Source organism: Pseudaminobacter soli (ex Li et al. 2025) (assembly GCF_003012705.1).
In the GTDB taxonomy this organism is placed as follows: Bacteria; Pseudomonadota; Alphaproteobacteria; order Rhizobiales; family Rhizobiaceae; genus Pseudaminobacter; species Pseudaminobacter soli.
In genome coordinates, this window is sequence record NZ_PXYL01000001.1 from 392759 (window position 1) to 447542 (window position 54784).

The following is a 54784-nucleotide window of genomic DNA, read 5'->3' on the forward strand; positions in this document are numbered from 1 at the left end:
GGTGTCATCGTCTGCATCTCGCCCTGGAACTTCCCGCTTGCCATCTTCTCCGGCCAGATCGCGGCCGCACTGGTCACCGGCAACAGCGTGATCGCCAAGCCGGCCGAGCAGACGCCGTTGATCGCCTTCCGCGCCGTCGAATTGCTTCGCAAGGCAGGCATTCCGGAGGACGTGATCCAGCTTCTGCCTGGCGATGGCCCGACCGTCGGCGCGCCGCTGACGGCCGATCCGCGCATTGCCGGCGTCTGCTTCACCGGCTCCACCGAAGTGGCAAAGCTGATCGAGAAGCAGCTTGCCGAGACGGCGGCACCCGACGCCATGCTGGTGGCCGAGACGGGCGGTCTCAACGCCATGATCGTCGACTCCACCGCGCTGCCCGAGCAGGCGGTGCGCGACATCGTCGCCTCGTCCTTCCAGAGTGCGGGCCAGCGCTGCTCGGCGTTGCGCGTCCTCTATGTCCAGAAGGACGTCGAGAAGAAGATGCTGCACATGCTGAAGGGCGCGATGGATGCGCTCAATATCGGCGATCCGTGGCAGTTCTCCACCGATGTCGGCCCGGTCATCGACGAGGAAGCGCAGACCGCGATCCGCGACTACAACACGAAGATGGAAGGGCAGGGACGCCTCGTCGCCAAGCTCGACGCGCCGAAGGACGGTCGCTTCGTGTCGCCGCATGTGTTCCGCGTCTCAGGCATCGGCGAGATGGAGCGCGAGGTGTTCGGCCCGGTGCTGCACGTTGCTACTTTCGAAGCCGATGAGATCGACAAGGTCATCGCCGACATCAATGCCAAGGGCTATGGCCTGACCTTCGGCCTGCACAGCCGCATCGAGGGCCGCGTGCAGCATTTCGTCGACGGCATCCACGCCGGCAACATCTATGTCAACCGCAACCAGATCGGCGCGGTCGTCGGCTCGCAGCCCTTCGGCGGCGAGGGGCTCTCGGGCACCGGCCCGAAGGCGGGCGGCCCGCACTATCTGCGCCGCTTCCGCCGCGCTGCAGCTGCGGTGAACGCCGAGACGCCGGCCGGCAAGCCGGTCGCGCCTGCCGAGCTGGCTTCGCGCTTCCCGCAGGTTGCGTCCGAATGGAGCCAGGCTTCCGACCGCATCGCCACCTTGCGCAGGCATCTGCGTGGCAAGGCCGCGGCCGCGATCGCTGCCGCTGCGGCGCTCGACTACGGCCAGGTCGACCTGCCCGGGCCGACAGGCGAGGCCAACACGCTGGCGCTAACGCCGCGCGGCCGCGCGCTCTGCCTCGGGCCGGATGCGGAGACGCTGCTGGCTCAGGTCGTCCAGGCGCTTGCCGCCGGCAACGCCGTGCTGGCCGTTGCTCCGGGTGCTCCCGCCGCGCTCAATGCGCTCACCGGCAAGGGCCTGCCGCTCGTCGCCATCGACGGCGACGTCCCGGCTGTGGCGCTGACCACGCTCGACCTTGGTGTCGTTGCGTTCTCGGGGAATGCCGAGCGCGCGAAAGATATCCGCAAGGCGCTGGCCACCCGCAAGGGACCCATCGTCCCGCTGGTCGGCGAGGCGATCTATCCGGCGGCCTATGCGCATGAGCGTGCCGTCTGCGTCGACACCACGGCCGCAGGCGGTAACGCCAGCCTGCTCGCCAGCGCGGCCTGACAACTCCACCGGCGCGGCTCATCGGCCGCGCCGGCTTTGGACAAAAAATTCCGGCGGGGACGTCGGCAGTCCTCCCTTTGATGCGTCATCGTAGAAGCGCGGATCGAGTGTCTTCGATCCGCGAGACCATCAAAGGGAGAGACCCATGCAAGCTGCCGTCCAGACCGCTCACGTCAATCCGGGATCCGTCTCCAGCAAGGCATATTGGGCCGGCTGGATTATCAGCGGCCTTCTGATCCTGTTCCTGCTCTTCGATGCGGTCATCAAGCTGTTTCCGCTCGATGTCGTCACCGAGACGATGGCCACGCTGGGCTGGCCGACGGATGATGGCATGGCCCGCACGCTCGGCGTGCTCACACTCATCTGCACCGTGCTTTACTCAATTCCCCGAACTTCGGTGCTCGGCGCGATCCTTCTGACTGGCTATCTCGGCGGCGCGATGGCGACGCATCTGCGCATTGGCAACCCAATGGCCACTCACACGTTGTTCGGCCTCTACCTCGGCGTCATGGCCTGGGGCGGGCTCTATTTGCGTGACGCTAGGCTGCGCGCTTTGATCCCGTTGCGGGCCGGATGATCCGATATCGTCTCATCGATGCTGCGGTGGAGAGTTCGACCAACCGGAGAAGTACTCGATGAAGATGAATCCGTACCTGGCCTTCAGTGGCAACTGCGAAGAGGCGTTCAAATATTACGAGAAAGTCCTTGGCGGAAAGATCGTAATGATGGTGCCTCACGCGGGGACGCCGGCCGAGGAGCATGTTCCCGCCGAATGGCGCGACAAGATCATGCATGCGCGGCTGGAGTTCGGTGATGGCCAGGTGCTGATGGGAGCCGACGCGCCGCCGCAATTTCGCACCACGATGAGCGGCTTTTCGATCTCGCTTCAGTTCACCGACATCCCCGAGGCCGAACGCATTTTCAACGCGCTGGCCGAAAAGGGGCAGGTCAGGATGCCCTTTGCCAAGACCTTCTGGGCCGAGCGCTTCGGCATGCTGATCGACCGGTTCGGCACGCCGTGGATGGTCAATTGCGAAAAGCCGGCATAAGCGAGGGACATCATCATGTCGAATAGCGTGAATGAGTACGTCGCCGCCCTTTCGGGCTGGCAGGCCGCGGTTGTGACGGAGCTGCGGCGCAGCATCCTCGATACGCGCAATGTCGCCGAAACGTTCAAAGGGGGGCATCCGGTCTATGAAGCGGGCGGCCCCGTCTGTCTGGTGAAGGCCCTTTCCGGTCACGTCAACCTCGGCTTCTGGCGGGGTGCGCTACTGACCGATCTCGATGCGCGCCTCGTGCCGCATGGCGAGTTCGAAATGGCCTCGATCAAGCTCAAGGGGCCCGGGGAGATCAGCCCGGCCGATGTGCGCCGCCTTGTTCTCGCGGCCGTGGCGCTCAACCTCGAAAGAGGCGATCCGCTTACGCTCGCAAGAGCCTAAGCGGCGCTAAACGGGGTATTGAACCGCAAGCGCCGCCCGGCGCCTGCGCCCGTCATGCAACTGCCAGAGCGAATGGGCGACGAGCGTCACGATGAGGATCGTGCCGCCGATCAGGCTGTTGCGGCTCGGAACCTCGGCGAAGATCATCCACACCCAGATCGGCGCCAGCACCGTCTCCAGGAGATAGAACATCGCCACTTCCGGGCTCGACAGATACTTCGGTCCGTTGGCAAGGCAGAAGAACGAGAACGGCATGATCACCGCGCCGTTGAAGATGATCCACCAGGGCGCCGTGATATTGATGCCGCCCTTGGAGACCATCACGGCCGCCACGATGAATGGGAACACCACGCCGACGAGCGAAGTGAACCCCATTTCGCGGCCGCTGGCGCGCGAGATGGTGATGGCTGTTGCGATGCAGAGCGCCGACGTCATCGCCATGAGGTTGCCGAACATCTGCCCGGTGCCGATCGAATCCCAGACGATGATCAGCACGCCCAGTATCATCAGCGCCATGGCCATCAGCGTCGCCGGCCGCGGCCTTTCCTTCAGGAATATCCATGAGAGCAGGGCGGCGAACATGGTGTTGAAGGCCAGGATGAAGACGAGGTTGGCGGTCGATGTGTTGTAGACGGCGGTGATGAAGGCCACCGAGCCGATGCCGTAGAGTGCCGCCACGACCAGGCCCAGCTTGCCGGGAATGAGCTGCGGCGTCTTGCTGCTCAACGAGCGCCAAACCGCCCAGACCACCAGCGCGGCAACCAGCGTGGTGCCGCTGCGCAGGAACAGGATCGTCCAGTTGTCGCCGCCGGCGAGGCGGATCAGCGGGATGTCGACGGTCAGGGTCAGGCCGCCCAACGCGGTCAGCACGAGCCCTTTGACGTGGTTGTTCGCAGATGTCGACAAGGAAGGACCGCTCCGGCGATGAGGTGGTTGCGCTGTTACGCGGGAAGTCGGTCAGACGGCTTCGGGCGCGTAGCGTTCCCAGCCCTTCGACCCCAGATGCTCCTGCGGCGTGAAGCGCACCTTATAGCTCATCTTGCGCGAACCATTGACCCAATAGCCCAGATAGACATGGGGCAGGCCGGCGGCGCGGGCGCGGGCAATGTGGTCCAGGATCATGAAGGTGCCAAGCGAGCGCTCGTCCAGATCCGGATCGAAATAGGAATAAACCATCGACAGGCCGTCAGCCATTATGTCCGAAAGCGCCACCGCCAGCAGTTCGCCCTGGCCCTTGCCGGTGATGAAGCTGTCAGGGCCGCGGCGGCGATACTCGATGATCTTGGTGTTGACGTGGGTGTCTTCCACCATCATCGCATAGTCGAGCACGGTCATGTCCGACATGCCGCCCTTGCGGTGGCGGGCATCGAGATATTTGCGGAAAAGGGAATATTGCTCGGTCGAGGGTTCGGCGTCGCGGATGTCGCCGATCAGGTCGGCGTTGTGGCGCATCACGCGCTTCATGTTGCGCGTCGGCGCAAATTCGTTGGCCAGGATCCGCACCGAAACGCAGGCGCGGCAGGATTCGCAAGCCGGACGATAGGCGATGTTCTGCGATCGGCGGAAGCCGCCCTGGGTCAGCAGGTCGTTCATCTCCGGCGCCTTGTCGCCGACGAGATGGGTGAACACCTTCCGCTCGAACTGGCCGTCAATGTATGGGCATGGTGAAGGCGCTGTCAGGAAGAACTGCGGGGACTGGGTCGGATGTTGCGTCATCGCTGCCGATCATCGAGTCTCGATCTTGATCCCAATATTACCCCTAGCTTGGCCGCGGCGGCAAAAAATTCAACTATATATTAGTGGCATGGCGGCCCGCCGGCGTACAATTCCGCGCGAAGTCCGGCCGCCATTGCCAAAGGCGCATGTCAGCGGTCGTCGCGGGTCACCACGGTGCCGAGCAGCAGGTCGTGAAGCGTGCGCTTGCGGTCGGTGAACAGCGTCGCAAGAAGGATCAGCGGCGTCAGCACGACATTGCCGGCCCAGAACAGCACGGTGTGGACGATTGCGAGCATCCCGTCCACCGGCTTGCCGTCAAGGCGGTCGAGCCGGATGCCCATCATCCGCATGCCGGCAGTCGCCTGGTTGCGGCCGCCCAGCGTGTTCCAGACATAGATCAGCGCCACCATCGGGAACAGAACGCCGAACAGGCCCCAGCCCAGGCCCAATGTGATGATGCCCAGGAAGAAGACCAGAATGGCGAAGGGGATCATCAGGAGGCCGATGATCAGATAATCGATGCAGAAGGCGACGATCCGGCGCGTCAGCACGCCGTCATAGGCGCGGACATCGTCGAGCCGCGTCGTGATGATTTCGCCGTCGAGAACGCGCGTGCTCATTTCCATATTCCTTGTCGAGGCGGGAATAGCCCCGCCAGCATGGTTTTACTAGAAATGGTGACCGGCCGCGACGATTCAATGACCGTGTCGCCGCTGCTGGCCGATTTTGCTTCGACGTTCTCTCTTACTCATCAAGGGCTTCGAGCATTCGCTCCACGCCCGCGCGCAAGGCAGGGAGACTGTCGGTAACAACCGCCCAGATGATCGGATCAGCGATCCTGTGATACTCGTGGCGCAGCACATTGCCGATTCCCCGCACCTGTTTCCATGGCACGTCCGGAGCGGCAAGCAGGAGTTCGTCAGGCAGGTGGCGTGCAGCCTCCGAAATGATCTCGATGCCGCGCTGTACGCCATGTTTCAGAAGCCAGTCCGCCCGAAAGTCGTCGAGCGACTTACCGGCCGTTGCACTCGCTATGCCGTCGAGCGCCTCGATCATCTCGGCTAGAATTGGCCGAACCTTGCGCGGCGCCATCAGAAGATGCGTATGGCGTTGCGTTCGATGTCGTCCTTCAACATCGGATGAAGGCTGTCACGGGTGGTAATATCGACCTCGCCACTCATCGTCTCTTCAAGAAACTGCTTGATGCCAACAAGGTCGATAAGGGAAAACCGGCTTTCCGCGTCATAGTCGATGAACAAGTCGAGATCGCTGCCGGAAGCATTATCGCCACGAGCCACCGATCCGAACAAGTAGAGCGTCGTTGCTCCCATGCCGCGGATGGCATCGGCATTCTGCCGCAACTGTTCGATCGTCTGCGCTCTGTTCATGGTGCCATTCTACAGCAGAATTTCACCTGGATCGACCGTCATCCCTTCAGGATTTGGGCCACTTCCGGCGCGAAATAGGTCAGGATGCCGTCGCAGCCGGCGCGCTTGAAGGCGAGCAGGCTTTCCAGCATGGCCTTTTCGCCGTCGATCCAGCCATTGGCGGCGGCGGCCTTGATCATCGAATATTCGCCCGACACCTGGTAGGCGAAGGTCGGCACCCGGAACTCGTCCTTCAGCCGGCGAATGATGTCGAGATAGGGCAGGCCGGGCTTGACCATCAGCATGTCGGCGCCCTCGGCCAGGTCCTGCTCGGCTTCGCGCACGGCCTCGTCCGAGTTGGCGTGGTCGATGTAATAGGTCTTCTTGTCGCCCTTGAGCAGGCCCTGCGTGCCGATCGCCTCGCGATACGGGCCGTAGAAGGCCGAGGCGAACTTGGTCGCGTAGGACATGATGGCCACGTCCTGGAAACCGTTGGCGTCGAGCGCGTCGCGGATGGCGCCGATGCGGCCATCCATCATGTCGGACGGCGCGATGATGTCGGCGCCGGCGGCTGCCTGGAGGACGGCGGCGGCGGCCACCTGTTCCACGGTCTCGTCGTTGACGATGATGCCGTCGCGCAGGATGCCGTCATGGCCGTGGCTGGTGAAGGGATCGAGCGCGGCGTCGGTGATGATGCCGATCTCCGGTACGGCCGCCTTGATGGCGCTGGAGGTGCGGTTGATGATGTTCTGCGGGTCGAGGATGTGCGAACCGGTCTGGTCGCGCAGGCTCATATCCACATTGGGGAAGGTGGCGATTGCCGGAATGCCGAGCTTGGCGGCGCGTTCGGCCTCCTTGACCGCGAGATCGACCGAAAGCCGGAACACGCCCGGCATGGCCGGTATCGGCTCGCGGCGATCCGTGCCGTCGATGACGAAGATCGGCCAGATCAGGTCGTCCACCGTCAGGTGATTCTCCTGCACCAGCCGTCGCGACCAGTCGGCCTTGCGCATGCGGCGCAGCCGTCGGCTGCCAGTGATTTCGTCGACGGAGCGTGCGCCGGCGGTCTTCAAAGGGGGCATTCTATTCATCGGGCAATCTCCAGATGGCGCGCTTTTAACACGCGGGCCGGCCGATCATCAAACTGAACGGATGAGGCCAGCCCCTTGTTTGCCGCGCGAAAACGAGGAAACATTGACGCACCCCGGCGCAATCCGTAGCACTAGGGACATGGCCTTCTGTTAGTACGCGTTGTTTGAAGTAGGGATTCTGTCCAATGGATTTTGGCGGCGGCGAGGAAATCCGCTTCGAGCTGCTGGGCAGTGCCGGCGTCGTCACCCTGACGCGTCCGCAGGCGCTCAACGCTGTCACTCATTCCATGATCAAGGCCCTGTCCAGGGCGCTTGCCGAATGGGAGCATGATCCGGCGGTCTCGCTGGTCATCATCCAGGCCGAGGGCCGGGCGTTTTCCGCCGGTGGCGATATCGTCGACATCTATAACGCCGGTTGCGCCGGCAATCCGCCGGTGGATTTCTTCGCCGACGAATATCGTCTCAACGCCAAGATCGCGCACTTCCCAAAACCCTATGTCGCGCTGATCGACGGCATCGTCATGGGCGGCGGCGTCGGCATTTCCTGCCACGGCTCGCACCGGGTGATGACCGAGAACGCGCAGTTCGCGATGCCCGAGGTGGGCATCGGCTTCTTCCCCGATGTCGGCGGCAGCCATCTGCTGCCCGATCTCGGTGGCCATTTCGGCATGTATCTGGGCCTGACCGGCAACCGCATCCGCTATGGCGATGCGCTGTGGTCGGGGCTCGCCACGCACACGATGAAGGCGGAATATCTGGAAGGCCTGGTCGAGCGGCTGGCCGAAACAGGCGATCCCGACACTTCCCTGCGCGAGGTGTTCGCTCCGGCAAAGCGCGAGACCGACCAGGCGACGCAGGAAGCGATCGACCAGCATTTTTCCCGGCCTTCGCTGTCCGAAGTCCTCGAGAGCCTGGAAGAGGCCGCGCCCAGCGACGCGTTTGCTGCCAAGACGCTCGCCACGATCCTCAGCCGCTCGCCGACCAGCGTCAGCGTCGCCTTCCGGCAGATCACCCAGGGCATGACGCTGACGATGGACGAATGCATGCGCATGGAGTTCCGCATTCTCAATCGCATGCTGCACGGCCACGACTTCTATGAGGGCATCCGTGCCGCCGTCATCGACAAGGACGGCAAGCCCGTCTGGGAGCCGGCTTCGTTCGACGCGGTCGACCCCGAGGCGATCGACGCCTATTTCGCGCCGCTGGCGGATGGAGATCTGGAACTGTGAGCGAACGGACTGTGAATGAACGGATCGTCAGGTCGGGCGGCATCATTGGCCCATCGGTCGCGGAGACCGGGTTCGTGTGGTTCTGGAGAATCATCTCGCTCTACTGCCTGATGTTCGGCGTCCTCTACTGGGTGCGTCTGATCGGCGTTTACGACGCGCCGCTGTGGCGCTTCGACCGCATGCCCGTCTATTGGCAGGTCACTGTTTCCATGCTCGCCGTGCTTTATCCCTTCGCGGCCAGCGGTCTCTGGATGCTCGCGTCGTGGGGCCCGGTCATCTGGTTCATCTGCGCGGTGACCGAGGTCATCATGTATGCGGTCTATCCCGATCTGTTCGGGCACCGCTTTGCCGTGGTCGCCTCGCATATCTGCGTGGCGCTCATCTACACGGCCTTCCGCGTGCATATCTTCATGCAGAAAAGGGAGGCGGAGCGGCAGGGTTAACAGACCCCATCCGGGTCGTCGTTTGTTAACCCTCCGCGCAAGGTCGCTCCAGGTAAGGCCTTGTTAAGCCTGGTGTTTAAGTCGAATTTTATGGGTCAGGGCTAGTCTCGCGATCAAGGTGAGAAAAACAAAACAATCACCTCGGCGACAAACGAGAGGCAAAGACCATGATCAATTCCCGTCCTGTGGCGAAGACCGCCAGCGTATCCGACGAACGCCGCGACTCCATCCGCACGCTTTACATGGAATCGCTGCAGCTGGTCGAAAGACTGCACCGCCGTTTGCTTGACGTGATCAAGGACGAATTCGACCGCAATGGCCGCAGCGACATCAACGCCATCCAGGCACTGCTCCTGTTCAACATCGGCAATGCCGAGCTGACCGCCGGCGAGCTGCGTTCGCGTGGCTACTATCTTGGCTCGAATGTCTCTTACAACCTGAAGAAGCTGGTCGAACTCGGCTTCATCAACCACCAGCGCTCGCGCATCGACCGCCGTTCGGTCCGCGTCAGCCTGACAGACAAGGGTTCCGAGGTGGCGGAAGTCGTGGGCAAGCTCTATGAGCGCCACATCGGCTCGATCGAGCAGGTCGGTGGCATCAATGCCGACGAGTTCCAGCAGATGAACCGCGCCCTGCAGCGCCTCGACCGCTTCTGGAACGACACCATCGCCTACCGCATGTAATCGGTGCGTCCTCTGCCTTGCGCGGGGAAGGTTTCAGATAACAAGCCGCGGCAATGATCGCGGCTGGACAAACCTCCAGTCAGTGCCGGCGCCTCCCTGCGCCGGTTTTCTTTTTTCTGGTGTGTTGCATGGTTGTTCGCTATGGCCACGCTAACGCCATATTCGGATGGATATCCGGTAGGGTGATACTGGACCGCCGGCTCAAGGGATTGCTTGCGGGGGAACTCCGAACGAACAACGCATCTGCGTCTGACGATGTCGGGGTTATGGTTGGCTGATTGTTAAGAGTGGCCACCATACAATGCGGACAAATTTTGTCCGTCTGTGCAATGCAGGATAGATGTCTGGAATGCCCATGAAAACTACGCGCCGTTCTTTCCTAACCGCAGCCAGTGCGCTTGCCGTGACCGCGATCGCGGGTGCAGCCAAAGCGCAGGACGTGGTTGACGAGATCTTGCAGTCTTCGCGTCGCGGCAATTGGGACGACACCTTCGATGCCCGCGCCAGCGAGGGCGGCAAGGTAGCCTCCACGCAGCCGATCTTCAGCCCGCGCACGGTTGGCTATGTCCAGCAGTCGATCATGGACTACCAGAACGTCGTCGGCCAGGGCGGTTGGCCCGAAGTGCCGGCAAACAAGAAGCTGCAGCTCGGCGTCAGCGATCCCGACGTGCAGGCTTTGCGCAAGCGCCTGATGGTTTCGGGCGACCTGTCGCAGCGCGCCGGTATTTCCGATTCGTTCGACACCTATGTCGATGCGGCCGTGAAGCGCTTCCAGACCCGCCACGGCTTGCCGGGCGACGGCGTGATGGGCCAGTACACCTATGCGGCGATGAACATCAGCGCCCCGGTGCGGCTCGGCCAGCTCGAGACCAACCTGACCCGCCTCCAGGCTCAGGCCGGCACGCTTGGCGAGCGCTACGTCAACGTGAACATCCCGGCAGCCCAGATCGAGGCGGTCGAGAATGATCGCGTGGTGCTGCGCCACACGGCCATCGTCGGCAAGATCGACCGCCAGTCGCCGATCGTGAATTCGAAGATCAACGAGATCATCGTCAACCCGTACTGGAATGCGCCGATCTCGATCGTCCGCAAGGACATCATCCCGCTGATGCGGAAGAATCCGAACTACCTGAAGGACAACCACATCCGCCTGTTCGCTCCCAAAGGCGGCGAGGTCGATCCGACGACAGTCGACTGGTCGACCGAAGAGGCGGCAAAGTATCTGTTCCGTCAGGACCCCAGCACCATCAATGCTATGGCGTCGGTGAAGATCAACTTCCCGAGCCCGGACGGCGTCTACATGCACGACACGCCGCAGCAGAGCCTGTTCAACAAGCTGATGCGCTTCGATTCCTCGGGCTGCGTGCGCGTCCAGAACGTGCGTGACCTGGTCACCTGGATCCTGCGCGACACGCCCGGCTGGGATCGCCAGCGCTTCGAGCAGACCATCAAGTCCGGCGTGAACACGCCGGTGCCGGTCACCAACCCCGTGCCGGTCTACTTCACCTATGTCACCGCCTGGTCGACGGGTGACGGCGTCGTCCAGTTCCGCGACGATATTTACGCCAAGGACGGCGTGCAGGAACTGAAGATTTCGTCCGCCCAGTAAGGCGCGGATACCCGAAAATGGAAGAGGCCGTCCATTCGGGCGGCCTTTTTCCTTTCAGGCGCAAGGGTTGACGCAAAGCGACAATCAAATTTCGCGCCGCGAACGTGGCGACCTAGCGGCAAGTGTGCTAATGGCCCGCCGCAGCAGGCACCGCCCCGGCCGCATGGCCCCAGACAGCAAGGATTGATCCGACATGGCAAGAGACTCGGCCGACTTCCAGCACTTCGAATCCTTCTTCGGCACGACGCTCGCCGACGCCGATCCCGAGATTTATGGCGCCATCCGCAACGAGCTCGGCCGCCAGCGCCATGAGATCGAGCTGATCGCGTCCGAAAACATCGTCAGCCGCGCCGTTCTCGAGGCGCAGGGCTCGATCATGACCAACAAATATGCCGAGGGCTATCCCGGCAAGCGCTACTATGGCGGCTGCCAGTTCGTCGACGTGGCCGAGGAACTCGCCATCGAGCGCGCCAAGAAGCTGTTCAACTGCAACTTCGCCAACGTTCAGCCGAACTCCGGCAGCCAGATGAACCAGGCGGTATTCCTGGCGCTGCTGCAGCCGGGCGACTCCTTCATGGGCCTCGACCTCAATTCGGGCGGCCACCTGACCCACGGCTCGCCGGTCAACATGTCCGGCAAGTGGTTCAAGCCGATTTCCTACGGCGTGCGCAAGGACGACCACCTGCTCGACATGGACGAGGTCGAGAAGCTGGCGCAGCAGCACAAGCCCAAGCTGATCCTGGCCGGCGGCACTGCCTATTCGCGCATCTGGGACTGGAAGCGTTTCCGCGAGATCGCCGACTCGATCGGCGCCTGGTTGATGGTCGACATGGCCCACATCGCGGGTCTCGTCGCCGGTGGCCAGCATCCGTCGCCGCTGCCTTACGCCCACGTCGTCACCACCACCACGCACAAGTCGCTGCGCGGACCGCGCGGCGGCATGATCCTCACCAATGACGAGGACATCGCAAAGAAGATGAACTCGGCGGTGTTCCCCGGCCTGCAGGGCGGCCCGCTGATGCACGTCATCGCCGCCAAGGCCGTGGCATTCGGCGAGGCGCTGAAGCCCGAGTTCAAGACCTATGCGGCCAATGTCGTCGCCAACGCCAAGGCGCTTTCCGATAGCCTCAAGTCGACCGGCCTCGATATCGTCTCGGGCGGCACCGACAACCACCTGATGCTGGTCGATCTGCGCCCCAAGAACGCCACCGGCAAGCGAGCCGAGGCCGCTCTTGGCCGCGCCAACATCACCTGCAACAAGAACGGCATTCCCTTCGACCCGGAAAAGCCCTTCGTCACCTCGGGCATCCGTCTCGGCACCCCGGCGGGCACGACCCGCGGCTTCGGTGAGGCCGAGTTCCGCGAGATCGGCAACCTGATCGCCGAAGTGCTCGATGGCCTGAAGGTCGCGAATTCCGACGAGGGCAACGCTGCGGTCGAGGCTGCGGTAAAGCAGAAGGTCGTGGCGCTGACCGATCGCTTCCCGCTCTATCCGTATCTCGGGTAAGCTCTGCGCCATCAGGCTTTTGGAAACGGCTGCCGCGTGAACTCGCGGCGGCCGTTTTCCTTTCTGGGGCCCCGGCTTTGGATGCCGGGAATCCACGTCTCGACCTAGCTCAGACACAAGCGTTTGGGGGCGATTTCCCCCGCAAAGACAAGATACGGACCGTTCACCCCTGTAACAGCGTTGGATTTCCGCCTTCTTGCTTCCTACTTGAACGGAAAGCCACTAGCTTCGGCGCCAGAAAGAATCGCGAGCGAGCGGGATATCCATGCGCTGCCCTTATTGTCAGTCGGAAGACACCCAGGTCAAAGATTCCCGCCCCGCCGAGGATGGCGCGGCGATCCGCCGTCGCAGGGTCTGCCCGGATTGTGGCGGCCGCTTCACCACCTTCGAGCGCGTGCAGCTGCGCGATCTCGTCGTGGTCAAGAAGTCGGGCCGCAAGGTTCCGTTCAGCCGCGACAAGCTGCTGCGCTCGATGGAGATCGCCTGCCGCAAGCGCAATGTCGATCCCGACCGCATCGACCGCGCCGTCACCGGCATTGTGCGTCAACTCGAAAGCTCGGGTGAGACCGAAGTCACCACGGGCGAGATCGGCCGGCTGGTCATGGAGGCGCTGAAGGCGCTCGACGACGTTGCCTATGTTCGTTTCGCCTCCGTCTATCGCAATTTCCGCGAGGCCAAGGATTTCCACGATGTCCTGGGCGAGCTGAAGGGTGAGGACGAAGAGGAGCATCATGCCGAGCGCTGACGCGGACCAGGCGGCGACAGACCGCCGCTTCATGGCGGCGGCCTTGCGATATTCACGCAAGCATGCCGGGCTCACCGGCACCAATCCGGCCGTGGGCACGCTGATCGTCCGCGATGACGGCAACGGCCCGGTGATCGTCGGGCGGGGCGTGACCGCTCTAGGCGGTCGTCCTCACGCCGAGGCCGAGGCACTGGCCGACGCCGGCGAGAAGGCGCGCGGCGCCACGGCTTACGTCACGCTCGAACCCTGCGCCCACCATGGCCGCACGCCGCCTTGCGCCAACGCGCTCGTTGCCGCCGGGGTGACCCGTGTGGTGGGGGCAGCCAACGATCCCGATCCGCGCGTTGCCGGCAAGGGCTACTCGATCCTGCGCGCCGCCGGCATCGAGGTGGTCGAACGCGTCATGGCCGACGAGGCCAGCGACCAGCTCGCCGGCTATCTCAGCCGCTCGGTCAGGATGCGCCCGCATGTTACGCTGAAACTTGCGCTTTCGGCCGATGGCATGATCGGCCGTCCGGGCGAGGGGCAGATCGCCATCACCGGGCCGATTTCGCGCCGGCAGGTGCATCTGATGCGCGCCGAGGCCGACGTCATCGTGGTCGGCATCAATACCGCGCTCGCGGACGATCCCGAGCTGACCGTTCGGCTGCCGGGGCTCGAAAGCCGCTCCCCCGTGCGCCTCGTGCTCGACCGCCAGGCGCGGCTGTCGCCGCAAGGGCGGCTGGCGCGTTCCGCCGAGGCGGTTCCGGTCTATCTAGCTGTCGGTCCGGAGGCGGATCCTGCCCACAAGGCGGTGCTTGCGGCGATGGGCGTCAAAATTCTGGCCACCGACACCTTCGAAGGCCGCATCGCGCTGCCGGAACTTTTGGAAGACCTCGCCGCGCAGGGCATGATGAACGTCATGGTCGAGGGCGGGGCCGAGACAGCGCGAAACCTGCTGGCCGACGACATGGTCGACCGCATCGTCATCTTCCAGGGGTCGGGCCGGCTCGGGGCGGATGGCATTGCGGCTCCGATCGATAGGGACCATATCCCGGCAGGTTTCCGGCTGGTGCGCGAGGCACGCTTCGGCGACGACAGCTATGCCGAATGGACGAGAGGTTTTTGATGTTTACTGGAATTGTCACCGATGTGGGCGCGATCGCTTCCGTTTCGCCGCTGCGCGAGGGCGTGCGGCTGCGCATCGACACGGCTTACGACCCCAAGACCATCGCCATCGGTGCATCGATCGCTTGCAGCGGCGTCTGCCTGACAGTCGTCGCCCTGCCTGAAACCGACTCTAACAGCCGCTGGTTCGAGGTCGAGGCCTGGGAAGAGGCGCTGCGCCTCACCACCGCCTCCGGCTGGAAGGCCGGCTCGCGGCTGAACCTCGAGCGCGCGCTGAAGATCGGCGACGAGCTCGGCGGCCACATCGTGTCCGGTCACGTCGACGGCATGGCCAAGATCGTGGCGCGTGAGGACGAGGGCGACGCCGTCCGCTTCACGCTCGAAGCGCCGAGGGAATACGCGAAATTCATCGCGCCGAAAGGCTCCGTGGCCCTCGACGGCACCTCGCTGACCGTCAACAAGGTTGAAGGTACGCGCTTCGACGTGCTGCTCATCCATCATTCGCTGCAGGTCACGACCTGGGGCGAGCGCCAGGTCGGCAATCACGTCAATCTCGAGGTCGACACCATGGCCCGCTACGCCGCGCGGCTGGCTGAGGCTGCGGAATAGGGCCTTTCCTCGACTTAATCGGATCTAATCACTATGATTAAAAGCGATTGAGAGGTCCGATGGAAACCAAGGTAATCACGGCACATGTGCCGCTGCCGCTCGCCGAGAAAGTGGATGAGCTGGCGGCTCGCCTCGAACGGCCCAAGGGATGGATCGTCAAGCAGGCCCTCGCAGCCTGGATCGATCAGGAAGAGGAGCGCCGTCGGCTGACGCTCGAAGCGCTTGCCGATGTCGATGCCGGTCGCGTTATCGATCATGAGGCTGTTCGCGCCTGGGCGGAAAGCCTCGACACCGACAAACCGTTGCCCGCCCCGCTATGATGGAGCTGAAATGGACCGCCAAGGCACTGACTGACCTTGTGCGGCTCCATGATTTTCTGGCTGCCGTCAATCCAAGGGCTGCGGCTCATGTCGTTCAATCCCTTACAAATGCACCGGCGCGATTGTTGGAGCATCCGCGCTTGGGCGAAAAACTCGAGGAATTCGAACCGCGCGAGGTTCGTCGCATTCTGGTTGGGCATTATGAAATGCGCTACGAGATCCGGGATTCGACCATTTACGTGTTGCGCTTGTGGCATACGCGGGAGGATCGTTAGAGCAATGCGGGTGCGATCCAATTGGCGATCCGCCAATCTTGCGCTTGCGAAGTTGGCCGCATAGGCCTAAGTCACCGCCTTTCCGGAGACTATCATGGCCAGTTTACGCCCACCCCATCTGCTCATCATCGAAGCCCGTTTCTATGACGGCCTGGCCGACGCATTGTTGGAAGGTGCGAAGACTGCGCTCGACGAGGCAGGCGCCACCTATGAGGTGGTGACGGTCCCGGGTGCGCTCGAAATCCCGGCAGTGATTTCCTTTGCGCTGGACGGTGCGGAAGAGGGCGGCACGGACTATGATGGCTTCGTCGCGTTGGGCACGGTCATTCGCGGCGAGACTTACCACTTCGACATCGTCGCCAATGAATCCTGTCGGGCGCTGATGGACCTGGCGGTCGAGGAATCCTTGGCCGTCGGCAACGGCATCCTCACCGTCGAGAACGATGAGCAGGCCTGGGCGCGCGCGCGTCGCCATGAGGGCGACAAGGGCGGTTTCGCTGCCCGGGCGGCACTTACCATGATCGCGCTCCGCGAGCGCCTGGGAGCCTGATCTTGACCGAGCCTACCGATAATTCACGTCCGCAGCCGCGCCAGGCCAACAAGCGCGGCGCCGCACGCCTTGCCGCCGTGCAGGCCCTCTACCAGATGGACGTTGCAGGCAGCGGCCTGCTTGAAATTACCGCCGAATACGAAGCCTTCCGCCTCGGCAAGGAAGTGGACGGCGATCTCTACCGCGAGGCGGACCCGCAGTGGTTCCGCGCCATCCTGGCCGGCGTGGTCGAAAACCAGAAGACGGTCGACCCGGTCATCCGCCAGGCGCTGACTGACGACTGGCCGCTGTCGCGCCTCGATTCCACGCTGCGCGCAATCCTGCGCGCCGGCGTCTACGAGCTGATGCAGCGCACCGACGTTCCCGTCGCCGTCATCGTTTCCGAATATGTCGACATCGCCAAGGCCTTCTATGTCGAGGAAGAGCCCAAGCTGGTTAACGCCGTGCTCGACCGTGTCTCGCGGCGAGTGCGCGGCGAAGGACGCGGCAAGGGCGCATCGTGACGGCGACGGTCGATCGCAGTGCGCGGCGCACGGCGGTCATTCTCGCCGCCGCGCAGGCTATAGTCGGGTCGGCCTCTCCCATCTCCATTTCGCTGGGCGCGCTGGCCGGCCACTATCTTCTCGACGTCGACAAGTCGCTGGCCACAGCGCCTGTCACCGGCTTCAATGTCGGTACGGCGATTGGCGCGCTGCCGGCGGCGGCGCTCATCCGCTGGCTTGGTCACCGCAATGGCTTCATGACCGGAACGCTGGTCACCGGCCTGGGCGGGGCGATTGCGACGGTCGCGCTGTTCCAGATGAATTTCTGGCTGTTTGCGTTCGGCCTCATGGCCATCGGCATCGGCAATTCCTTCGTCCAGCAGTTCCGTTTCGCCGCGGCCGACAATGCGCCGCGCGAGTTCCGGGCGCGGGCGATTTCCTTCGTGCTGGCCGGCGGTATCGTCACCGCCATTCTTGGGCCGCAGATCGTGATCTTCACGCGCGAGCTTTTCGCACCCGTGATGTTCGCCGGCTCTTTCGCGGCGATCATGGCGCTGGCCGTCGTCGGCTCGATCATTCTTTCCTTCCTGCGCGTGAAAAACGTCGCTCACAGCCATGCCGCCGATGGCGACACCGGCCGGCCGCTGATGCAGATCGTCTCGCAGCCGCGCTTCATCGTGGCGCTTTTGTGCGGCGTCGGCTCCTTCGCGCTGATGACATTCGTCATGACCGGTGCGCCGCTGGCCATGGTCGGCTGCGGCTTCTCGCCCGACGAGGCGACGCTGGGCATTTCCTGGCACGTCATGGCCATGTTCGGGCCCAGCTTCTTCACCGGCCGCCTCATCCAGCGCTTCGGAGCCAGCGCCGTCGTGTCGGTCGGCTTCCTGCTCTTGGTCGGCTGCGCGATTGTGGCGTTGTCGGGCATCGCGCTTTGGCAATTCTGGACGGCGCTCATCCTGCTCGGGCTTGGCTGGAATTTCGGCTTCATCGGCGCCACCGCGCTGGTCTCCGAAACCTATGAGCCGGCCGAGAAAGGCAAGGTGCAGGGCTTCCATGACTTCGTCCTGTTCAGCACCGTTGCCTTCGCCTCGCTCATGTCGGGCCGGGTCTACAATGCCCATGGCTGGGAGATGCTGAACTGGATCATCTTCCCGGTCGCGGTCATCTGTCTCGGAGCCCTCGGCCTTCTGGTCGTGCGCAAGAAGTTCGCCGCCGCGGCCCCTGCCAGCAGCGAATCCTGATCCGCCTCTAGCGCCCGCCATGCGCTGGATAGTCGAGCGTGACTTCCAGCCGAGTGCTGCCGTCGCCTGCTATCCAGCGCCGGCGCAGCAGCACGAATTCGTGGGTAGCCCCGTCGATTTTGACGGAGACGAGATCGCCCAGCTGGCAATGGGCGGGCAGGGCGGCGGCCAGAATTTTGTCCAAAACTCCTTGCTGGGCTGCATAGCGCTCGGCCGTGGCCGTCAAGACAACTGACGCATCAGCTGAAGTTGCCATCACAGATCGACTCGGCACTTTATCGCCTGGGTTTCTGGAAGACCCGAACTCAGGAGTTTTTGACATGACCTTCCGCTATTCTAAAATCATTATGTGCCTTTGCCTGGCGGCCTTCGCCTTTCTTGTCGCCTTCGGCAACATAACCGACTACGGCTCGAACTACGCCTTCGTTCAGCATGTGCTGAGCATGGACACGACCTTTCCCGGCAACGCGCTGATGTACAGGTCGATCACCAATCCGTCGCTTTGGACCGCTGGCTACTGGCTGATCATAATCGGCGAGGGGCTGACCTGCATCCTGTTCCTCATCGCCAGCTGGAGGCTGTGGCAGGCGCGGCATCTGTCGGGCGCTGCCTTCAACGGAGCAAAGCGATTCGTGGTCGTCGCCGCCACCATGGGCTTTCTCGTCTGGTATTTCGGCTTCATGGTCATTGGCGGCGAATGGTTCGCCATGTGGCAGTCGCAGACCTGGAACGGCCAGGAGGCGGCGTTCAAGTTCTACATGACGATCCTGGCCGTGCTGATCTTCGTCAACCAGCCGGACGGCGACCTCGCTTGATACGTGCCGACAGGCTTGCACCGATTCGCCCATGGCGAGTGCGCATTGCGTCCGCCAAGGGCATTTGCCGCGCCCAAACAGGCACAAAGCGGCGATTCCCGAACCAAAATGCTAACAGGCCTTGACGTGGCGTAACCCGTTTCGCACAAATTGTGACAGACCGTGCGGCGTATGGTCGCCGGTCGCAACCGCGTGGCCCGGGGAGGGGTTCTACCGGGCCCACAATCAGGGAAGATCGGCATATGACAATGCTATACGTCGTCATTGCCTGCGGCCTGCTCTCTGTCCTCTATGCCATTCTGGCTACACGGTCGGTGCTCGCCTCCGACCAGGGCAACGCACGCATGCAGGAAATATCCGCTGCCATCCGGGAGGGGGCACAGGCATATCTTGCGCGTCAGTACACGACCATTGCCATGGTGGGCGTGGTGGTTTTCCTTCTCGCATGGTGGCTGCTATCGGCTACAGCAGCGATCGGTTTCCTGATCGGCGCCGTGCTCTCCGGCACCGCCGGCTTCATCGGTATGCATGTTTCGGTCCGCGCCAATGTGCGCACCGCACAGGCCGCCTCCAACAGCCTCGCGGCCGGCCTCGACATCGCCTTCAAGTCCGGTGCCATCACCGGCATGCTGGTGGCGGGTCTCGCGCTGCTCGGCGTCTCCGTCTACTACTGGGTCCTCACCGGCCCGATGGGCCTTGCGCCGGACAGCCGCGTCGTCATCGACTCGCTGGTGTCGCTGGGCTTCGGCGCGTCGCTGATCTCGATCTTCGCGCGTCTGGGCGGCGGCATCTTCACCAAGGGCGCTGACGTCGGTGGTGATCTCGTCGGCAAGGTCGAGGCGGGCATCCCCGAGGACGATCCGCGCAACCCTGCAACCATCGCCGACAATGTGGGCGACAATGTCGGCGACTGCGCCGGCATGGCAGCCGACCTGTTCGAGACCTATGCGGTGACGGTCGTCGCCACCATGGTGCTCGGCGCTATCTTCTTCGGCGGCACGGCGGTGCTGCAGAATGTGATGCTCTATCCGCTGGTGATCTGCGGCGCCTGCATCGTCACCTCGATCATCGGCACTTATTTCGTCAAGCTCGGTGCGAACGGCTCGATCATGGGCGCCCTCTACAGGGGGCTGGTCGTCACCGGCATCCTGTCCATTCTCGGCCTCGCGGTGGCGACCTCGCTGACCGTCGGCTGGGGCGAGATCGGTACTGCCGGCGGCAGTACTATCGTGGGTAGCAGCCTGTTCACCTGCGGCATCATCGGCTTGATCGTCACGGGCCTGATCGTAGTCATCACCGAATACTACACCGGCACGGGCAAGCGCCCGGTGGTGTCGATCGCGCAGGCGTCGGTCACCGGCCACGGCACCAATGTCATCCAGGGCCTTGCAGTCTCGCTGGAAGCGACGGCGCTGCCGGCCATCGTCATCGTTGCCGGTATCATCACCACCTACCAGCTCGCCGGGCTTTACGGCACGGCGATCGCGGTCACCACCATGCTCGGCCTTGCCGGCATGATCGTGGCGCTCGACGCCTTCGGCCCGGTCACCGACAATGCCGGCGGCATTGCCGAAATGGCCGGCCTGCCCAAGGAAGTGCGCCACTCCACCGACGCGCTTGATGCGGTCGGCAACACCACCAAGGCGGTGACCAAGGGCTATGCAATCGGCTCGGCCGGTCTCGGCGCGCTGGTGCTGTTCGCGGCCTATTCAAACGACCTGCGTTACTTCGCGGCCAATGGCGACAAGTTCCCGTACTTCCAGGGCATTGGTGAGATCTCCTTCGATCTTTCCAACCCCTACGTCGTTGCCGGCCTGCTGATCGGCGGCCTCATCCCCTACCTGTTCGGCGGCATCGCCATGACGGCGGTCGGCCGCGCGGCCGGGTCGATCGTGGAGGAGGTGCGCCGGCAGTTCCGAGAGGATCCGGGCATCATGAAGGGTACCTCCAAGCCCGACTATGCCCGCGCGGTCGATATTCTGACCAAGGCGGCGATCAAGGAAATGATTATCCCGTCGCTGCTGCCGGTGCTGGCACCGATCGTCGTCTATTTCGGCGTGCTGCTGATCTCGGGCTCCAAAGCTTCCGCTTTCGCGGCGCTCGGCGCCTCGCTGCTCGGCGTCATCGTCAACGGCCTGTTCGTCGCCATCTCGATGACCTCCGGCGGCGGCGCCTGGGACAATGCCAAGAAGTCGTTCGAGGATGGTTTTTCCGACAAGAACGGCGTCAAGCACCTCAAGGGCTCGGAGGCGCACAAGGCTTCCGTCACCGGCGACACGGTCGGCGACCCCTACAAGGACACCGCCGGCCCTGCGGTGAACCCGGCGATCAAGATCACTAACATCGTCGCGCTTCTTCTCCTGGCGGTGCTGGCACACTGATCCCGCAAACAGCCTAGAGACAAAAAAACCCGCGGAGCGATCCGCGGGTTTTTCGTATCCCTAGAGAAAACAGAGGGCTTAGCTGCCGGTGGGGCCGCCGCCACCGCCGCCGATCGGCAGGCTGGGTTTGGCGCCGCCGGTAATGAGCCGGCCGATGAAGGTCTCGTCCTTGCCGCCCGTGGGGGTGGTGCGCGAGATGAAATCGAAGACCTTGCCGTCCTTCAGGCCGTAATTCGCGATCTGGGTCACGCGTCCGTCATGGCCGAAATAGACGGCGAGGATGCGCTGGTCGACCAGATGCGGGTTCATGAAGGCGACCGGGCGCTTGCGCGTCTGCGAGATGTAATAGAACACCTCGTTGTCGAAGGTCGCGGTCGTCGAAGGGCTGCCGAGCGAAAGCAGAACCTGCTCGCGGCTGGAGCCGACCGGAACCTGCTCGATCTGCTGCTGGTCGATCACATAGCCCTGCGTCAGGGTTTCGCCAGGTGTCAGGCCGTCCAGGGATTTGGACGCATTGCAGCCGGAAAGGGTCGCCGCGGCAAGCACCGTGGCCGCCCCGATCAGCGCAGGCGAAGAGATGGTCTTGAATTTCAGCGAGTCCAACAACAACTCCTTCAAATCACTTCTGGCGCCCGCACCTTGCACAGAGCCGCAAAACCGGTAAACCAGCTTGCGCGCCGATGCAACAAGCCCACGCCGTGAAACGGTTCCCCATGGAGGATGTCCCTCATGTTCCAGCGCCTGTTCGGCCGCGAACGTCACAATAGAACGATCACCGATGCCCTCTATGCCGAAATCGTGGCAGCCGCGCGGCAGCCGTATTTTTATTCGGACTGGGACGCGCCGGACACGCCGCTTGGCCGCTTCGAGATGCTGGGGCTGCACATGTTCCTGTTCCAGCACCGCCTGCACGACGAGACCGGCGCCGCGCGCGAGATCGCTCAGGTCCTGATCGACGAGTTCTTTGCCGACGTCGAGCACTCCCTGCGGGACCTCGGAATCGGCGACATGGGCGTGCCCAAGCGCATGAAGAAGCTGGCGCGCATGTATTACGGCCGCACCGCGGCCTATGGAGATGCGCTGGAGCGCGGCGACCGGGCAGCACTTGGCGAAGCGCTCAAGCGCAACATCCGTCCCGACAGCGAATCCTGGCCTCAGGTCGATTTTCTTGCCGGCTATGTTATGGACGCCGACAAGCTGCTTTCGGAGCAGCCTTCGGAAGCCATCTTGGCGGGGACGATCCGGTTTCCGGTCGCTGGCGCCGCCTGACAGCACGATCCCGAACCGAAGGTCCGCGTCAGCGAAAGTTGCAGGCTTTTCGGACAAGATCATGCTTCAAAACAAAATGTTAGAGCGAGATTGCGATTCAGGCAGCAGGAATCTCGCTATGGAAGGAACCCATCATGCATCATGAAGAACAGATCAAAAGCCCGGTTTCCTTCGATGTCCATGTCTCCCGGATGCCGCAGAAGGGGCTTCCGGTGGTGATCGAGGCGAATGAGAAGCAGCGCGCGGCACTGGCCGAAGCCCACGGCCTCGAAGCCGTCGAGCGTTTCCGCGCCGAACTCCTGGTCACCGCCTGGAAGCGCAATGGCGTGAAGGTGGCCGGCCAGGTCGAGGCCGACATCGTGCAGTCCTGCGTGGTGACGCTGGAGCCGATCGAAAGCCACATTTCCGAGGAAGTGTCGGGGCTGTTCCTGCCCGACGATTCCAAGCTTGGGCGCGAAGGTTTCGAGACCGCCGGAGAGATACTGCTCAGCGCCGACGGCCCGGACAGCCCGGAACTTTTTTCCGGCGACACGATCGATGTCGGCGCATTGGCGGAAGAATTTTTCGGTCTGGGAATCGATCCCTATCCGCGCAAGGCCGGCGCCGAACTGCAGAAGAAGTCGGATGAAGCGCCGGACGAGCCGGTCGAAGGCGAATTTCAGCGGAAGCTGAAGTCTCTCATCGATAAATCCTGAACACTCACTGCCGCTTTGCGATAATGTCGGTTGTGCCTTGCCTCAAAACCGCTATTTTCGCCAAGCTTTAGCAAGCCTCGCCTTTCGACCAACGAGAGTAAAGACCGAGTGATAAGGATTTCCATCGATGCCATGGGCGGCGACCACGGACCCGCGGTTGTCATTCCAGCGCTTTTGGCTGTCGCAACGCGCCGCAGCGACGTGCGCTTTGTGGTTTTCGGACGTGAGGACGTCGTTCGTCCCGAGCTGAACAAATATCCCAAGCTCGCCGACATCGTGGAATTCCATCACTGCGACGTGGCAGTGCGCATGGATGACAAGCCGAGCCAGGCGCTGCGCCATGGCCGTCGCGTCTCCTCCATGTGGCGCGCCATCGATGCGGTTAAGAACGGCGAGGCCGACGCCTGCATTTCCGCCGGCAACACCGGCGCGCTGATGGCGATGTCGAAGTTCTGCCTGCGCACCATGGCCACCATCGATCGGCCGGCGATTGCCGCGATCTGGCCGACGATGCGCGGCGAAAGCGTGGTGCTCGATGTCGGCGCCACCATCGGCGCCGATGCGCACCAGCTCGTCGATTTCGCGATTCTCGGTACCGGCATGGCCCGCGCGCTCTTCGGCATGGAGCGGCCGACGGTCGGCCTGCTCAATGTCGGCGTCGAAGAGGTCAAGGGCCAGGAAGAGGTCAAGGACGCTGGGCGCCTCCTGCGCGAGGCCGGCAAGATGGCGATGGACTATCGCGGCTTCGTCGAGGGCGACGATATCGGCCGCGGCACGGTCGACGTGGTGGTGACCGAAGGCTTTGCCGGCAACATCGCGCTCAAGACCGCCGAAGGCACCGCACGCCAGATCGGCGAATATCTGCGCGCCGCGATGAGCCGCACGCTGATGGCCAAGATCGGCTATCTCTTCGCCAAGAGTGCATTCACCCGCCTGCGTGAGAAGATGGACGTGCGCCGCGCCAATGGCGGCGTCTTCCTCGGCCTCAACGGCATTGTGGTGAAGAGCCACGGCGGCACGGACGCCGAAGGATTCGCCGCGGCGATCGAACTTGGCTACGACATGGTAAGAAACAGACTGCTGGACCGGATCGAGGCTGACCTCGACCTGTTCCACGCGCGCCGCCCGCTGTCGTCCTCCAGGTCGACCGAGTTCGCGGACGACAGCAACGAATAGGAATTTCAATGATCAGATCGATTGTGCGTGGCGTAGGATCCTCGCTGCCGCGCCGCATCATGAAGAATGCCGATTTCGAGGGCGTGGTCGAAACCTCGGACGAGTGGATCGCGCAGCGAACCGGCATTCGCCAGCGTCACATCGCAGCCGATGACGAAACGACCGCCTCGCTCGGCGAGGCAGCGGCGCGCGCGGCCCTTGCCGATGCTGGCCTGACGCCCGCTGACATCGACGTGATCGTTTTGGCAACCTCCACGCCCAACAACACCTTCCCGGCCACGGCCGTCGAGATCCAGAACCGGCTCGGCATGCATCACGGCTTTGCCTTCGACATGCAGGCAGTGTGCTCGGGCTTCGTCTATGCCGTCACCACGGCCGATCTCTATATCCGCAGCGGCATGGCCAAGCGGGTGCTGGTGATCGGCTCGGAAACCTTCTCGCGCATTCTCGACTGGACCGACCGCTCGACCTGCGTGCTGTTCGGCGACGGCGCCGGCGCGCTGGTGCTGGAGGCAGGCGAGGGCGAGGGCACGATCGCCGACCGCGGCATTCTGGCGGCGGCGCTGCGTTCCGACGGCGTGCACAAGGATAAGCTCTATGTCGACGGCGGCCCGTCGACCACGGGTACTGTCGGGCATCTGCGCATGGAAGGCCGCGAGGTCTTCAAGCATGCGGTTGGCATGATCACCGATGTCATTGAGGCGACCTTCGCGCAGGCCGGCATCACGGCCGACGATCTCGACTGGTTCGTGCCGCACCAGGCCAACAAGCGCATCATCGATGCGTCGGCCAAAAAACTCGGCATTGCCGAGGAAAAGGCGGTGGTCACGGTCAACCTGCACGGCAACACCTCCGCCGCCTCGGTGCCGCTGGCGCTTTCGGTGGCGGTTGCGGACGGCCGCATCAAGAAGGGCGACCTGGTGCTGCTCGAGGCCATGGGCGGCGGCTTCACCTGGGGCGCGGTGCTGCTGCGCTGGTAAGTGCCGCAAGCCGACGGGGCGCGCTTGGTTGCGCCCCGTTATAGGACAGCGGCAGTAACCCTTTCCGACATGCCGGCAACGGCGAAAACGATTCAAAATCAATCGGAAAGAGCTAAAGTTCTGTCCTTGACCTAGGCGGGCCAATTTTCTAACGTCATTGATATCGTTTTGAATTTTCATCGCCTCTAGGATGGTTGCTGCACCCATGGCGGCAAAGACAATTACACGCGCCGACCTCGCCGAAGCAGTCTACCGCAAGGTTGGGCTTTCCCGCACCGAATCCGCGCAACTGGTTGAATTCGTCCTCGACGAGATCTGCGAGGCGATCGTGCGCGGCGAAACCGTCAAGCTCTCGTCCTTCGCCACCTTCCACGTGCGCGACAAGAACGAGCGCGTCGGCCGCAATCCCAAGACCGGCGAGGAAGTGCCGATCCTGCCGCGCCGGGTCATGACGTTCAAGGCGTCGAACGTGCTGAAAAGCCGTATCCTGCGCGCGCACCAGAACCCCAAGAACAAGACGGGCGGCAAATAAGCGGCCGCCTTCGCTTTCATCGCGCCGGTCGGCAATCCGACCTCTGGTTGATAACCGAAAGGCCGGCTTGTGCCGGTCTTGAATGTTGGCGCACAAATCGCTGAAATATAGTACGAATCGGTTTCCGGGCGTGATTTCCCGCAGCTGGATCGGTTTGGCTGCAGCGTCGCGCTCGCGGCCATGATCCCGAACCCGGCGACGGGTTTTCGGAAAATCCCGGCCGAACAACAGGTTAGGGCCCGTTCGGCAAGACGGGTTCTTGGAGACTAGGCCGCATCGCGAAGCATTCGCGAATCTACGGCCTATGAGCGAGGGTTGCGCCCATGGAAAAAAGTCCTGACGCCTTCCGCACCATCAGCGAAGTCGCCGAAGATCTCGACCTGCCGCAGCATGTGCTGCGCTTCTGGGAAACGCGCTTCAATCAGATCAAGCCGATGAAGCGCGGTGGCGGCCGCCGCTACTACCGGCCGCAGGACGTCGAGCTGATCAAGGGCATCCGCCACATGCTCTATGAGCAGGGCTACACCATCAAGGGCGTGCAAAAGCTGCTGCGCGAGAATGGCAACCAGTTTCTGGTGGCCGTCGGCAATGGCGATGTCGAGGCCGTCGAGGCCATCGCCCAGCGCAAGCAGGCCGACACCGCGCCGATGACGCCGGCCGCCCAGCCGCGCCTCGACGACGAAATGTTGGTCGGCGAGCCGCGCGCCAAGCCGAGCCGCCGCTTCTTCGGGCTCGGCAAGGCCGACGACGAGGGGCCTGTGCAATCCGGCTCGGGCAAGCTGTCGCGCGACAACCGTGCGCTGCTCCAGGAAGCCCTGTTCGACCTGCTGGAATGCAAACGCCTGCTCGACCAAGTGCGTTGATTTCAGGCGCGACTTGTTGCCACCGCTCCGGACGGCTTCTGGCCGATTGCGGGCAGTGCCGTGCCGGGTGATCCTGCGGCCCGAATGAACCTGCGGAGGCCGGCAGCATGACCCGGATCGGAAAAATCGCGGCGCTCTGGCGCTATCCCGTTAGCTCGCTGCGCGGCGAACAGTTGGACGAGGTTCGTCTGGACGGGCGGGGCGTTGCCGGTGACCGGGTCTGGGGCCTTTTTGATGCCGCCGGCGCCATCGCCTCTCCCGACAATGAAAAGCGCTGGCGTCCGGTGCCGGAATTGCGCTCGCGGTTATCTGGCGACGGAATTGAAATTGCTGCCGTAGGCGACGAATGGTTCGGCATTGGCGGTGAGGAGGCCGCTCGCGCGGCCGAGGCAGTGTTGGGCTTTCCGGTAAAATTCCAGCCCTACGAAGGTGACTGGAGCGAGGACGCTCCAACCACTCCCGCACCGCGCTATGAGCGCGCCAATCTGCATATGTTGACCACCGCTTCGCTCCGCAGGCTGCAGGAGCTTGTGCCCGACGGCGTCGAAGTCGATGTTCGGCGCTTTCGCCCCAACATCCTCGTCGAAACGGAAGCAGGCCTCGGCGGTTTTGTCGAAAAGGAATGGATCGGCCGAACGCTTGCGATCGGCGACGTGCGGGTCGCGGTGACCGAGCCCTGCGCGCGATGCAGCTTCGTGGCCCTGGCGCAGGCCGGGCTCTCGTTTGCGCCGCCGGTGCTGCATGCCATCACGCGTCATGGCGCAGGCGGCTTCGGCGTTCTGGCCGCGGTCGAGGCGGCCGGCCTGCTTCACGTCGGCGACGAGATAGCACTCATCTGATCCAGAAAATCCGCGAAGGTGTGGCGCCTGCCCAGCCGGGCTATTTGCGGCCTTCCTTCTGGTCGCCTTCGACGTCGGCCTGAGGCCGGTCGCTGCCCAGCGACACCTCCTCATGCCAATGGCCATCCGCGTCCTGGTAGGTAATGCCCTCGGTGCGACCGGCCAGCTGCTGTTCCGAAGCCGCGGCCTTGGCGGCTTCGATGGCCGCCTGGCGGCTGCTATAGGTTTCGGAATAGACATCGCCGAGCTTGTAGGCCCAGCCGCCGTCGTGTTCCACGATCTGGTAGGTCACTTTCGTCATCGTCATGCTCCCGTTGAGCCGAATGCATGACAGGGCAGCGAACGCTACTTCTGCAGCCGCGCCATCAACGAGCTGGTATCCCAGCGGTTGCCGCCCATGCCTTGCACATCCTTGTAGAACTGGTCGACCAGCGCGGTCACGGGCAGCGCCGCTCCGTTGCGGTCGGCCTCCTCGAGGCAGATTTTCAGGTCCTTGCGCATCCAGTCGACGGCAAAGCCGAAGTCATATTTGCCGTCCTTCATGGTCTTGTGGCGGTTTTCCATCTGCCACGAGCCGGCAGCGCCCTTGGAAATCACCTCGACCACCTTCTCGATGTCGAGCCCGGCGCGCTTGCCGAAATTGATGCCCTCGGCCAGCCCCTGCACAAGGCCGGCGATGCAGATCTGGTTGATCATCTTGGTGAGCTGGCCCGAGCCCACGGGGCCCATGAGGCCCACCATGCGCGCATAGGCATCGATCACCGGACGGGCGCGGTCGAACACGGCCTGGTCGCCGCCCACCATCACGGTCAGCACGCCGTTTTCGGCGCCCGCCTGGCCGCCCGAGACCGGCGCGTCGAGGAAGGAAAAGCCGCGTTCCTTGGCCGCTTCTCCCAGTTCGCGCGCCACTTCGGCCGAGGCCGTGGTGTTGTCGATGAAGACGGCGCCCGCCTTCATCGACTGGAAGGCGCCGTCCGGCCCGATGGTGACGCTGCGCAGGTCGTCGTCATTGCCCACGCAGGCAAAGACGAAATCCTTGCCTTCGGCTGCCGCGCGCGGGGTCGGCGCGAAGTGGCCGCCGTGCTCGGCAACCCATTTCTCGGCCTTGGCGGTGGTGCGGTTGTAGACCGTCACGTCATGGCCGCCCTTGTTTTTCAGGTGCGCGGCCATCGGATAGCCCATCACGCCAAGTCCCAGAAATGCAACCGATGCCATTCTCGATCCTCTTATGCCGGTCAGCTGTGTTGTGTTTTCAGGTCTATGGCATGGGGCGGATTCGTCAAGGGAGGGCCTGTTGGCACAGGCGCCTGCCGATACCCCATTTCCCGTTCGCGATTTTCGCCGCTTACGGCCGGACAGCATTGCAGGTCGAGGTTTCTCGCCCCGACCTGCTGATTTTCACGCCTCCGGCAGAGGTTAATGCCGTCAGCGCTTCAGATGCCGCGTGATGCGCCGCTCGATCCATTCCACGCCGTGGCGCAGTGTCTCGACCATCGACAGGTAGATCAGTGCCGCCCAGATGTAGGTCTGGAAGTCGAAGGTGCGCGAATAGGCGCGGCGCGTCTCGCCCATCAGGTCGTAGACGGTGATGATCGCGACGATGGCAGAGCCCTTGATCATCAGGATGATCTCGTTGCCATAGGGGCGCAGCGCCACGATCAGGGCCTGCGGCAGGATGATCTTGCGCAGCGTCAGGAATTTCGACAGCCCGAGCGAGGCCGCACTTTCCCACTGGCCCCTCGGCACGCTCTCGATCGCCCCGCGCAAAATTTCGGCCTGATAGGCGGCGGTGTTGAGCGAGAAGGCGAGGATGGCGCAGTACCAGGCTTCGCGGAAGAACGTCCACAGGCCGATGGTTTCGAGAAATGGCCTGAACGAGCCGAAGCCGTAATAGATCAGGAAGGTCTGGGCCAGCAGTGGCGTGCCGCGGAAGAAATAGACATAGGCATAGGACAGCGCCCGAAGCACCGAATTCCGCGACATGCGCGCATAGGCGATCGGAAGCGACAGGATCGCGCCCAGGACGATGGAAATCGCCACCAGCGACAGCGTCACCCCGATGCCGTGCAGATAGAGCGGGGCATATTTGGCGAACAGTTCGGGGTCCCAGGCGCGGATCAGGAACAGCAGCAGGCCAAGGCCGAACAGGGCCCAGATGGCGACGAGAGCGTTTCCGACCACCCGTTCGCGCGGCCAGCCGCGTGCCTGCGGCGGAGGACGATCGACGACTTCGGAGTTTTGCACGGCGCTGCTCATCGATGCATCTCCGTCTTGCCGACCGCGCGCTCGATGGCGCCGATGCCGAAGGAGGAGAGAATTGCCAGAACCAGATAGGCGAGGCATGCCACGCCGAAGAAGAGGAAGCTTTCCTTGGTCACGCGCGACGCGATGGTCGCCTGGCGCAGGATGTCCGACAGGCCGATCACCGACACCAGCGCGGTGTCCTTGAGAAGGATCAGCCAGAGGTTGGAAAGGCCGGGCAGGGCGATGCGGATCAGCTGTGGGAACACCACCAGCCGCATGGTCTGGCGCTTGGTCAGGCCGATCGAATAACCGCCCTCATATTGCCCTATGGGAATGGCGCGGAAGGCCGACAGGAACACTTCGCTGGCATAGGACGAGAACATGACGCCGAGCGCCACCATGCCGGCAACGAAACTGTTGATCTCGATGGCCGCATTGGGATCGAAGATGCGTGCGACCTGCTGGATGCCGAGCTGGGCGCCGTAAAACACCAGGAACAGCGTCAAAAGCTCGGGCAAGCCGCGGAAGATGGTGGTGTAGATGTTGCCTGCAAGTCTGAGCGAGGGCTCCGACGACTGCTTGGCCAGGGCGATCAGAAAGCCGATGAACAGTCCGAGCGGCAGGGTGGCCAGCGCAAGCGAGACCGTCGTGAAGACGCCATAGGCTATGCTGCGGCTCCACCCCTCCGGGCCCCAGCTCAAAAGCGTCCAGATACTACTCTCCATTGAATACCTTCTCTTGTCGGAAGTTCGATTCCCACCCTGCAAGTACACGAACGGCGGGACAGAATCCCGCCGTTCCTATGGTCAGAGCGACGATTTCATCGTGGCATTAGCCGCCGTAGACGTCGAACTTGAAGTACTTGTCGTTGATTTCCTTGTACTTTCCGTTCTCGCGGATCGCCGTGATGGCGGCGTTCAGCTTCTCACGCAGCTCGTCGTCGCCCTTGCGGACAGCAATGCCGGCGCCTTTGCCGTGGATTTCTTCGACCGGCTTGATGAGGCCGACCAGCTTGCAGCAAGCCCCTTCGGGCGAATCCAGCCACTGCTGGACCACCACGATGTCGTCATTCACCGCGTCGAGGCGGCCATTGGCGAGGTCGAGCTGGTATTCCTGGGCGGTCGGATAGGGCTTGATCGTGCTGTCGGTATAGGTCTGTTCGGAATAGTTGAAGTGAGTGGTCGAGCCCTGCACGCCGATGGTCTTGCCTGCGAGGTCTTCCTTGGTCACGCCCTTGATGTCGGTGTCCTTCGGCGCGGCGATCGCCGGTGGGGTGTTGTAGTACTTGTTGGTGAAGTCGACCTTCTTCATGCGCTCCGGCGTGATCGACATCGAGGCGACGATGGCGTCGAACTTGCCGGCCTGAAGCGCGGGGATGATGCCGTCCCAATCCTGGGTGACGAACTCGCACTTGACCTTCATCTCGTCGCAGAGGGCCTTGGCGATATCGATGTCGAAGCCTTCCAGCTTGCCGTCGGAGGTCAGGTTGTTGAAGGGCGGGTAGGCGCCTTCCGTACCGATCTTGAGTGTCTTTTCCTCAGCATGTGCGGCTCCGATCGCCAGCGCAATGGCCGATGCCGCAAGCGCGATACGCATTCCAATTCGCATGATGTTCCTCTCTGTCATTATTCGCCGCAGCTTGCCGCGGCGTTGTTGGAGGCCGGACCCGGCCTCTACTGTCGCGGATACTCCCACTCTTTCCGACAAAAAAGCAACTGTAAACCGAGGCGTAGGCACGACTTGGCGCCGGTCTATGCGCATTTGGAGGGTTTGCTTGCGAAGCTGGCGCCGATGTTGTCCGCCGCTTCCCCAACGTCAGGCTTTGCTTAGCCCCGTCACTTTCTCGATGAAGTCGGCGATGGCCGCGATATCGTCGAGATCGAACACCAGAATCGTCTCGCCGGTGACAGGGTGGTCGGCGGCAATGGCGACGATCTGCGGATCGTTGACCGAAAGCGGCGCGCCGTTCTTTGCCTCGCTGCGCCGTGCCTCGATCTTCAGGTGATGCTCGCGCTTGTAGCCCTCCACCAGCACGATGTCGCAGGGCGAAAGCCGGGCCAAAATGTCTTCCAGGCGCGGCTCGTCGTCGCCGCGCAACTCATGCATCAGCGCCCAGCGTGTGCCGGAAACGATGGCCACTTCGCCTGCGCCAGCCTTGCGGTGGCGAAAGCTGTCGGTGCCCTCCTTGTCGATGTCGAAGGCGTGGTGTGCGTGTTTCACGGTCGAGACGCGCCAGCCGCGTGCGGTCAGCGTCGCCACCAGCCTTTCGGTCAGGGTGGTCTTGCCGGAATTCTTCCAGCCGGTGATGCCGAATACGCGCTGTGTCACGTCGTCAATGTCCGTCGATTGGTCAGTGGCCGGAGGGATCGGCGATTTTGCCCGCGCCGTCCAGCCGTTCCGGCCCAGATTCCCACGAAACCGCGCCGCGTTCAAACGCCATCGGAGGCCATGGTCGCGGTCTGCGCAGCAGTCGGGCGTTTCACCACCTGCTCGCGGAACAGCGCGTAGATGCCGGAACCGACGATGATGACCGCGCCGACGACCATTGCCATGTCGGGCACGTCGCCGAAGAGCAGATAGCCCAGCGCGATCGCCCACAGCAGCCCCGTGTAGCGGAACGGGGCGATGAAGGAGATGTCGCCGCAGCGCATCGACATGATGATGAACTGATAGCCGAACAGAAGCACAAGGGCGGCCACGGCAAGCAAGGTGATGCCCTCGGTTGTCATTGGCGTCCAGCCGCCCAGCGGCTGAATGAGCACCGCACCACAGGCGCCCACCATCGCAGCCGTGATGGTCGAAACCAGCAGCGAGGGAACGTGTGAGGGCAGGTGGCGGGTGGCAAGGTCGCGCAGCGCGCAGAAGGCGACGCTGACCAGCGCAAACAGCGCATAGGCGTTAAAACCTTCGAAGCCCGGGCGCACGATGACCATGACCCCGGCAAAGCCGATCGCGATCGCCAGCCAGCGGCGCCAGCCCACGCCTTCGCCCAGGAACAGCGCGGCGGCCAGCGTCACCATCAGCGGCAGCGCCTGCATCACAGCCGCAACATTGGCGATCGGCAGATGCTGCAGCGCGATCAGGAAGAAGATCGTGCCGCCGAGCTCGCCGATCGCGCGCAAGCCAACCATCGGGTGGAGGATCAGTCGCGGTGCGCTCAGCGCACCCTTGTACCAGGCCAGAAGCGCGATCAGCGACGTGGCGAAAATCCCGCGCACCAGCATCACCTGGCCGAGGTTCATCTCCATCGAGGCGAGCTTCACCAGCGCGTCGTTGATGGTGAAGCCGGCCATCGACACCACCATGAACGATGCGCCGCGAAGATTTTGCGAAAGTGCCAAGGCGTTCCCGATTCCGTAATTTTTTATGTTCTGCCCATGATTGCGGCAACCAAAGGCAGAACAGCAACGGCAAAGCGGTGGGCCAAGAAATCTTAGGCCAGGTTTTGTCTCGGGAACATGTGGAAATAGGGCTCTGCTTCCTTCAGAGCGCGGGCAAACGAGGGCCGCTTCTTGAGCCGCTCGAAATAAGCCGCGACGTGTCTGTGCGTGTCGCCGAAGGGCAGCACTTCATTGCCATAGAACAGCGCCGGCGAGGCTGCGCAATCGGCCATCGTGTAGCTTTCGCCCACTGCCCATGTGCGCGTGGCCATCTCGGCGTCGATGATGTCATAGGCGCTCTTCAGCGCCGCGCGCTTCTGTTCCACGCCGAAGGGGTCATGCTGTCCCGCCGGGCGCAGCCGGTCGGCCACGATCCCTTGCACGTGGGTGTGGACATAAAGGTCGTAGAAGCGGTCGGCGAGGCGAACTTGCAAGGCCAGCTCCGGGTCGGCTGGCAGGAGTTCGACGGGACCTGGATAGTGGAGCGCCAGATATTCGATGATGACCGTCGATTCCGGCACGGTGCGGTCCCGTGCCTCGTCACGCAGCACCGGCATCTTGGCGACTGGCCAGAGTTTCCTGAACGTCTCCCGGCACTCCTCGTTGGCGAGGTCCAAGATATTTGCCGTGAAGGGGACGTCGTTCTCGTAAAAGGCAATCAGCGTCTTGTGGGAATAGGAAGACAGCGGGTGAAGATGAAGGGTCAGGGACATACAAATCTCGCCTTCTTGAATGGCATGTTGCTGGAAAATATGTGATTGCAAATTGCAACTGGTTGCAGGCTATTATCACTGGTGCGATATTGCAACCGGTTTTCGGAGATTTTTGATGAACGATGCCCACCGCTCCGGCTGCCCCATAAATCTGTCGCTGGAAGTTTTCGGCGACAAATGGAGCCTGTTGATCCTTCGCGACATGATTTTCGGCGGGCGCCGGCATTTTCGCGAGCTGCTGACGCGCTCTGAGGAGGGCATTTCCTCCAACATATTGGCAGACCGGCTGAAAATGCTGCTGGATGAGGGTATGATCACCAAGACCGACGACCCGAGCCACAAGCAGAAGGCCATCTACAGCCTGACCGAGAAGGCCATCGAGCTCTTGCCGATCATGGCGCATCTGGGGTCGTGGGGTCGCAAATGGCTGGCGGCCAGCGAGGAGTTGAGCATTCGCGCCCAGCTGCTGGAGGAGGGCGGACCGCCGCTGTGGGAGAAATTCATGGCGGAGCTGCGCGTCGAGCACCTTGGCGCGCCGGCGAATGACCCCGCCGGACCATCGGTGCGCGAGACGCTGCAGGCGGCTTATGAAGAGGTCGTCGCACGGCAGGCGATGGAAAGAGCGGGAGCCTAGCGGGTAACACGATAGGAGGCGGCCATGGGCCGGGTCGTGATGGCATTCAGCATGTCGCTCGACGGTTTCGTCGCCGGTCCGGGCGTCAGCGTCGAGCAGCCGATGGGCGAGGGCGGCGAGCGGCTGCACGAATGGCTTTTCAACGAAAGCCCCGATCGCGGCGTCGACCCCGAGATGGCGCGCGAGCTTTCGGATTCTGTGGGCGCGGTCGTGCTAGGGCGGCGAACTTTCGAGGTCGGCCTCGGCCCATGGGAGGATACGCCTTATCCGGTGCCGTGCTTCGTGCTCGCCCATGAGCGACACGAAAACCTTGCAATGCCGAGCGGCACCTTCACCTTCGTCAATGACGGTATCGAAATCGCTCTGGGGAAGGCGCAGGCGGTCGCTGGCGAGCGGGACGTCATCCTCATGGGCGCCGACACCGCCCAGCAATATCTGCGGGCAGGGCTGGTCGATGAGATCTACATCCAGCTGGTTCCGCTGGTGCTCGGGTCCGGCACCCGGCTGTTCGAGAACTTGGGCACCGAACCCATCGAGCTGGAAATGACCCGGGCGGTGAAATCGCCCTTTGTCACGCATATGCGCTTTCGCGTGCTGCGCAACCGGCCTGCCTCGCTGCTGCATTGGCCGGGGGAGTGAGACTGCTGTTCCCGTCAATGTCGGCTTTGCAGACCCATTCGCTCATCTACCCCTGACCTTGGCGACGTGGAGAGCCAGTTTTTCCAGCGTTTGCCCCCCATATTCGACAGCGCCAAAGCCGATCGTCCTTTCTCGTTGCTCCCTGGACGGATGCATTTGACGGAGCGTGAGGACGGTCTTGCCGTCGCTTTGTTCATCGAAGGTTACGAGCATTCTGAATCTACCGGGATCGTTTTCCTGATCTGAGCCGTGCTCGACCTCGATGAGCGCCGGGGCCTCCATACGGAGAAAAACCATTCGGTTGCTGTAGCGAGTGCCCCCGGCAGCGACCATGTCAAATCGCCAGACCCCGCCCGGACTGAGGTCGATCTCTTTGGTTTCGATCGCCATGCCTTCGGGCCCAAACCACATTTGTATTTGATCCGGGTCCGTCCACGCGGAGTATACGAGGCTCCGGGGAGCATCGATTACCCGACCCAGGACAATTTCACGATCGAGAGGCCAGTCTCGCCAAGGGGAACCGGAGTTTTTGATCAGGTCGCTCATTGTCCTAATTCTTCCTCTTCATGCGTTCGATGTGGACTTCCATGCGATCGAGACGTTTCTCCCAGGCGGAAATATGCTGATGTATCCACGCTTCGGTCGCATGAAGGACGTCCGGCTCAATCCTGCAGGTTCGAACGCGTCCAATTTTCTCAGAACTGACGAGGCCGCTCTGCTCGAGAACACGCACATGTTTGAGCAGGGATGGCAGGGCCAATTCGAACGGCTCAGAAAGTTCGCTTACGGATTTCGGTCCATCACACAAACGGCTGACGATCGCCCGCCTGGTCGGATCTGCGAGTGCGGAAAAAGCTCTATCCAAATCAGTTGAAAACTTAGCCATGTCGGAAAGTATTGACTGGTGCACGGCGCCGGTCAAGAAAAACTTTCAGAACTGGCTAACTTTTGGGTCCCGGTACATCTGGCCCCGTTGTCCGACGTTCCCAATCTTGCCTGCGGAGGTCCGCTTGCGGCGAAAAAATTCCTTACGCAGCGGCGCCCAGTGTGCGTTTGTGCAGCGGGCTTCGCGTCGTCCCGCGAAAAAGCTAGCCGATCTTCGCTGATCGCTGCCGAAGTGGATGAATTTGAAGCGGTGGCAGCGCTAACTAATTGAGACTATTGGCCCCGATAGAAAATCGCAGCCCACTTCATCCCCCACCTTCCCACCTCCCGCATAATGCCCGCATCGGCCTCACCGGGAACACGGGTCATGAACCGGATGAGCGTGGAGGGCGACGATGTCCGGGCTGGTGGCGCTAACGGTGGCGCTGCTGGATGATGAATCCCCAAGTCCGGGCCCAGGGTGTGGCTGGCCGCGCGAATGCGGAGGCGAACAAACCCAGGCAAGCGCATCGAACGGGCGGTCGAAGGGCCGCAAGATTTACCAAAACGAGCGTGTCCGACGGCCGCCCGTCTTCCCCAGGTTCTTTGACAATAGCCAGACGGTGCAAACCGGGTGTGGCGATGAATAGGTGCGTTCTTCGAGGCTCGCCCTGCGGGCGAGCACCTCAGAATGAGGGAGGTTGGTGCGGCGACAGCCCTCACTAGAGAAGTGGGAGCCTGCACCAGGATGAGGGAGGTTGGCGCCGCCGGTTAGCCCTCATGGTGAGGTGCGAGCGTAGCGAGCCTCGAACCACGAGGGCGGGATGAAGTGGGCTGACATCTTACCCTCCCCTCAATGGGGGAAAAAATCACCCGCCCGTCACGCTCATGTGCCGGGAAACAGAAGGGCGGTTGGTGCGGCGGTCGATGACGAAATCGTGGCCCTTGGGCTTGCGGCCGATGGCTTCGTCGATCGCGTTCGACACGAGTTCGTTGCCTTCGGAGGCACGCAGCGGAGCGCGCAGGTCGGCGGCGTCCTCCTGGCCGAGGCACATATAGAGCGTGCCGGTGCAGGTCAGCCGCACGCGGTTGCAGCTTTCGCAGAAATTGTGGGTCATCGGCGTGATGAAGCCGAGCCGGCCGCCGGTTTCGGCAACCTCGACATAGCGCGCAGGGCCACCGGTCTTGTAGGGGATGTCGGTGAGGGTGAATTGACGCTCGAGGTCGGCGCGCAGCAGCGACAGCGGCAGATACTGGTCAGTGCGGTCCTCATCGATCTCGCCCATCGGCATGGTTTCGATGACGGTCAGGTCCATGCCGCGGCCATGCGCCCAGCGCAGCATGTCGGGCAGTTCCTTGTCGTTAAAGTCCTTCAGCGCCACTGCGTTGAGCTTGATTTTCAGCCCGGCGGCCTGGGCCGCATCGATGCCGGCCATGACCTTGTCGAGATGGCCCCAGCGGGTGACGGCGTGGAATTTTTCCGGGTCGAGCGTGTCGAGCGAGACGTTGATGCGCTTGACGCCGCAATCGACAAGCTCGGAGGCGAAGCGGGCGAGCTGTGAGCCGTTGGTGGTCAGCGTGATTTCGTCAAGCGCGCCGCTGTCGAGATGGCGCGAAAGCTGGCGCACCAGATGCATGATGTTCTTGCGCACCAGAGGCTCGCCGCCGGTCAGGCGCAGCTTGCGAACGCCCTTCTCGATGAAGACGGTGCAGAGCCGGTCGAGTTCTTCAAGCGACAGGAGATCCTTCTTGGGCAGGAAGGTCATGTCCTCCGCCATGCAATAGGTGCAGCGGAAGTCGCAACGGTCGGTGACCGACACGCGCAGATAGGTGATCGTACGCCCAAATGGATCGATCATGTTCATGCGGTCGCGGTTCCTCAACACATGCTGCCCGATGGCACCTTGAATGTCGTATAGCGAATATCGTCATTCAAGATAGGCTATAACGCTCTTGGTAACATTCCCGAGGCCGACGCGGCAATGTCGGCTTTGGTGGGAGAAAAGTCACAGCTTTTCGCCTCACGCGAACAGTCGTAGGGAAGAGCCAGCATTTACTGGGTGGGATCATGACGGCACCGAAGGAATTGAGGGTATCGAAGGACCGCAGGATACTGACGGTGACCTTCCCGGATCACCGGCCGTTTGAGCTGTCGGCCGAACTGCTCCGGGTGCTGTCGCCCTCGGCGGAGGTGCAGGGGCACTCGCCGGCGCAGCGCGTGACGGTACCCGGCAAGCGCAACGTGGCGATCCTGAAGATCGAGCCCATGGGCAATTATGCGGTGCGCATCATCTTCGACGACCTGCACGACACCGGCATCTTCACCTGGGACTACCTGCATACGCTGGGCCACGAAAAGGAAGAGCGCTGGGACGCTTATCTCGCGGAACTGGAGGCCAAGGGCCTTTCGCGCGACTGAGGGGTCATCGCGTTGTCACGGAAATGAAATAGTCGCGGGGAAGTCAAAACCGGAGGTTCGGGAATGTCCATCATTCGCACGGTCGAAGAACTCGAAGCGCTCTACGGCGTTCCCGGCGAGACCTCGCTGGTCAAGGAACTCGACCGCATTATTCCCGAATATGCCGCCTTCATCGAAGCCTCGCCCTTCGTGGCGCTCGCCACATGCGGCCCGGAGGGGCTCGACTGCTCCCCGCGCGGCGACCTCGCAGGTTTCGTCCGCATCCACGACGAGCGGACGCTGATGATGCCTGACCGGCGCGGCAACAACCGGGCCGATTCGCTAAAAAACATCATCCGGGACGACCGGGTAGGGCTCCTGTTCCTCGTTCCCGGCTCGGGCACCACTTTGCGGGTCAACGGCCGCGCGCATATCACCACAGATGCGGAGCTCTGCGCGTCCTTCGTGGTGGACGGCAAGCCGGCCCGCTCGGTGACGGTGATGACGGTCGACGCCGTCTATTTCCAGTGCGCGCGCGCCATCGTCCGCTCCGAACTCTGGAACCCGGAAAGGCACGTCGATCCCAAGTCACTGCCGACGCCCGGGCAGATCCTGGCGGTGACCAGCAAGGCGCGAATCGATGGCGAGGCCTACGACCGCGAATGGCCGGAGCGCGCCAAGGCATCCATGTGGTGAGGCCGGCTATTCGACCTTGAGCGCTTCGGCCACCCGGCGCATTTGCTCGCCCAGAAGGTCGCATTCGGCGGGGGTGGATTGCTCCATGACCTTGTCGAGCAGGCCCATATAGACTTTCAGCGCGTCCATCAGCAGCGCCTCGCCGCTCGGTGTCAGTGACAACCGCAGCACGCGCTTGTCCTTCCCGTCGCTTTCGCGGCGGAGCAGATCGCGATTCTCCAGCTGCGGCAGCAGCATGGTGATGTTGGAGCGGCCCACCAGCAGCTTCCGCGCCAGATCGTGCTGCGACATGCCGGGATGGCGGTAGAGGTTCATCAGAACATCGAGCTGTGCCGGCTTCAGGTCCAGCGGCGCAAGCGCGCCGGCCAGGGCGCGTTCGACCGAATGGCAGGCACGGGCCACGGCAACCCAATTTCGGAAGCGCGGGTTGTCCCAGGGTAGCTCTTGTTTATTGTTCATGCTTGAACTATCATGTTCAGAATTGAACCATTGCTCGGATCGCTAATATGGCATCAATTGGACTGAAGGTCATCCGGGGCGTTTTCGGCGCAGCCGAGTTCGTCGCGCCGCGCCTGGGCGGTCGGGCCGCATTCGAGCTGTTTTGCCGGACACCCAACCCGAAAGTGCTGACTGCCGGCGAGAAGAAGGCGGTGGAAAGGGCTGTGGATTTCATGGCCGAGGCCCGTCACCACAGGATCAAAGTCGGTTCCAACTGCGTGGCGGTACACGAATTCAGGCCGGGGCAGGGGCGTCCATTCGCGGGCACCGTGCTGGTGATTCACGGCTGGCGCTCGCGTACCGAATATATGCGCGCCCTGATCGAAGGCTGCCGCGACGCCGGCTTCCGCGTCGTGTCTCTCGATCTGCCGGGTCATGGTGCATCGAGCGGCCGCCGTCTCAACATGGCCAGCGGCGTCGCTGCCGCCCGCGCTGCCGGAGAGTGGTTCGGCCCCTTTGCCGCCGTCATCGGGCACTCCTTCGGCGGCGCCGTCGCGGCCAATGCCGTGGCCGGGGCGGTGGACGGGATTGCGCCGCTCGACACTGGGCGGCTGGTCATGATCGCCGCGCCCAACGCGCTTTCGGAAGTGTTCGAGGGCTTTCGCAGGTTTGTGAACCTGGGCACGCGTTCGGCCCTGGCGCTTGACGATCGCATCAGGCGCCTGGCGGGCCATGGACTGGCGCATTTCACGGGCGCGAAGCAACTCGCACGGCTAAGCACCCCGACGCTGGTGGTTCATGCGCCGGACGATGCCGAAGTGCCGGCTGAAGACGCGCGAAATCTGGCGGGGGCGGGCGACCATGTGCGGCTGGTCTGGGCCGAGGGGCTGGGCCATCGGCGCATCCTGTCCGATCCGGGCGTCGTACAGCAGGTCGTCGGCTTTGTTGCAACGACGGACGAGACGGCGCCCTTGCATTGAACCGGGGGTGGGGCTCAGCCCTTCTTTTCAGGCATGATCACCGGCAAGCCGGCCTGTTTCCAGGCAGTGAAGCCGCCTAGGATATGCTTTACCGGTTCCAGCCCCATGTCCTGCGCGGTCTTGGTGGCCAGCGCCGACCGCCAGCCGCCGGCGCAGAAGAAGACAAAGGTCTTGCCGGAGGAAAAGATAGCCTTGTGATACGGACTTTCCGGGTCGATCCAGAATTCGAGCATGCCGCGCGGGCAGTGCTCTGCGCCAGGGATCTCGCCTTCGCGCTGCAATTCGCGTGGGTCGCGAAGGTCGACGAAGACCGTGTCCGGATCGTCGAGAAGATGGGCAGCCTGCTCCGGCGAGACGACCTCGATCTCGGCATTCGCCTCATCGAGAAGTTGTTTGTAGCCTTTTTTCATCGCCGCCTCCCGGGCCGTGCCGTTTTCCGGGACCGGATATTCGCATGGCGATGGCTTCGCCGCTACTCAGTCGTGCGGACAGAATTGATCGAGCCGGTCCTCACGTTGTCGTGAGGCGGCCGGATTGTGAAGCAGCCCTGCAACACATAGCCAAAATAAGCAAAGTCTTAACCAAATCGGTGTGTATCGGACCCCTCGCGTCTTACATCCGCCATGGGTGAACCGGTTTGCTCTGGCGGCGTTAATAGGGGGTAGCTCGGCTTTCCCCACCGGAACGAGTGATCAATGACGTTCTCTGCCAAACAGACCGCAATTCTCCCCGCAGTGCTTTCCATGGTTCTGGCACTGCCCGTGCCGCAGGCTTCGGCCCAAAACATTCTCGACATGATCTTTGGCGGTGGCCGCGTCCACCGATATGCGCCCGGCGAGTACGAGCGTTATGGAGAGTTTCCGCCGCCCCCGCACCCGAACAGGATGGTGCGCCCGGATGGGGGTTGGTATCCTGTTCAAAAGCACAGCCGCAGGCCGGTCGAGCCGGCGGTCCAAAAGCCGATCGAAAAGATCACCGGCCCGACCTACTACACCTATAAGGCCGATCCGCTCGTCCGCGTCGATTTCACTGCGCTGCAGGCCGGTGCGAAATCGGCGTCGCTGGACTCGTCGCCTGTGACGACCGAGTTCCGTGAAGGCCTGTCGGGTCTGGCTGGGTTCGATCTCTACGCAGAAAAGGACGTGGCCGCGGCCCTGGTCGAGTACTACAAGTCCAATCCGGAGTTCATCTGGGTCTCCGACGATGCTCCCACCAGTCGCGCACAGGATGCCATGCGCGTTCTTGGCAATGCCGGCAGCTTTGGCCTCGATGAGTCCGACTATGCGGTGGACGTCCCATCGGGACTCGAATCCGCCGACAATGCTTCGACGCGGCAGCGCGAGATGATGCGCTTCGAAATGGCGCTTTCCGCTCGCGTGCTTCGCTATGTTCGGGATGCACAGAACGGGCGCGTCGATCCGAACCGGATTTCGGGCTATCACGATTTTCCGGCCAAGCCTTTGAACATGGTTGGCGTGCTCAGGATATTGGGCCAGACCAACGATGCGCAGGCCTATATGGAATCGCGCCACCCGCAGAACGCCGAATTCCGGGCCCTGCGCGCCGAACTCGAAGCGCTGAATGCGAGCATTGATGACGACATCGTCGTCGATCCCAAGCTCAAGCTGAAGCCTGGCCAGAGCAGCCCTGAATTTCCGAAGCTGCTGCGGTTGATCGTGCGTGACCACAGCGATCTGCTGAAGGACGAATACGCCCCGCTGGTTGAACGTCTCGGCCAAAGTGAAGTCTATGAGCAGGATCTCGTTCCGGTCATCAAGGCCGTGCAGAAGAAGATCGGGCTAAAGGCGGACGGCGTCATTGGTACGCACACCGTGCTCAGGCTTGCCGGCACGCCGAAGGCAGACCGTCTGCAGAAGGTGATATTCGCGCTCGAAGAAATGAGGTGGCTGCCGGCCGATCTCGGCAGCACGCGGGTGTTCATCAACCAGCCGGCTTTCACTGCGACCTATATCGAGAGCGACCAGGAAAAGCTGAAGATGCGCGTCATCATCGGCCGCCCGGAGAACCAGACGAGCTTTTTCTATGATGAGATCAAGCAGGTCGACTACAACCCCTATTGGGGCGTGCCGCAGTCGATCATCGTCAACGAGATGCTGCCGCGCCTGCGCAACGATCCCGGCTATCTCGACCGTTCCGGCTATGAGGTGACCGACGCCAAGGGCAAGCGCATTCCGTCCTCGGCCGTCGATTGGGGCCAGTACGGCTCGAAGATTCCCTTCAACGTCAGGCAGATTCCGAGCGAGGCCAATGCGCTGGGCGAGCTGAAGATCCTGTTCCCCAATAAGCACGCCATCTACATGCACGACACGCCGCAGAAGGCGCTGTTCGATCGCGATTCGCGTGCCTTCAGCCATGGCTGTATCCGCCTCAAGGATCCGCGCGGAATGGCGGCCGCGGTGCTGGGCACCGATGTCGAGCACATCGCCAAGAAGCTCAAGGCCGGGCATTCATCGGAAAAGGTGACGCGCGATATCCCGGTCTACATCGCCTACTTCACCGCCTGGCCTGAGGCTAATGGCAAGGTCGAGTATTTTAATGACGTCTACGATCGCGACGGGCATCTGAAGCTGGCACTCGACAAGGTCGAGGCAGGGCGCAAGTCCAATATGTGACGGATCTGACGTATGTGATGCAAAAATCGGCCGGTGATTCACCGGCCGTTTTTTTTGGGGGGGGGCGCACGACCATGCCGCCCGACGCGCGTCTGCGCACGGACGATATTCTACGATTTTCAAGGAATGCTTACGGTCCGGCAGGGCGTTGGCGCGCTGCAAGGACAATATTTTGGTCGAGGAGAATGGTGGGCGATGTAGGGATTGAACCTACGACCCCACCCGTGTGAAGGGTGTGCTCTCCCGCTGAGCTAATCGCCCGCTCATCGCCCGAAGGCAAAGCGTGCGGCGATATAGGAGACCACCACACCCGAAGTCAAGCCACCGATTACGCTCTTGCAACGGCAATTAGCGCTTCTGCGAGGCTGACGGTCAATTCGTCATAGTGGGAAATGACTTTCGAGGGCTCGAATTCGCGCACATGGCGGTCGGTATAGCCGAAATCGACCGCGACGACGGGAATGCCGGCTGCCTTGGCGGTGTCGATGTCGGTTTGCGAATCACCAACCATCACGGCCCTGTCGCGATGGCCGCCGGCCATTGCGATGGTTTCGACAAGATGACGAGGGTCGGGCTTGCGGAAGGCAAAGGTGTCCTGGCCGCAGATCGCGGCAAACCGGCGGTCGAGATCCAGGGCCTCCAGAAGCTTACGGGCAAAGAATTCGGTCTTGTTCGTGCAAACGGCCAGCAGGAAGCCCGCGGAGGAGAAGCGGTCCAATGCCGCGATCACGCCCGCATAAGGCTGGGAGCGGCCAGGCATGTTCTCGCCGTAGTGGTCGAGAAATAGGGTATAGAGCCGGTCGTGTTCGTCCGAGGGCAGGGTTTTCCGCTGCGCGGCATAGGCGCGTTCGATCATCACGCGGCCGCCCTGGCCGGCGAGACTGCGAAAGCCGAAGGCGTTGGTATGTGGAATGCCGCCCGCGGCGAGGCTGTGGTTGAGGCTGTCGAGCAGGTCCGGCGCCGTATCGATCAATGTTCCGTCGAGGTCGAATACGATGATCGGTCGGCTCATGGGCATGTCCTCTTGTCTCGTTGGCGGGGCTTTGATTCGCGCATAGCCTGCGCACCCTTACGGCGCAAGCGTCGGTGGTTGGGCCTGGGCGGTAGAAAGCCTTTGCCGCATGGCCTAAAAATGATAGGAGCGCTGCCGAACAAGAGGGTGGCCTGGACGACTCCGATGGATGCACGAGCTTTGAAGATTGAAGCCGCCCGCGTGGCACTTGGCTACGTAGAGGACGGCGCACGGCTGGGGATCGGAACCGGTTCGACGGCCGAGGAATTCGTCCGGCTGCTTGCCGAAAAGGTCGCAGGCGGCTTGAAGGTGATTGGCGTGCCGACGTCCGAGCGGACGGCAGCACTTTGCGTTGAGCTTGGCGTGCCGCTGTCCACGTTGGACGAGACGCCGGAACTCGACCTGACAATCGACGGCGCCGACGAGATCGACCCGCAGCTTTCGCTGATCAAGGGCGGCGGCGGAGCGCTGCTGCGCGAAAAAATCGTGGCAGCCGCCTCCAGCAAGATGATCGTGATCGCCGATCAGTCCAAGATGGTGGAAACACTCGGCAAGTTTCCTCTGCCCATCGAAGTCAACAAGTTTGGTCTGAAAGCGACCGAGCTTGCCATCGCCGCAGTGGCCACTGAACTTGGCCTGTCCGGTCCCCTGACATTGCGGATGACGAACGGCACGCCGTTTGTTACAGACGGTGGACATTTCATTCTTGATGCATCTTTTGGCCGCATTCCCGATCCAAGAGCGCTATCAAATGGTCTTTTCGCCGTTCCGGGGGTTGTCGAACACGGCCTGTTCCTCGGCTTGGCGCAAGCTGCCATTATTGCGAGCGCCGACGGTGTCAGAACGGTCCATGCGACCCGATAAACAGGAGTTCTATCCATCATGAAATTGGTCCATCGCGTTCGCCGTTTCTCCGCCATGGTGGCGGCGTCGGCTGTTCTTGCAGTCGCAGCTCCGGCATTTGCGCAGGACATCTCCGACGCGCACCTGAAGGCAGCGCGCGACGCGGTTGCCGCCATCAGGGCAACCGACTTCTACGATGGAATCCTGCCGCAGGCCGCTGCCGCGCTGAAGGGGCAGATGATCGACAAGAACCCGGACCTGCAGGAGGTCATCACCTCGACCGTCGACGACACGGCGCTGAAGCTCGCCGGCCGCCGCGCCGACCTGGAGAAGGAGGCCGCGCTGGCCTATGCTCGGGTGTTCTCCGAGGAGGATCTCAAGGCCATCGCCGCTTTCTACAACTCGCCGGCCGGCAAGAAGCTTCTTCAGGACGGCCCGATCGTGACGCGTGAAGCGGCCAAGGCGGCCGACATCTGGCAGCGCGGCATTGCGCGCGACCTCGCCGAACAGGCCGCGACCACCCTCGAGGCGACCCTGAAGGAAAAGGGCCTGATCCCCAAGCCGGGCGCTACCGATGCCGCCGAGCCCGCCCCGCAGGGCGAAGCCGCACCGGCCAATTGATCGCGAGCGTTCGCATCACCATATCTTTCGAAGAGCCCGGGTTGCCCGGGCTTTTCTTTTGGTGAATTGGCCTTCGGTCGAACAGACGGTTCAATCTGGCTGCAAAACGCTCTAACTGTCCTCTGCCCGCCAACGGAGAAAAGGAATCATGACTGCATACGACTACGATCTCTTTGTCATTGGCGGCGGCTCGGGCGGCGTTCGTGCGGCGCGCGTGGCGGCCTCGATGGGCAAGCGGGTGGCTATCGCCGAAGAATTCCGCTTCGGCGGCACTTGCGTGATCCGCGGCTGCGTGCCCAAGAAGCTCTATGTCTATGCGTCCCAGTTTCCCGAGCAGTTCGAGGATGCGGCCGGCTATGGCTGGACCGTGCCGGAAGCCAGCTTCGACTGGCGCAAGCTGGTTGAGAACAAGGAGCGCGAGATCTCGCGGCTGGAAGGCCTTTACCAGAAGGGCGTCGCCGGCAATGGCGGCGAGACTTTGCATACCCGCGCGACGCTGGTCGACAGACATACGATCAGGCTCGAGGGGGAGAACCGCACCGTCACTGCCGATCAGATCATGATTGCCACCGGCGGACGGCCGAACCCGCATACGGCGCTGCCGGGGCACGAGTATTGCATTTTCTCCGACGAGGCCTTCGACCTGCCGGAATTGCCGAAATCCATTGTGATTGCGGGCGGCGGCTATATTGCGGTCGAGTTCGCCAACATTTTCCACGGCCTCGGCGTCGAGACGACGCTGATCTATCGCGGCAAGGAGATCTTGAGCCGTTTCGACATGGATCTGCGGCACATGCTGCATGAGACCATGGAGAAGAAGGGCATCCGGATCATGCTGCACACGGTCTTCGAGAAGATCGAGAAGCGTGCCGATGGGCGCCTTGATGCACACGTCACCGGCGGCGAGGTTTTGACGGCCGATCAGATGATGCTCGCCATCGGCCGAATCCCGAACACGGAAGATCTCGGCCTGGAAAAGGTCGGGGTCGAAATGGGCAAGATGGGCGAGATCATCGTCGATGATTATTCGCGCACCAGCGTCGACAACATCTGGGCGATCGGAGACGTCACCAATCGCATCCAGTTGACCCCCGTGGCCATCCACGAGGCGATGTGCTTCATCGAGACTGCCTACAAGAACAATCCGACCAAGCCCGATCACGATTGCATTGCGACGGCGGTGTTCTCGCAGCCGGAAATCGGCACGGTCGGCCTGTCGGAAGACGACGCTTCCAAGCGCTTCGCCAATCTCGAAATCTATCGCGCCACCTTCCGGCCGATGCGGCATACGCTGTCGGGTCGGCAGGAGAAGATGCTGATGAAGCTGGTGGTCGATGCGGATACCCGACGGGTGCTTGGCGCCCATGTTCTGGGCCCGGATGCCGGCGAAATGGCGCAGCTTCTCGGCATTCCTCTGAAGGCCGGCCTCACCAAGGACGACTTCGACCGCACCATGGCGGTCCATCCCACCGCCGCCGAAGAACTGGTGACGATGTACAAGCCGAGTTATCTGGTGAGAAACGGCCAGCGGGTCGAATAGGGAACCTTGAACGCGTTCGCTTTCGACCCAAATGCGGGGTAGAATAGGTATCCGGCTTCCTGTATAGGGGCCTGTCCCCGAAAATGCGGGAGTTTTAGCCGGGCAGTTTTCTGCCTTGAGATTAAGTATTGGGTGCAACGATGACGAAATGGTCCCCGAAGTCCTGGCGCAACAAGCCGATCCAGCAGGTTCCTGCCTATCCGGATCAGGCTGCGCTGTTTGAAACCGAGGCCCGTCTTGCATCCTTTCCGCCGCTGGTTTTTGCAGGTGAAGCACGCAAGCTGAAGAAGCAGCTTGCGGCCGTTGCGAATGGCGAGGCGTTCCTGCTGCAGGGCGGCGACTGCGCCGAAAGCTTCGCCGAGCACGGCGCGGACAATATCCGCGACTTCTTCCGCGTCTTCCTGCAGATGTCGGTCGTGCTGACATTTGCCGGTGCGCAGCCGGTGGTGAAGGTCGGCCGCATCGCCGGCCAGTTCGCCAAGCCGCGCTCGTCGGACAACGAGACGCGCGATGGCGTGACCCTGCCGAGCTACCGCGGCGACATCATCAATGGCATCGACTTCGACGAGAAGTCGCGCGTGCCGGATCCGGCGCGGCAGGAAATGGCTTACCGCCAGTCGGCTGCCACGCTCAACCTTCTGCGCGCTTTCGCCCAGGGCGGCTACGCCAGCCTGGAGAACGTGCATCGCTGGATGCTCGGGTTCGTTTCCGACAGCCCGCAGGGCGAGCGCTATGAGGCGCTGGCCAATCGCATCACCGAAACGATGAATTTCATGAGTGCGGTCGGCATTACGTCGGAGAACAATTTCGCGCTGCGCGAGACCGATTTCTACACCAGCCACGAGGCTCTGCTGCTCGGCTACGAGGAGGCGCTGACCCGCGTCGACTCGACGTCTGGCGACTGGTACGCCACCTCGGGCCATATGATCTGGATCGGCGACCGTACGCGTCAGTCCGATCACGCTCATGTGGAGTACTGCCGCGGCATCAAGAACCCGCTCGGCCTGAAGTGCGGTCCGTCGCTGACGCCGGATGGCCTGCTGGAACTGATCGATCTGCTGAACCCGGAGAACGAGCCGGGCCGTCTGACACTGATCGCGCGCTTCGGCGCCGACAAGGTGGGCGATCACCTTCCGAAGCTGGTGCGCGCGGTGCAGAAGGAAGGCCGCAAGGTCGTCTGGTCCTGCGATCCGATGCATGGCAACACCGTCACGGCTGCCGGCTACAAGACGCGTCCGTTCGACCGCATCCTGGGCGAAGTTCAGAGCTTCTTCGATGTCCATGCGGCTGAAGGCACGCATGCCGGCGGCATCCATGTCGAGATGACCGGCAAGAACGTGACCGAGTGCACGGGCGGTGCGCGCGCGATCCGCGACGACGAGCTGCAGGATCGCTACCACACGCATTGCGACCCGCGCCTCAATGCCGATCAGGCGATCGAACTGGCTTTCCTGGTGTCGGAGCTGCTGAAGAAGGGCGCCGACCGCAACCAGAAGAAGGTCGCGAACGCCTAAAAGGTCGTTCGACTCCGAAAACAAAAAGGGCGCCGGAATTTCCGGCGCCCTTTTGTTTTGTCTGCAATTTGGGTCGGAACGCCGACTAATCCTTGCGATAAAGCATCCAGTTCTTCCCCGAGCGCGCGGAAATATCGGAAAAACGGGTCACGCGATTGCGGCCGTCGATCTTCGAGCGATAGAGGGCGCGATCGGCTTTGGTGTAGAGGTCTTCGGCGCTTTCGGCTTCGGACGCCATGCAGATGCCCATCGACACCGTAACCGGCCCATAATTCACGCTCGGCTGTCCCCCGCAGAACTGGGTCTGCTCGATCAGGAGGCGGATGTGATCGGCAATCTCATGTGCCGATTGTTCGCTGACGCCGTCCACGACCAAGACGAATTCCTCGCCGCCAGTCCTGGCGACGAACATGTTGTCGCTGACGCTGGTGCGGAAAATGTCGGCGATGATCTTCAGGATCTTGTCGCCAACGGGATGACCATAACGGTCATTGATCTCCTTGAAGCGATCGATGTCGGCCAGGATCAACCCCTTGAACACGATGCCGTTGCTGCTGTTGTAGATCGCGGCCAGTTCCTTGTCGAAGGCGCGACGGTTCCACAAATGCGTGAGCGGATCGGTGTCGGCCAGCCGCTTGTATTCCTCGAGCTTCGATTTGACGCTTTCCAGTTCGGTCGATTTCTCGTCCAGCGTCTGCGCCACCTGCCGGCCATGGTCGATCGTCGAATTCGTCGCCATCGACATGGCGGTGGCGATCTTCTGAAGCAGTTCCTTACTGAGCAGGTCCCTGTTGTTCAGGCCGCTCGAGGTCTGGTCGAGGATCTGGCCGTACCTCTCGAGATGAGTGCGTTCGTTGCGCAGGAGACGGGCGACGTCTTCCAACTCCTGGGCGATGACCTCGCGTGCCTTTTCGACGACGGTCTGGTGGTGATTCTGGGCAAAGTACTTTTGGCCGATCTGGTCCAGCCGCTCCTGCGTCGGGCGATTGCCAAGTTCGATGACCTCGAGGCTGAGCATCGGATTGGTACCCGAAAGCGCCTCATAGAATATTTCATAGTTGCGCGGCAGGCCCATCACGCCCATCTGGCGCATCGTCGCGACTACGGTGCTGGTAAGATCGTTGCCGGATTCACCCGGGGCGACAGCAGGCTGCATACTTGCTCCACTCTACATTGGAGCCGCCGGAGCGGCTCCGCTGCCAATGTCCGAACGCGCGATGATCGAGACATCCATTGATGGGTGGACCCTGCCCGTGGCAAGAGACGGCCCCCACCTTGCGGTCTCTTTGCACATTTAATTTAGATGCGATGGAGATAAACTTTCCTTAATTTTCGAAGCAAGTGCATTCTTTCATGTATTTTTTGAAAAGCTTTTTCGAAAGTTAGATAGTTACATCAGCAACAATGAACGTCCTCGACGATGTCGCATAGACGAAAGCATCGGGGAGTTGCTTGTAGTTAGTTTCTTGTCGCCCGTGTGACGTGGCGCCAGGAGACGAGATATGAGCGAGCGGAAAACAGGTTCTTGCGGCTGCGGTGCTGTTCGATTCACGACATCCGGCCCGTTGCGAGGCGTCGTCTATTGTCACTGCTCGCAGTGCCGCAAACAAAGCGGTCACTTCTTCGCGGCGACGAATGTCGCAGACTCCGATATCGAGATCAAAGGCGCCGAGAACATCACCTGGTACAGCGGCTCGGAAGTCGCCCGCAGGGGATTTTGCCGGGTCTGCGGCTCGGCGCTGTTCTGGAAGCATGACGAGCTGGATACGATTTCAGTCCTGGCGGGGGCCTTCGACACGCCCAGTGGGCTCGTTGCCGACAGCCATATCTTCCTGGCCGACAAGGGCGACTACTACGAGATTGACGATGGCCTGCCGCAATTTGCGACATCTGCGCCATCGGTGAAAGTCGCCGGCGATTGAACGCCGCTGCGGCGAGCGTTGCCGTTTGCTGAACGGTTCGTTGCGGAGTGGCGATCTGACTCGAACGCTGGATCGCGCGTATATTGTGGTCAAGGAGAACCTCCATGGCCACCATGCCCACATTGTTCATCTCTCACGGCGGACCGAGCATCGTCATCAGCGACACGCCGGCACGTCACTATCTTGAAAGCGTATCGAGCCTGATGCCCCGGCCGAAGGCGATCGTCATCGTCTCGGCGCATTTCGAGACGCATGGGGTGACGGTCGTGACCGATCCAAGGCCCGAAATGATTTACGATTTCAGGGGCTTTGCGCCGGAGCTCTATGAAATGGTCTATCCCGCTCCCGGTGAGCTGGAACTGGCCGAAAAGGTGCTGGAACTGCTTGAGAATGCGGGGTTGTCGCCCTCGCGGCTCGGCAAGCGCGGCTTCGATCATGGCACCTGGACGCCGATGAAGCTGGCTTTTCCGGATGCCGACATCCCCATTGTGCAGGTCTCGATCGATCCTAATCGCGATGCCGCTTGGCACTATGCGGTGGGCAAGGCTTTGTCACCGTTGCGCGAGGAGGGCGTGCTGCTGGTCGGCTCGGGTCACATCACTCACAATCTGCGCGCATATTTTTCGGTCATGAGGCAGGGCGCCGCGGTCGATCCCGAGCTGGCGGGCAAGGTGACCGCCTTCACCGATTGGTTCGACGAGAAGCTGAAGGCGAACGATTCGAAAGCGCTGCTCGATTGGAAAAGCCAGGCTCCGTTTGCGGCCGACAACCACCCCACCGACGAGCATCTGATGCCGATCTTCTTCGCTTATGGCGCGGCGGGCGAACACCCGCAGGTCAAACGAGTTCACGACTCGGTCGATAACGGCTTTTTCGCCAATGATTCCTACCTGTTCCAGTGACTGGTGGATTGCGCTACATGATCGTTTCATGACGATTCATGTGGGGATTGTGGCATGGGGCGCCTGATCAGTGCGTTTCGCAATTCGGTCAGGGCGTTCGGCCGGCTTATTCGTAGCGAGAAGGCGTTCCAGCAGGAGGTGATCCTGCTGCTGGTTGCTATTCCGGTCGGCTGGTTTGTTGCCACGAGTTGGAGCGGCTATGCTCTGCTCATCGGCGCGATCCTGATGCTGATGATGGTCGAGGTGCTGAACACCGGCATCGAAGCCGCCTGTAACGCCGTTTCACGCGAGTTCCATGTCGACATCCAACTGGCCAAGGATTGCGGGTCTCTCGCGGTCCTGATCTCCATCATACTGGTTGCCGGCATTTGGCTGATCGCCCTGTTCGAGCGACTGACCGGCACTCAGATCTGATCGAGCTCGAAGCGTATTCCTGTCCGGATCGGACCTGATACGATGCCTAAGGTTCCACGGGAGGTTTCCATGCTCGACTTCGAGAAGATTCGCGCCAGGGCTGCCACACGCAAGGGCGGGCCGGAGGTTCTTGCCTCGCTGCTTGGGCCCGTGCCGGACAATTCGGCGCTGGCCAGGACTCCCGACGACCGCATCCTTTCGACCATGGCCGAGCGTATTTTTGCCGCCGGCTTCGTCTGGCGGGTGATCGAACAGAAATGGCCGGGCTTCGAGGAGGCGTTCCTGAACTTCGAGCCGAAGCGGCTCCTGTTCCAGCCCGACGATTTCTGGCACGAACTCGCTTCCGACAAGCGCATCGTGCGCAATCCGCAGAAAATCCGCTCGGTTCGCGACAACGCCGCTTTCGTCGAACGTGTCTCGAAGGAGCATGGCGGTTTCGGCAAGTTTTTGGCCGAATGGCCGGCCGACGACCAACTCGGGCTGACAACCTATCTCGCCAAGCATGGCAGCCGGCTGGGTGGCCACACCGGGCAGTATTTCCTGCGCTGGCTGGAGTGGGACACTTATATCCTGTCGCAGGACATGACGGCCGCCCTGCGCGATGCGGGGTTGGAAATTTCCGAAAATCCCGCCTCGAAGCGGGACCTTGCTCTAGTTCAGCAGCAGGTCAACGCCTGGGCGAGCCAGACGGGCCTGCCGCGCAAGCACATTTCGCGGATTCTTTCGATGTCCATCGGCGAAAACCATTCGCCCGACACCATCCGCGAATACACTGGAGAATAGATGGCGGGCATATGCTCATATTGAGCATTGTGGCCCACATCATCGCTTCGCCCTGTCCGTTGCAACCATAATCCTGCCGCGCTACACCCCTTGGCATGAACACAAAGCCCGTAGTCCGCGATATTCTGCGCATTGCCGTAGCTCAGCTGAACCCGGTCGTCGGCGATATTGCCGGCAATATTGCCAAGGCCAGGGAGGCGAGGGCGGATGCCGCGCGGCAGGGCGCTGACCTTGTCCTGTTCACCGAACTCTTCATTGCTGGCTATCCGCCGGAGGACCTTGTGCTCAAGCCGGCCTTCGTGACGGCTTGCGAGCGCGCGGCGACTGAATTCGCCGCAGAGACGGCCGATGGCGGACCCGGTGTCATTATCGGCACGCCGCTGCGGCGCAAGAGCGGGCTTCACAATTCGATCATCGTGGCGGACAACGGCAAAGTGATCGCCGAGCGCTACAAGATCGACCTGCCGAACTATGGCGAGTTCGACGAGAAGCGCGTGTTCCAGCCGGGACCGGACATGCCTGGGCCGGTCAACTATCGCGGTGTCCGGCTGGGCATCCCGATCTGCGAGGACATCTGGGGCGACCTTGGCGTCTGCGAGACGCTTGCCGAGTCGGGCGCTGAAATCCTGCTGGTGCCGAACGGTTCGCCCTATTGCCGCGGCAAGATCGACGTGCGTCAGCAGGTGGTGATCAAACAGGTCATCGAAACCGGTCTTCCGATGCTCTACGCCAACCAGCTCGGCGGTCAGGACGAGCTGATCTTCGACGGTGCTTCTTTCGCCATATCGGCCGAAAAGCAGCTGGCCTTCCAGATGAGCCAGTTCGAGGAGGCCGTCGTCGTCACCACCTGGAAGCGCAGCGAAGACGGCTGGGAATGCGTCGACGGGCCGGTGTCCAGGATTCCCGAGCGGGAAGAGGCCGACTACCGGGCCTGCATGCTGGGCCTGCGCGACTATGTGAACAAGAACGGCTTCAAGAATGTCGTGCTCGGTATGTCGGGCGGCATCGACTCGGCGCTTTGCGCGGCACTTGCCGTCGATGCGCTGGGCGACGAGCGGGTGCGCACGGTCATGATGCCTTACCGCTATACGTCCAGCGATTCGCTGAAGGACGCGGAAGACTGCGCCCGTGCGCTCGGCTGCCGCTATGACATCGTGCCGATCTTCGAGCCCGTCGAAGGGTTCATGCACGCGCTGACACAGCTCTTCGAGGGTACCAAGGAAGGCATCACCGAGGAAAACCTGCAGAGCCGTGCCCGCGGCACCATCCTGATGGCGATTTCCAACAAGTTCGGCTCGATGGTGGTGACCACCGGCAACAAGTCGGAAATGTCGGTGGGCTACGCCACGCTCTATGGCGACATGAACGGCGGCTTCAACCCGATCAAGGACCTCTACAAGATGCAGGTCTATGCGCTGGCGAGCTGGCGCAATGGCACGGTGCCGCCGGGCGCGCTGGGGCCTTCCGGAGAGGTGATCCCGCAGAACATCATCGACAAGGCACCGTCGGCGGAGCTGCGTGAAAACCAGACCGATCAGGATTCGCTGCCGCCCTATCCGGTGCTGGACGACATTCTGGAGTGCCTGGTCGAAAACGAGATGGGCGTCGACGACATCGTCGCGCGCGGTCACGACCGCGATCTGGTCCATCGCATCGAGCATCTGCTCTACATCGCCGAATACAAGCGCCGGCAGGCAGCGCCGGGCGTGAAGATCACCAAGAAGAACTTTGGGCGTGACCGGCGCTATCCGATCACCAACAGATTCAGGGATCGCAACTAGGTTCCTGTTTCTGCAACGGGCGTGGGGAGGTGGCCGTGGCCGACTATAAGATCAGTTTCGACAGGGACCGGATCGATTTCCGCGCCACTTCCGAGATTCTGAAGGCGGCCTACTGGGGCAAGTACCGCACTGATGGGGGTCACGAGCAGGCTTTCGCCAATTCGCTCTGCGCTGCGGCCTACTGTAACGGCGAGCAGGTGGCTTTCGCCCGCGCCGTCACCGACCGCACCTATTTCGGTTATCTCTG

Annotated in this window: 65 protein-coding genes and 1 tRNA gene (2 of these 66 cut by a window edge); 42 read left to right on the forward strand and 24 right to left on the reverse strand. The window is 62.3% G+C overall.

What is annotated here, in order from left to right; translation table 11 throughout:
* From putA to C7I85_RS01850, 4 genes are all read left to right on the forward strand, one after another.
* Positions 1–1623 carry the final stretch of a bifunctional proline dehydrogenase/L-glutamate gamma-semialdehyde dehydrogenase PutA gene (gene putA / locus C7I85_RS01835; RefSeq protein WP_181257051.1) on the forward strand. The gene continues 2004 nt to the left of window position 1, outside the view, so only the last 1623 of its 3627 coding nucleotides appear in the window; its start codon lies off the left edge, out of view; it ends in the stop codon at positions 1621–1623.
* 145 nt (positions 1624–1768) lie between these two features.
* Complete coding sequence (locus tag C7I85_RS01840) at positions 1769–2200, forward strand: DoxX family protein (RefSeq protein WP_106722239.1); 432 nt, start codon at positions 1769–1771, stop codon at positions 2198–2200.
* A gap of 58 nt (positions 2201–2258) precedes the next feature.
* Positions 2259–2672 carry a VOC family protein gene (locus C7I85_RS01845; RefSeq protein ID WP_106722240.1) on the forward strand — a complete coding sequence of 138 codons (414 nt, stop codon included), beginning with the start codon at positions 2259–2261 and terminating at the stop codon, positions 2670–2672.
* Between the two features lie 15 nt (positions 2673–2687).
* Positions 2688–3062 (forward strand): DUF1801 domain-containing protein, encoded by a 375-nt coding sequence (locus tag C7I85_RS01850; RefSeq protein WP_106722241.1) that lies wholly within the window; start codon positions 2688–2690, stop codon positions 3060–3062.
* A gap of 6 nt (positions 3063–3068) precedes the next feature.
* Here C7I85_RS01850 and C7I85_RS01855 read toward each other — a convergent pair whose 3' ends face one another.
* The 6 genes from C7I85_RS01855 to hemB all read right to left on the reverse strand — a co-directional run bounded on the left by C7I85_RS01855 (position 3069) and on the right by hemB (position 7236).
* Positions 3069–3968: a DMT family transporter gene (locus tag C7I85_RS01855; protein WP_106722242.1), complete on the reverse strand. Its 900-nt coding sequence runs from the start codon at positions 3966–3968 to the stop codon at positions 3069–3071.
* Positions 3969–4019: 51 nt separating this feature from the next.
* Positions 4020–4778: an arginyltransferase gene (locus tag C7I85_RS01860; RefSeq protein ID WP_106722243.1), complete on the reverse strand. Its 759-nt coding sequence runs from the start codon at positions 4776–4778 to the stop codon at positions 4020–4022.
* 149 nt (positions 4779–4927) lie between these two features.
* The gene (locus C7I85_RS01865) at positions 4928–5398 is read right to left on the reverse strand and encodes an RDD family protein (protein ID WP_106722244.1); all 471 of its coding nucleotides are present in this window, start codon (positions 5396–5398) and stop codon (positions 4928–4930) included.
* 124 nt (positions 5399–5522) lie between these two features.
* Positions 5523–5870, reverse strand: coding sequence for a HepT-like ribonuclease domain-containing protein (locus C7I85_RS01870; protein WP_106722245.1), 348 nt, complete (start codon positions 5868–5870; stop codon positions 5523–5525).
* The gene (locus C7I85_RS01875; protein WP_106722246.1) at positions 5870–6166 is read right to left on the reverse strand and encodes a nucleotidyltransferase family protein; all 297 of its coding nucleotides are present in this window, start codon (positions 6164–6166) and stop codon (positions 5870–5872) included. Before C7I85_RS01875 ends, C7I85_RS01870 begins: the two co-directional genes overlap by 1 nt.
* 38 nt (positions 6167–6204) lie before the next feature.
* Positions 6205–7236, reverse strand: coding sequence for a porphobilinogen synthase (gene hemB, locus C7I85_RS01880; protein ID WP_106722247.1), 1032 nt, complete (start codon positions 7234–7236; stop codon positions 6205–6207).
* Between the two features lie 185 nt (positions 7237–7421).
* Between hemB and C7I85_RS01885 the strand changes: the two genes are divergently transcribed.
* The 13 genes from C7I85_RS01885 (at position 7422) to C7I85_RS01945 (ending at position 18036) form a co-directional block, all read left to right on the forward strand.
* Positions 7422–8465: an enoyl-CoA hydratase/isomerase family protein gene (locus C7I85_RS01885; RefSeq protein ID WP_106722248.1), complete on the forward strand. Its 1044-nt coding sequence runs from the start codon at positions 7422–7424 to the stop codon at positions 8463–8465.
* Positions 8462–8908 carry a DUF6163 family protein gene (locus C7I85_RS01890; protein ID WP_428832800.1) on the forward strand — a complete coding sequence of 149 codons (447 nt, stop codon included), beginning with the start codon at positions 8462–8464 and terminating at the stop codon, positions 8906–8908. The genes C7I85_RS01885 and C7I85_RS01890 overlap by 4 nt, the downstream gene beginning before the upstream one ends.
* Before the next feature lie 167 nt (positions 8909–9075).
* Complete coding sequence (gene ldtR / locus C7I85_RS01895) at positions 9076–9591, forward strand: transcriptional regulator LdtR (protein ID WP_106722249.1); 516 nt, start codon at positions 9076–9078, stop codon at positions 9589–9591.
* Positions 9592–9946: 355 nt separating this feature from the next.
* On the forward strand, positions 9947–11200 hold the full coding sequence (locus C7I85_RS01900) for a L,D-transpeptidase family protein (RefSeq protein WP_106722250.1): 1254 nt from the start codon (positions 9947–9949) through the stop codon (positions 11198–11200).
* Between the two features lie 193 nt (positions 11201–11393).
* Complete coding sequence (gene glyA, locus C7I85_RS01905; protein ID WP_106722251.1) at positions 11394–12707, forward strand: serine hydroxymethyltransferase; 1314 nt, start codon at positions 11394–11396, stop codon at positions 12705–12707.
* Between the two features lie 265 nt (positions 12708–12972).
* Positions 12973–13452, forward strand: a complete 480-nt coding sequence (gene nrdR / locus C7I85_RS01910; RefSeq protein ID WP_106722252.1) for a transcriptional regulator NrdR — start codon at positions 12973–12975, stop codon at positions 13450–13452.
* Positions 13439–14560 carry a bifunctional diaminohydroxyphosphoribosylaminopyrimidine deaminase/5-amino-6-(5-phosphoribosylamino)uracil reductase RibD gene (ribD, locus tag C7I85_RS01915; RefSeq protein WP_106722253.1) on the forward strand — a complete coding sequence of 374 codons (1122 nt, stop codon included), beginning with the start codon at positions 13439–13441 and terminating at the stop codon, positions 14558–14560. Before nrdR ends, ribD begins: the two co-directional genes overlap by 14 nt.
* A complete protein-coding gene (locus C7I85_RS01920; RefSeq protein WP_106722254.1) occupies positions 14560–15168 on the forward strand; it encodes a riboflavin synthase in 609 nt (202 codons plus the stop codon). The genes ribD and C7I85_RS01920 overlap by 1 nt, the downstream gene beginning before the upstream one ends.
* A 59-nt stretch (positions 15169–15227) precedes the next feature.
* Complete coding sequence (locus C7I85_RS01925) at positions 15228–15488, forward strand: CopG family ribbon-helix-helix protein (RefSeq protein ID WP_106722255.1); 261 nt, start codon at positions 15228–15230, stop codon at positions 15486–15488.
* Entirely contained in the window at positions 15488–15763 is a 276-nt protein-coding gene (locus C7I85_RS01930; protein ID WP_106722585.1) for a type II toxin-antitoxin system RelE/ParE family toxin, read from the forward strand. The genes C7I85_RS01925 and C7I85_RS01930 overlap by 1 nt, the downstream gene beginning before the upstream one ends.
* A gap of 94 nt (positions 15764–15857) precedes the next feature.
* Complete coding sequence (ribH, locus tag C7I85_RS01935) at positions 15858–16313, forward strand: 6,7-dimethyl-8-ribityllumazine synthase (protein WP_106722256.1); 456 nt, start codon at positions 15858–15860, stop codon at positions 16311–16313.
* A gap of 2 nt (positions 16314–16315) precedes the next feature.
* Entirely contained in the window at positions 16316–16816 is a 501-nt protein-coding gene (gene nusB / locus C7I85_RS01940) for a transcription antitermination factor NusB (RefSeq protein WP_106722257.1), read from the forward strand.
* Entirely contained in the window at positions 16813–18036 is a 1224-nt protein-coding gene (locus C7I85_RS01945) for an MFS transporter (RefSeq protein WP_106722258.1), read from the forward strand. The genes nusB and C7I85_RS01945 overlap by 4 nt, the downstream gene beginning before the upstream one ends.
* Positions 18037–18043: 7 nt before the next feature.
* Here C7I85_RS01945 and C7I85_RS01950 read toward each other — a convergent pair whose 3' ends face one another.
* Entirely contained in the window at positions 18044–18220 is a 177-nt protein-coding gene (locus tag C7I85_RS01950; RefSeq protein WP_181257052.1) for a hypothetical protein, read from the reverse strand.
* A gap of 136 nt (positions 18221–18356) precedes the next feature.
* Between C7I85_RS01950 and C7I85_RS01955 the strand changes: the two genes are divergently transcribed.
* Both C7I85_RS01955 and C7I85_RS01960 read left to right on the forward strand, forming a co-directional pair.
* Positions 18357–18851 (forward strand): DUF2165 family protein, encoded by a 495-nt coding sequence (locus C7I85_RS01955; protein WP_106722260.1) that lies wholly within the window; start codon positions 18357–18359, stop codon positions 18849–18851.
* Between the two features lie 242 nt (positions 18852–19093).
* Entirely contained in the window at positions 19094–21232 is a 2139-nt protein-coding gene (locus C7I85_RS01960; protein WP_106722261.1) for a sodium-translocating pyrophosphatase, read from the forward strand.
* Positions 21233–21310: 78 nt separating this feature from the next.
* Here C7I85_RS01960 and C7I85_RS01965 read toward each other — a convergent pair whose 3' ends face one another.
* Positions 21311–21835: an outer membrane protein assembly factor BamE gene (locus C7I85_RS01965; RefSeq protein WP_181257053.1), complete on the reverse strand. Its 525-nt coding sequence runs from the start codon at positions 21833–21835 to the stop codon at positions 21311–21313.
* Between the two features lie 126 nt (positions 21836–21961).
* Here C7I85_RS01965 and C7I85_RS01970 point away from each other — a divergent pair, with 126 nt between their 5' ends.
* From C7I85_RS01970 to C7I85_RS02000, 7 genes are all read left to right on the forward strand, one after another.
* The gene (locus tag C7I85_RS01970; RefSeq protein WP_106722263.1) at positions 21962–22501 is read left to right on the forward strand and encodes a ubiquinol-cytochrome C chaperone family protein; all 540 of its coding nucleotides are present in this window, start codon (positions 21962–21964) and stop codon (positions 22499–22501) included.
* A 134-nt stretch (positions 22502–22635) separates the two neighbouring features.
* Complete coding sequence (locus C7I85_RS01975; RefSeq protein WP_106722264.1) at positions 22636–23196, forward strand: YceD family protein; 561 nt, start codon at positions 22636–22638, stop codon at positions 23194–23196.
* A gap of 108 nt (positions 23197–23304) precedes the next feature.
* Entirely contained in the window at positions 23305–24372 is a 1068-nt protein-coding gene (gene plsX, locus C7I85_RS01980; RefSeq protein WP_106722265.1) for a phosphate acyltransferase PlsX, read from the forward strand.
* A gap of 8 nt (positions 24373–24380) precedes the next feature.
* On the forward strand, positions 24381–25352 hold the full coding sequence (locus C7I85_RS01985) for a beta-ketoacyl-ACP synthase III (RefSeq protein ID WP_106722266.1): 972 nt from the start codon (positions 24381–24383) through the stop codon (positions 25350–25352).
* Between the two features lie 205 nt (positions 25353–25557).
* Positions 25558–25884, forward strand: coding sequence for an integration host factor subunit alpha (locus C7I85_RS01990; RefSeq protein ID WP_106722267.1), 327 nt, complete (start codon positions 25558–25560; stop codon positions 25882–25884).
* Between the two features lie 323 nt (positions 25885–26207).
* Entirely contained in the window at positions 26208–26747 is a 540-nt protein-coding gene (locus tag C7I85_RS01995; RefSeq protein WP_106722268.1) for a MerR family transcriptional regulator, read from the forward strand.
* Between the two features lie 107 nt (positions 26748–26854).
* Positions 26855–27586: an MOSC domain-containing protein gene (locus C7I85_RS02000; protein ID WP_106722269.1), complete on the forward strand. Its 732-nt coding sequence runs from the start codon at positions 26855–26857 to the stop codon at positions 27584–27586.
* 40 nt (positions 27587–27626) lie between these two features.
* Here C7I85_RS02000 and C7I85_RS02005 read toward each other — a convergent pair whose 3' ends face one another.
* The 8 genes from C7I85_RS02005 to C7I85_RS02040 all read right to left on the reverse strand — a co-directional run bounded on the left by C7I85_RS02005 (position 27627) and on the right by C7I85_RS02040 (position 33923).
* Positions 27627–27887, reverse strand: coding sequence for a DUF2188 domain-containing protein (locus tag C7I85_RS02005; protein ID WP_106722270.1), 261 nt, complete (start codon positions 27885–27887; stop codon positions 27627–27629).
* Positions 27888–27931: 44 nt separating this feature from the next.
* Positions 27932–28801 (reverse strand): NAD(P)-dependent oxidoreductase, encoded by an 870-nt coding sequence (locus C7I85_RS02010; protein ID WP_106722271.1) that lies wholly within the window; start codon positions 28799–28801, stop codon positions 27932–27934.
* Between the two features lie 210 nt (positions 28802–29011).
* Positions 29012–29842: an ABC transporter permease gene (locus C7I85_RS02015; protein ID WP_106722272.1), complete on the reverse strand. Its 831-nt coding sequence runs from the start codon at positions 29840–29842 to the stop codon at positions 29012–29014.
* Positions 29839–30555: an ABC transporter permease gene (locus C7I85_RS02020; RefSeq protein ID WP_106722273.1), complete on the reverse strand. Its 717-nt coding sequence runs from the start codon at positions 30553–30555 to the stop codon at positions 29839–29841. The genes C7I85_RS02015 and C7I85_RS02020 overlap by 4 nt, the downstream gene beginning before the upstream one ends.
* Positions 30556–30661: 106 nt before the next feature.
* Entirely contained in the window at positions 30662–31438 is a 777-nt protein-coding gene (locus C7I85_RS02025; protein WP_106722586.1) for an ABC transporter substrate-binding protein, read from the reverse strand.
* A gap of 207 nt (positions 31439–31645) precedes the next feature.
* Positions 31646–32158 carry a molybdopterin-guanine dinucleotide biosynthesis protein B gene (gene mobB / locus C7I85_RS02030; RefSeq protein WP_106722587.1) on the reverse strand — a complete coding sequence of 171 codons (513 nt, stop codon included), beginning with the start codon at positions 32156–32158 and terminating at the stop codon, positions 31646–31648.
* 101 nt (positions 32159–32259) lie between these two features.
* Positions 32260–33171: a DMT family transporter gene (locus C7I85_RS02035; protein WP_106722274.1), complete on the reverse strand. Its 912-nt coding sequence runs from the start codon at positions 33169–33171 to the stop codon at positions 32260–32262.
* A gap of 92 nt (positions 33172–33263) precedes the next feature.
* The gene (locus C7I85_RS02040; RefSeq protein WP_106722275.1) at positions 33264–33923 is read right to left on the reverse strand and encodes a glutathione S-transferase family protein; all 660 of its coding nucleotides are present in this window, start codon (positions 33921–33923) and stop codon (positions 33264–33266) included.
* A 115-nt stretch (positions 33924–34038) separates the two neighbouring features.
* Between C7I85_RS02040 and C7I85_RS02045 the strand changes: the two genes are divergently transcribed.
* Positions 34039–34557, forward strand: coding sequence for a winged helix-turn-helix transcriptional regulator (locus tag C7I85_RS02045; protein ID WP_106722276.1), 519 nt, complete (start codon positions 34039–34041; stop codon positions 34555–34557).
* Positions 34558–34581: 24 nt separating this feature from the next.
* The gene (locus tag C7I85_RS02050; protein ID WP_106722277.1) at positions 34582–35196 is read left to right on the forward strand and encodes a dihydrofolate reductase family protein; all 615 of its coding nucleotides are present in this window, start codon (positions 34582–34584) and stop codon (positions 35194–35196) included.
* A 42-nt stretch (positions 35197–35238) separates the two neighbouring features.
* Here C7I85_RS02050 and C7I85_RS02055 read toward each other — a convergent pair whose 3' ends face one another.
* From C7I85_RS02055 to moaA, 3 genes are all read right to left on the reverse strand, one after another.
* A complete protein-coding gene (locus tag C7I85_RS02055; protein ID WP_106722278.1) occupies positions 35239–35742 on the reverse strand; it encodes an SRPBCC family protein in 504 nt (167 codons plus the stop codon).
* Between the two features lie 4 nt (positions 35743–35746).
* Positions 35747–36118 carry an ArsR/SmtB family transcription factor gene (locus tag C7I85_RS02060; RefSeq protein ID WP_245444755.1) on the reverse strand — a complete coding sequence of 124 codons (372 nt, stop codon included), beginning with the start codon at positions 36116–36118 and terminating at the stop codon, positions 35747–35749.
* Positions 36119–36929: 811 nt separating this feature from the next.
* On the reverse strand, positions 36930–37925 hold the full coding sequence (moaA, locus tag C7I85_RS02065; protein WP_106722279.1) for a GTP 3',8-cyclase MoaA: 996 nt from the start codon (positions 37923–37925) through the stop codon (positions 36930–36932).
* A 203-nt stretch (positions 37926–38128) separates the two neighbouring features.
* On the opposite strand from moaA, the gene C7I85_RS02070 reads away from it, so the two are divergent.
* Positions 38129–38479 carry a gamma-butyrobetaine hydroxylase-like domain-containing protein gene (locus C7I85_RS02070; RefSeq protein WP_106722280.1) on the forward strand — a complete coding sequence of 117 codons (351 nt, stop codon included), beginning with the start codon at positions 38129–38131 and terminating at the stop codon, positions 38477–38479.
* Positions 38480–38542: 63 nt separating this feature from the next.
* Entirely contained in the window at positions 38543–39154 is a 612-nt protein-coding gene (locus C7I85_RS02075; protein WP_106722281.1) for a pyridoxamine 5'-phosphate oxidase family protein, read from the forward strand.
* Between the two features lie 6 nt (positions 39155–39160).
* Here the strand turns inward: C7I85_RS02075 and C7I85_RS02080 are convergent, their stop codons facing one another.
* Entirely contained in the window at positions 39161–39613 is a 453-nt protein-coding gene (locus C7I85_RS02080) for a MarR family winged helix-turn-helix transcriptional regulator (protein WP_106722282.1), read from the reverse strand.
* A gap of 47 nt (positions 39614–39660) precedes the next feature.
* On the opposite strand from C7I85_RS02080, the gene C7I85_RS02085 reads away from it, so the two are divergent.
* Positions 39661–40572: an alpha/beta hydrolase gene (locus tag C7I85_RS02085; protein ID WP_106722283.1), complete on the forward strand. Its 912-nt coding sequence runs from the start codon at positions 39661–39663 to the stop codon at positions 40570–40572.
* 14 nt (positions 40573–40586) lie between these two features.
* Here C7I85_RS02085 and C7I85_RS02090 read toward each other — a convergent pair whose 3' ends face one another.
* Positions 40587–40982, reverse strand: a complete 396-nt coding sequence (locus C7I85_RS02090; protein WP_106722284.1) for a rhodanese-like domain-containing protein — start codon at positions 40980–40982, stop codon at positions 40587–40589.
* Positions 40983–41267: 285 nt separating this feature from the next.
* On the opposite strand from C7I85_RS02090, the gene C7I85_RS02095 reads away from it, so the two are divergent.
* Positions 41268–43205 (forward strand): L,D-transpeptidase family protein, encoded by a 1938-nt coding sequence (locus tag C7I85_RS02095; RefSeq protein ID WP_106722285.1) that lies wholly within the window; start codon positions 41268–41270, stop codon positions 43203–43205.
* Between the two features lie 186 nt (positions 43206–43391).
* On the opposite strand, the gene C7I85_RS02100 is transcribed toward C7I85_RS02095, so the two are convergent.
* A tRNA-Val gene (locus tag C7I85_RS02100) sits at positions 43392–43466 on the reverse strand.
* A 67-nt stretch (positions 43467–43533) separates the two neighbouring features.
* Complete coding sequence (locus C7I85_RS02105; RefSeq protein ID WP_106722286.1) at positions 43534–44217, reverse strand: HAD family hydrolase; 684 nt, start codon at positions 44215–44217, stop codon at positions 43534–43536.
* A gap of 165 nt (positions 44218–44382) precedes the next feature.
* On the opposite strand from C7I85_RS02105, the gene rpiA reads away from it, so the two are divergent.
* The 4 genes from rpiA to C7I85_RS02125 all read left to right on the forward strand — a co-directional run bounded on the left by rpiA (position 44383) and on the right by C7I85_RS02125 (position 48735).
* On the forward strand, positions 44383–45081 hold the full coding sequence (gene rpiA / locus C7I85_RS02110; RefSeq protein WP_106722287.1) for a ribose-5-phosphate isomerase RpiA: 699 nt from the start codon (positions 44383–44385) through the stop codon (positions 45079–45081).
* 18 nt (positions 45082–45099) lie between these two features.
* Positions 45100–45681 carry a DUF2059 domain-containing protein gene (locus C7I85_RS02115; RefSeq protein WP_106722288.1) on the forward strand — a complete coding sequence of 194 codons (582 nt, stop codon included), beginning with the start codon at positions 45100–45102 and terminating at the stop codon, positions 45679–45681.
* A 148-nt stretch (positions 45682–45829) separates the two neighbouring features.
* The gene (gor, locus tag C7I85_RS02120) at positions 45830–47221 is read left to right on the forward strand and encodes a glutathione-disulfide reductase (protein WP_106722289.1); all 1392 of its coding nucleotides are present in this window, start codon (positions 45830–45832) and stop codon (positions 47219–47221) included.
* A gap of 140 nt (positions 47222–47361) precedes the next feature.
* Entirely contained in the window at positions 47362–48735 is a 1374-nt protein-coding gene (locus C7I85_RS02125) for a class II 3-deoxy-7-phosphoheptulonate synthase (RefSeq protein ID WP_106722290.1), read from the forward strand.
* 85 nt (positions 48736–48820) lie between these two features.
* Here the strand turns inward: C7I85_RS02125 and C7I85_RS02130 are convergent, their stop codons facing one another.
* Positions 48821–49891, reverse strand: a complete 1071-nt coding sequence (locus C7I85_RS02130; protein ID WP_106722291.1) for a diguanylate cyclase domain-containing protein — start codon at positions 49889–49891, stop codon at positions 48821–48823.
* A gap of 346 nt (positions 49892–50237) precedes the next feature.
* Here C7I85_RS02130 and C7I85_RS02135 point away from each other — a divergent pair, with 346 nt between their 5' ends.
* The 6 genes from C7I85_RS02135 to C7I85_RS02160 form a co-directional block, all read left to right on the forward strand.
* On the forward strand, positions 50238–50657 hold the full coding sequence (locus C7I85_RS02135) for a GFA family protein (RefSeq protein ID WP_106722292.1): 420 nt from the start codon (positions 50238–50240) through the stop codon (positions 50655–50657).
* 104 nt (positions 50658–50761) lie between these two features.
* Positions 50762–51559: a DODA-type extradiol aromatic ring-opening family dioxygenase gene (locus C7I85_RS02140; protein ID WP_106722293.1), complete on the forward strand. Its 798-nt coding sequence runs from the start codon at positions 50762–50764 to the stop codon at positions 51557–51559.
* 54 nt (positions 51560–51613) lie between these two features.
* A complete protein-coding gene (locus C7I85_RS02145; RefSeq protein ID WP_106722294.1) occupies positions 51614–51973 on the forward strand; it encodes a diacylglycerol kinase in 360 nt (119 codons plus the stop codon).
* A 69-nt stretch (positions 51974–52042) separates the two neighbouring features.
* The gene (locus tag C7I85_RS02150) at positions 52043–52756 is read left to right on the forward strand and encodes a DNA-3-methyladenine glycosylase I (RefSeq protein WP_106722295.1); all 714 of its coding nucleotides are present in this window, start codon (positions 52043–52045) and stop codon (positions 52754–52756) included.
* A 95-nt stretch (positions 52757–52851) separates the two neighbouring features.
* Positions 52852–54537 carry an NAD+ synthase gene (locus tag C7I85_RS02155; protein WP_106722296.1) on the forward strand — a complete coding sequence of 562 codons (1686 nt, stop codon included), beginning with the start codon at positions 52852–52854 and terminating at the stop codon, positions 54535–54537.
* 35 nt (positions 54538–54572) lie between these two features.
* Positions 54573–54784, forward strand: partial view of a GNAT family N-acetyltransferase gene (locus C7I85_RS02160; RefSeq protein WP_106722297.1) — the 5' portion only. The gene runs 202 nt beyond the window's last position; the window shows 212 of its 414 coding nt (coding positions 1–212); the start codon lies at positions 54573–54575; the stop codon falls past the right edge of the window.

Coding starts and splice junctions, on each gene's coding strand:
- C7I85_RS01840 (WP_106722239.1), top strand. CDS start 1,769: ATGCAAGCTGCCGTCCAGACCGCTCACGTCAATCCGGGATCCGTCTCC.
- C7I85_RS01845 (WP_106722240.1), top strand. CDS start 2,259: ATGAAGATGAATCCGTACCTGGCCTTCAGTGGCAACTGCGAAGAGGCG.
- C7I85_RS01850 (WP_106722241.1), top strand. CDS start 2,688: ATGTCGAATAGCGTGAATGAGTACGTCGCCGCCCTTTCGGGCTGGCAG.
- C7I85_RS01860 (WP_106722243.1), bottom strand. CDS start 4,778: ATGACGCAACATCCGACCCAGTCCCCGCAGTTCTTCCTGACAGCGCCT.
- C7I85_RS01865 (WP_106722244.1), bottom strand. CDS start 5,398: ATGAGCACGCGCGTTCTCGACGGCGAAATCATCACGACGCGGCTCGAC.
- C7I85_RS01870 (WP_106722245.1), bottom strand. CDS start 5,870: ATGGCGCCGCGCAAGGTTCGGCCAATTCTAGCCGAGATGATCGAGGCG.
- C7I85_RS01875 (WP_106722246.1), bottom strand. CDS start 6,166: ATGAACAGAGCGCAGACGATCGAACAGTTGCGGCAGAATGCCGATGCC.
- hemB (WP_106722247.1), bottom strand. CDS start 7,236: ATGAATAGAATGCCCCCTTTGAAGACCGCCGGCGCACGCTCCGTCGAC.
- C7I85_RS01885 (WP_106722248.1), top strand. CDS start 7,422: ATGGATTTTGGCGGCGGCGAGGAAATCCGCTTCGAGCTGCTGGGCAGT.
- ldtR (WP_106722249.1), top strand. CDS start 9,076: ATGATCAATTCCCGTCCTGTGGCGAAGACCGCCAGCGTATCCGACGAA.
- C7I85_RS01900 (WP_106722250.1), top strand. CDS start 9,947: ATGAAAACTACGCGCCGTTCTTTCCTAACCGCAGCCAGTGCGCTTGCC.
- glyA (WP_106722251.1), top strand. CDS start 11,394: ATGGCAAGAGACTCGGCCGACTTCCAGCACTTCGAATCCTTCTTCGGC.
- nrdR (WP_106722252.1), top strand. CDS start 12,973: ATGCGCTGCCCTTATTGTCAGTCGGAAGACACCCAGGTCAAAGATTCC.
- ribD (WP_106722253.1), top strand. CDS start 13,439: ATGCCGAGCGCTGACGCGGACCAGGCGGCGACAGACCGCCGCTTCATG.
- C7I85_RS01920 (WP_106722254.1), top strand. CDS start 14,560: ATGTTTACTGGAATTGTCACCGATGTGGGCGCGATCGCTTCCGTTTCG.
- C7I85_RS01925 (WP_106722255.1), top strand. CDS start 15,228: ATGGAAACCAAGGTAATCACGGCACATGTGCCGCTGCCGCTCGCCGAG.
- C7I85_RS01930 (WP_106722585.1), top strand. CDS start 15,488: ATGGAGCTGAAATGGACCGCCAAGGCACTGACTGACCTTGTGCGGCTC.
- ribH (WP_106722256.1), top strand. CDS start 15,858: ATGGCCAGTTTACGCCCACCCCATCTGCTCATCATCGAAGCCCGTTTC.
- C7I85_RS01955 (WP_106722260.1), top strand. CDS start 18,357: ATGACCTTCCGCTATTCTAAAATCATTATGTGCCTTTGCCTGGCGGCC.
- C7I85_RS01960 (WP_106722261.1), top strand. CDS start 19,094: ATGACAATGCTATACGTCGTCATTGCCTGCGGCCTGCTCTCTGTCCTC.
- C7I85_RS01970 (WP_106722263.1), top strand. CDS start 21,962: ATGTTCCAGCGCCTGTTCGGCCGCGAACGTCACAATAGAACGATCACC.
- C7I85_RS01975 (WP_106722264.1), top strand. CDS start 22,636: ATGCATCATGAAGAACAGATCAAAAGCCCGGTTTCCTTCGATGTCCAT.
- C7I85_RS01985 (WP_106722266.1), top strand. CDS start 24,381: ATGATCAGATCGATTGTGCGTGGCGTAGGATCCTCGCTGCCGCGCCGC.
- C7I85_RS01990 (WP_106722267.1), top strand. CDS start 25,558: ATGGCGGCAAAGACAATTACACGCGCCGACCTCGCCGAAGCAGTCTAC.
- C7I85_RS01995 (WP_106722268.1), top strand. CDS start 26,208: ATGGAAAAAAGTCCTGACGCCTTCCGCACCATCAGCGAAGTCGCCGAA.
- C7I85_RS02000 (WP_106722269.1), top strand. CDS start 26,855: ATGACCCGGATCGGAAAAATCGCGGCGCTCTGGCGCTATCCCGTTAGC.
- C7I85_RS02005 (WP_106722270.1), bottom strand. CDS start 27,887: ATGACGAAAGTGACCTACCAGATCGTGGAACACGACGGCGGCTGGGCC.
- C7I85_RS02010 (WP_106722271.1), bottom strand. CDS start 28,801: ATGGCATCGGTTGCATTTCTGGGACTTGGCGTGATGGGCTATCCGATG.
- C7I85_RS02015 (WP_106722272.1), bottom strand. CDS start 29,842: ATGAGCAGCGCCGTGCAAAACTCCGAAGTCGTCGATCGTCCTCCGCCG.
- C7I85_RS02020 (WP_106722273.1), bottom strand. CDS start 30,555: ATGGAGAGTAGTATCTGGACGCTTTTGAGCTGGGGCCCGGAGGGGTGG.
- C7I85_RS02025 (WP_106722586.1), bottom strand. CDS start 31,438: ATGCGAATTGGAATGCGTATCGCGCTTGCGGCATCGGCCATTGCGCTG.
- C7I85_RS02040 (WP_106722275.1), bottom strand. CDS start 33,923: ATGTCCCTGACCCTTCATCTTCACCCGCTGTCTTCCTATTCCCACAAG.
- C7I85_RS02045 (WP_106722276.1), top strand. CDS start 34,039: ATGAACGATGCCCACCGCTCCGGCTGCCCCATAAATCTGTCGCTGGAA.
- C7I85_RS02050 (WP_106722277.1), top strand. CDS start 34,582: ATGGGCCGGGTCGTGATGGCATTCAGCATGTCGCTCGACGGTTTCGTC.
- C7I85_RS02055 (WP_106722278.1), bottom strand. CDS start 35,742: ATGAGCGACCTGATCAAAAACTCCGGTTCCCCTTGGCGAGACTGGCCT.
- moaA (WP_106722279.1), bottom strand. CDS start 37,925: ATGAACATGATCGATCCATTTGGGCGTACGATCACCTATCTGCGCGTG.
- C7I85_RS02070 (WP_106722280.1), top strand. CDS start 38,129: ATGACGGCACCGAAGGAATTGAGGGTATCGAAGGACCGCAGGATACTG.
- C7I85_RS02075 (WP_106722281.1), top strand. CDS start 38,543: ATGTCCATCATTCGCACGGTCGAAGAACTCGAAGCGCTCTACGGCGTT.
- C7I85_RS02080 (WP_106722282.1), bottom strand. CDS start 39,613: ATGAACAATAAACAAGAGCTACCCTGGGACAACCCGCGCTTCCGAAAT.
- C7I85_RS02085 (WP_106722283.1), top strand. CDS start 39,661: ATGGCATCAATTGGACTGAAGGTCATCCGGGGCGTTTTCGGCGCAGCC.
- C7I85_RS02090 (WP_106722284.1), bottom strand. CDS start 40,982: ATGAAAAAAGGCTACAAACAACTTCTCGATGAGGCGAATGCCGAGATC.
- C7I85_RS02095 (WP_106722285.1), top strand. CDS start 41,268: ATGACGTTCTCTGCCAAACAGACCGCAATTCTCCCCGCAGTGCTTTCC.
- C7I85_RS02105 (WP_106722286.1), bottom strand. CDS start 44,217: ATGAGCCGACCGATCATCGTATTCGACCTCGACGGAACATTGATCGAT.
- rpiA (WP_106722287.1), top strand. CDS start 44,383: ATGGATGCACGAGCTTTGAAGATTGAAGCCGCCCGCGTGGCACTTGGC.
- C7I85_RS02115 (WP_106722288.1), top strand. CDS start 45,100: ATGAAATTGGTCCATCGCGTTCGCCGTTTCTCCGCCATGGTGGCGGCG.
- gor (WP_106722289.1), top strand. CDS start 45,830: ATGACTGCATACGACTACGATCTCTTTGTCATTGGCGGCGGCTCGGGC.
- C7I85_RS02125 (WP_106722290.1), top strand. CDS start 47,362: ATGACGAAATGGTCCCCGAAGTCCTGGCGCAACAAGCCGATCCAGCAG.
- C7I85_RS02130 (WP_106722291.1), bottom strand. CDS start 49,891: ATGCAGCCTGCTGTCGCCCCGGGTGAATCCGGCAACGATCTTACCAGC.
- C7I85_RS02135 (WP_106722292.1), top strand. CDS start 50,238: ATGAGCGAGCGGAAAACAGGTTCTTGCGGCTGCGGTGCTGTTCGATTC.
- C7I85_RS02140 (WP_106722293.1), top strand. CDS start 50,762: ATGGCCACCATGCCCACATTGTTCATCTCTCACGGCGGACCGAGCATC.
- C7I85_RS02145 (WP_106722294.1), top strand. CDS start 51,614: ATGGGGCGCCTGATCAGTGCGTTTCGCAATTCGGTCAGGGCGTTCGGC.
- C7I85_RS02150 (WP_106722295.1), top strand. CDS start 52,043: ATGCTCGACTTCGAGAAGATTCGCGCCAGGGCTGCCACACGCAAGGGC.
- C7I85_RS02155 (WP_106722296.1), top strand. CDS start 52,852: ATGAACACAAAGCCCGTAGTCCGCGATATTCTGCGCATTGCCGTAGCT.